49 protein-coding genes, 2 tRNA genes and 1 pseudogene (1 of these 52 running past the window's edge) are annotated in these 57,671 nt (G+C 50.1%); 25 read left to right on the top strand and 27 right to left on the bottom strand.

Translation table 11 applies throughout. The features are described 5' to 3' along the window. The 3 genes from ACEW81_RS04625 to ACEW81_RS04635 form a co-directional block, all read right to left on the bottom strand. The coding region (locus ACEW81_RS04625; protein WP_373531800.1) for a secretin N-terminal domain-containing protein at window positions 1-771 on the bottom strand (771 nt) is incomplete at its 3' end. Window positions 772-849: 78 nt separating this feature from the next. Further along, window positions 850-2,289 carry a hypothetical protein gene (locus ACEW81_RS04630; RefSeq protein ID WP_373531801.1) on the bottom strand — a complete coding sequence of 480 codons (1,440 nt, stop codon included), beginning with the start codon at window positions 2,287-2,289 and terminating at the stop codon, window positions 850-852. A 307-nt stretch (window positions 2,290-2,596) separates the two neighbouring features. Beyond that, complete coding sequence (locus tag ACEW81_RS04635; protein WP_373531802.1) at window positions 2,597-2,887, bottom strand: hypothetical protein; 291 nt, start codon at window positions 2,885-2,887, stop codon at window positions 2,597-2,599. Window positions 2,888-3,299: 412 nt separating this feature from the next. On the opposite strand from ACEW81_RS04635, the gene pseG reads away from it, so the two are divergent. The 3 genes from pseG to ACEW81_RS04650 all read left to right on the top strand — a co-directional run bounded on the left by pseG (window position 3,300) and on the right by ACEW81_RS04650 (window position 5,378). After that, window positions 3,300-4,358: a UDP-2,4-diacetamido-2,4,6-trideoxy-beta-L-altropyranose hydrolase gene (gene pseG / locus ACEW81_RS04640; protein ID WP_373531803.1), complete on the top strand. Its 1,059-nt coding sequence runs from the start codon at window positions 3,300-3,302 to the stop codon at window positions 4,356-4,358. Between the two features lie 48 nt (window positions 4,359-4,406). Then, window positions 4,407-4,670: a hypothetical protein gene (locus tag ACEW81_RS04645; protein ID WP_373531804.1), complete on the top strand. Its 264-nt coding sequence runs from the start codon at window positions 4,407-4,409 to the stop codon at window positions 4,668-4,670. Between the two features lie 87 nt (window positions 4,671-4,757). Then, window positions 4,758-5,378, top strand: a complete 621-nt coding sequence (locus tag ACEW81_RS04650; RefSeq protein WP_373531805.1) for a 2OG-Fe(II) oxygenase — start codon at window positions 4,758-4,760, stop codon at window positions 5,376-5,378. Between the two features lie 32 nt (window positions 5,379-5,410). Here the strand turns inward: ACEW81_RS04650 and ACEW81_RS04655 are convergent, their stop codons facing one another. Further along, window positions 5,411-5,818, bottom strand: a complete 408-nt coding sequence (locus ACEW81_RS04655; RefSeq protein WP_373531806.1) for a hypothetical protein — start codon at window positions 5,816-5,818, stop codon at window positions 5,411-5,413. 216 nt (window positions 5,819-6,034) lie between these two features. Between ACEW81_RS04655 and ACEW81_RS04660 the strand changes: the two genes are divergently transcribed. Continuing rightward, complete coding sequence (locus tag ACEW81_RS04660) at window positions 6,035-7,000, top strand: DMT family transporter (protein WP_373531807.1); 966 nt, start codon at window positions 6,035-6,037, stop codon at window positions 6,998-7,000. Next, window positions 6,997-7,539, top strand: a complete 543-nt coding sequence (locus tag ACEW81_RS04665) for a GNAT family N-acetyltransferase (protein ID WP_373531808.1) — start codon at window positions 6,997-6,999, stop codon at window positions 7,537-7,539. Before ACEW81_RS04660 ends, ACEW81_RS04665 begins: the two co-directional genes overlap by 4 nt. Window positions 7,540-7,600: 61 nt before the next feature. On the opposite strand, the gene ACEW81_RS04670 is transcribed toward ACEW81_RS04665, so the two are convergent. Then, window positions 7,601-8,350, bottom strand: coding sequence for a hypothetical protein (locus ACEW81_RS04670; protein WP_373531809.1), 750 nt, complete (start codon window positions 8,348-8,350; stop codon window positions 7,601-7,603). Window positions 8,351-8,428: 78 nt separating this feature from the next. After that, window positions 8,429-8,917 carry a hypothetical protein gene (locus tag ACEW81_RS04675; RefSeq protein WP_373531810.1) on the bottom strand — a complete coding sequence of 163 codons (489 nt, stop codon included), beginning with the start codon at window positions 8,915-8,917 and terminating at the stop codon, window positions 8,429-8,431. Window positions 8,918-9,207: 290 nt separating this feature from the next. On the opposite strand from ACEW81_RS04675, the gene ACEW81_RS04680 reads away from it, so the two are divergent. Then, window positions 9,208-9,555: a hypothetical protein gene (locus ACEW81_RS04680; RefSeq protein ID WP_373531811.1), complete on the top strand. Its 348-nt coding sequence runs from the start codon at window positions 9,208-9,210 to the stop codon at window positions 9,553-9,555. Window positions 9,556-9,688: 133 nt separating this feature from the next. Here ACEW81_RS04680 and ACEW81_RS04685 read toward each other — a convergent pair whose 3' ends face one another. The 4 genes from ACEW81_RS04685 to ACEW81_RS04705 form a co-directional block, all read right to left on the bottom strand. Continuing rightward, entirely contained in the window at window positions 9,689-10,864 is a 1,176-nt protein-coding gene (locus ACEW81_RS04685) for a glycosyltransferase (protein ID WP_373531812.1), read from the bottom strand. A gap of 101 nt (window positions 10,865-10,965) precedes the next feature. Beyond that, window positions 10,966-11,232 (bottom strand): tautomerase family protein, encoded by a 267-nt coding sequence (locus ACEW81_RS04690; RefSeq protein ID WP_373531813.1) that lies wholly within the window; start codon window positions 11,230-11,232, stop codon window positions 10,966-10,968. A gap of 396 nt (window positions 11,233-11,628) precedes the next feature. Then, a tRNA-Ser gene (locus ACEW81_RS04700) sits at window positions 11,629-11,710 on the bottom strand. 212 nt (window positions 11,711-11,922) lie between these two features. Beyond that, window positions 11,923-13,524, bottom strand: coding sequence for a tetratricopeptide repeat protein (locus tag ACEW81_RS04705; RefSeq protein WP_373531815.1), 1,602 nt, complete (start codon window positions 13,522-13,524; stop codon window positions 11,923-11,925). A 424-nt stretch (window positions 13,525-13,948) separates the two neighbouring features. Between ACEW81_RS04705 and ACEW81_RS04710 the strand changes: the two genes are divergently transcribed. The 3 genes from ACEW81_RS04710 (at window position 13,949) to hisS (ending at window position 16,897) form a co-directional block, all read left to right on the top strand. Continuing rightward, the gene (locus ACEW81_RS04710) at window positions 13,949-14,704 is read left to right on the top strand and encodes a hypothetical protein (RefSeq protein WP_373531816.1); all 756 of its coding nucleotides are present in this window, start codon (window positions 13,949-13,951) and stop codon (window positions 14,702-14,704) included. A 153-nt stretch (window positions 14,705-14,857) separates the two neighbouring features. Next, on the top strand, window positions 14,858-15,616 hold the full coding sequence (gene rph / locus ACEW81_RS04715) for a ribonuclease PH (protein WP_373531817.1): 759 nt from the start codon (window positions 14,858-14,860) through the stop codon (window positions 15,614-15,616). A 21-nt stretch (window positions 15,617-15,637) separates the two neighbouring features. Next, window positions 15,638-16,897 carry a histidine--tRNA ligase gene (gene hisS / locus ACEW81_RS04720; protein ID WP_373531818.1) on the top strand — a complete coding sequence of 420 codons (1,260 nt, stop codon included), beginning with the start codon at window positions 15,638-15,640 and terminating at the stop codon, window positions 16,895-16,897. Here hisS and ACEW81_RS04725 read toward each other — a convergent pair. Beyond that, window positions 16,894-18,600 carry a hypothetical protein gene (locus ACEW81_RS04725; RefSeq protein ID WP_373531819.1) on the bottom strand — a complete coding sequence of 569 codons (1,707 nt, stop codon included), beginning with the start codon at window positions 18,598-18,600 and terminating at the stop codon, window positions 16,894-16,896. The genes hisS and ACEW81_RS04725 overlap by 4 nt on opposite strands. Window positions 18,601-19,035: 435 nt before the next feature. On the opposite strand from ACEW81_RS04725, the gene ACEW81_RS04730 reads away from it, so the two are divergent. Then, entirely contained in the window at window positions 19,036-20,124 is a 1,089-nt protein-coding gene (locus ACEW81_RS04730; RefSeq protein ID WP_373531820.1) for an alpha/beta hydrolase, read from the top strand. A gap of 54 nt (window positions 20,125-20,178) precedes the next feature. On the opposite strand, the gene ACEW81_RS04735 is transcribed toward ACEW81_RS04730, so the two are convergent. Continuing rightward, window positions 20,179-22,767: a tetratricopeptide repeat protein gene (locus tag ACEW81_RS04735; RefSeq protein ID WP_373531821.1), complete on the bottom strand. Its 2,589-nt coding sequence runs from the start codon at window positions 22,765-22,767 to the stop codon at window positions 20,179-20,181. A gap of 33 nt (window positions 22,768-22,800) precedes the next feature. On the opposite strand from ACEW81_RS04735, the gene ACEW81_RS04740 reads away from it, so the two are divergent. Further along, window positions 22,801-23,100, top strand: a complete 300-nt coding sequence (locus ACEW81_RS04740; protein ID WP_373531822.1) for a hypothetical protein — start codon at window positions 22,801-22,803, stop codon at window positions 23,098-23,100. On the opposite strand, the gene ACEW81_RS04745 is transcribed toward ACEW81_RS04740, so the two are convergent. Together ACEW81_RS04745 and ACEW81_RS04750 are read right to left on the bottom strand one after the other, a co-directional pair. Further along, entirely contained in the window at window positions 23,097-24,608 is a 1,512-nt protein-coding gene (locus tag ACEW81_RS04745; RefSeq protein WP_373531823.1) for a phosphodiester glycosidase family protein, read from the bottom strand. The genes ACEW81_RS04740 and ACEW81_RS04745 overlap by 4 nt on opposite strands. A gap of 316 nt (window positions 24,609-24,924) precedes the next feature. Next, entirely contained in the window at window positions 24,925-26,403 is a 1,479-nt protein-coding gene (locus ACEW81_RS04750) for a HEAT repeat domain-containing protein (protein ID WP_373531824.1), read from the bottom strand. Window positions 26,404-26,935: 532 nt separating this feature from the next. Between ACEW81_RS04750 and grpE the strand changes: the two genes are divergently transcribed. Both grpE and dnaJ read left to right on the top strand, forming a co-directional pair. Next, window positions 26,936-27,595 (top strand): nucleotide exchange factor GrpE, encoded by a 660-nt coding sequence (gene grpE, locus ACEW81_RS04755; RefSeq protein WP_373531825.1) that lies wholly within the window; start codon window positions 26,936-26,938, stop codon window positions 27,593-27,595. A gap of 141 nt (window positions 27,596-27,736) precedes the next feature. Next, window positions 27,737-28,894, top strand: a complete 1,158-nt coding sequence (gene dnaJ, locus ACEW81_RS04760) for a molecular chaperone DnaJ (protein WP_373531826.1) — start codon at window positions 27,737-27,739, stop codon at window positions 28,892-28,894. Window positions 28,895-28,900: 6 nt separating this feature from the next. Here dnaJ and ACEW81_RS04765 read toward each other — a convergent pair whose 3' ends face one another. The 3 genes from ACEW81_RS04765 to ACEW81_RS04775 form a co-directional block, all read right to left on the bottom strand. Beyond that, a complete protein-coding gene (locus ACEW81_RS04765; RefSeq protein WP_373531827.1) occupies window positions 28,901-29,212 on the bottom strand; it encodes a hypothetical protein in 312 nt (103 codons plus the stop codon). Between the two features lie 141 nt (window positions 29,213-29,353). Further along, window positions 29,354-29,659, bottom strand: a complete 306-nt coding sequence (locus ACEW81_RS04770) for a hypothetical protein (protein ID WP_373531828.1) — start codon at window positions 29,657-29,659, stop codon at window positions 29,354-29,356. A gap of 163 nt (window positions 29,660-29,822) precedes the next feature. Continuing rightward, window positions 29,823-30,644, bottom strand: a complete 822-nt coding sequence (locus ACEW81_RS04775) for a hypothetical protein (RefSeq protein WP_373531829.1) — start codon at window positions 30,642-30,644, stop codon at window positions 29,823-29,825. A 248-nt stretch (window positions 30,645-30,892) separates the two neighbouring features. Here ACEW81_RS04775 and atpD point away from each other — a divergent pair, with 248 nt between their 5' ends. The 3 genes from atpD (at window position 30,893) to ACEW81_RS04790 (ending at window position 33,936) form a co-directional block, all read left to right on the top strand. Then, on the top strand, window positions 30,893-32,320 hold the full coding sequence (gene atpD / locus ACEW81_RS04780; protein ID WP_373531853.1) for a F0F1 ATP synthase subunit beta: 1,428 nt from the start codon (window positions 30,893-30,895) through the stop codon (window positions 32,318-32,320). Window positions 32,321-32,337: 17 nt separating this feature from the next. Beyond that, window positions 32,338-32,730, top strand: a complete 393-nt coding sequence (gene atpC, locus ACEW81_RS04785) for an ATP synthase F1 subunit epsilon (RefSeq protein WP_373531830.1) — start codon at window positions 32,338-32,340, stop codon at window positions 32,728-32,730. Between the two features lie 237 nt (window positions 32,731-32,967). Continuing rightward, a complete protein-coding gene (locus tag ACEW81_RS04790; RefSeq protein WP_373531831.1) occupies window positions 32,968-33,936 on the top strand; it encodes a DUF2145 domain-containing protein in 969 nt (322 codons plus the stop codon). Here the strand turns inward: ACEW81_RS04790 and ACEW81_RS04795 are convergent. Then, on the bottom strand, window positions 33,926-35,665 hold the full coding sequence (locus ACEW81_RS04795) for an ankyrin repeat domain-containing protein (protein ID WP_373531832.1): 1,740 nt from the start codon (window positions 35,663-35,665) through the stop codon (window positions 33,926-33,928). The genes ACEW81_RS04790 and ACEW81_RS04795 overlap by 11 nt on opposite strands. Before the next feature lie 48 nt (window positions 35,666-35,713). Beyond that, window positions 35,714-36,997: an aspartate kinase gene (locus ACEW81_RS04800; RefSeq protein ID WP_373531833.1), complete on the bottom strand. Its 1,284-nt coding sequence runs from the start codon at window positions 36,995-36,997 to the stop codon at window positions 35,714-35,716. Window positions 36,998-37,248: 251 nt separating this feature from the next. On the opposite strand from ACEW81_RS04800, the gene ACEW81_RS04805 reads away from it, so the two are divergent. Continuing rightward, the gene (locus ACEW81_RS04805) at window positions 37,249-37,692 is read left to right on the top strand and encodes a PPC domain-containing DNA-binding protein (protein ID WP_373531834.1); all 444 of its coding nucleotides are present in this window, start codon (window positions 37,249-37,251) and stop codon (window positions 37,690-37,692) included. Here ACEW81_RS04805 and ACEW81_RS04810 read toward each other — a convergent pair. Continuing rightward, complete coding sequence (locus ACEW81_RS04810) at window positions 37,684-38,376, bottom strand: rhomboid family intramembrane serine protease (RefSeq protein WP_373531835.1); 693 nt, start codon at window positions 38,374-38,376, stop codon at window positions 37,684-37,686. The genes ACEW81_RS04805 and ACEW81_RS04810 overlap by 9 nt on opposite strands. A 402-nt stretch (window positions 38,377-38,778) precedes the next feature. Here ACEW81_RS04810 and ACEW81_RS04815 point away from each other — a divergent pair. Further along, window positions 38,779-38,855: transfer RNA gene (locus tag ACEW81_RS04815), tRNA-Ile, on the top strand. Window positions 38,856-39,011: 156 nt separating this feature from the next. Beyond that, on the top strand, window positions 39,012-39,392 hold the full coding sequence (locus tag ACEW81_RS04820) for a hypothetical protein (protein ID WP_373531836.1): 381 nt from the start codon (window positions 39,012-39,014) through the stop codon (window positions 39,390-39,392). 47 nt (window positions 39,393-39,439) lie between these two features. Here the strand turns inward: ACEW81_RS04820 and ACEW81_RS04825 are convergent, their stop codons facing one another. Further along, complete coding sequence (locus ACEW81_RS04825) at window positions 39,440-42,211, bottom strand: hypothetical protein (protein ID WP_373531837.1); 2,772 nt, start codon at window positions 42,209-42,211, stop codon at window positions 39,440-39,442. A 324-nt stretch (window positions 42,212-42,535) separates the two neighbouring features. Between ACEW81_RS04825 and ACEW81_RS04830 the strand changes: the two genes are divergently transcribed. Beyond that, the gene (locus tag ACEW81_RS04830; protein ID WP_373531838.1) at window positions 42,536-43,060 is read left to right on the top strand and encodes a carboxypeptidase-like regulatory domain-containing protein; all 525 of its coding nucleotides are present in this window, start codon (window positions 42,536-42,538) and stop codon (window positions 43,058-43,060) included. A 224-nt stretch (window positions 43,061-43,284) separates the two neighbouring features. After that, a complete protein-coding gene (katG, locus tag ACEW81_RS04835; RefSeq protein ID WP_373531854.1) occupies window positions 43,285-45,489 on the top strand; it encodes a catalase/peroxidase HPI in 2,205 nt (734 codons plus the stop codon). Window positions 45,490-45,674: 185 nt separating this feature from the next. Here katG and ACEW81_RS04840 read toward each other — a convergent pair whose 3' ends face one another. Next, on the bottom strand, window positions 45,675-46,709 hold the full coding sequence (locus tag ACEW81_RS04840) for a hypothetical protein (protein WP_373531839.1): 1,035 nt from the start codon (window positions 46,707-46,709) through the stop codon (window positions 45,675-45,677). A gap of 22 nt (window positions 46,710-46,731) precedes the next feature. Continuing rightward, window positions 46,732-48,513 (bottom strand): ABC transporter ATP-binding protein, encoded by a 1,782-nt coding sequence (locus ACEW81_RS04845; RefSeq protein ID WP_373531840.1) that lies wholly within the window; start codon window positions 48,511-48,513, stop codon window positions 46,732-46,734. Window positions 48,514-49,100: 587 nt separating this feature from the next. Between ACEW81_RS04845 and ACEW81_RS04850 the strand changes: the two genes are divergently transcribed. Then, window positions 49,101-50,924 carry a sensor histidine kinase gene (locus tag ACEW81_RS04850; RefSeq protein ID WP_373531841.1) on the top strand — a complete coding sequence of 608 codons (1,824 nt, stop codon included), beginning with the start codon at window positions 49,101-49,103 and terminating at the stop codon, window positions 50,922-50,924. A 144-nt stretch (window positions 50,925-51,068) separates the two neighbouring features. Here ACEW81_RS04850 and ACEW81_RS04855 read toward each other — a convergent pair whose 3' ends face one another. The 3 genes from ACEW81_RS04855 to ACEW81_RS04865 are packed head-to-tail and all read right to left on the bottom strand — an operon-like array spanning window position 51,069 to window position 55,706. Next, on the bottom strand, window positions 51,069-52,556 hold the full coding sequence (locus ACEW81_RS04855; RefSeq protein WP_373531842.1) for a TolC family protein: 1,488 nt from the start codon (window positions 52,554-52,556) through the stop codon (window positions 51,069-51,071). Continuing rightward, on the bottom strand, window positions 52,553-53,938 hold the full coding sequence (locus tag ACEW81_RS04860) for an HlyD family secretion protein (protein ID WP_373531843.1): 1,386 nt from the start codon (window positions 53,936-53,938) through the stop codon (window positions 52,553-52,555). The genes ACEW81_RS04855 and ACEW81_RS04860 overlap by 4 nt, the downstream gene beginning before the upstream one ends. Before the next feature lie 7 nt (window positions 53,939-53,945). After that, window positions 53,946-55,706: a peptidase domain-containing ABC transporter gene (locus ACEW81_RS04865; protein ID WP_373531844.1), complete on the bottom strand. Its 1,761-nt coding sequence runs from the start codon at window positions 55,704-55,706 to the stop codon at window positions 53,946-53,948. 573 nt (window positions 55,707-56,279) lie between these two features. Here ACEW81_RS04865 and ACEW81_RS04870 point away from each other — a divergent pair. From ACEW81_RS04870 to ACEW81_RS04880, 3 genes and pseudogenes are all read left to right on the top strand, one after another. Next, a pseudogene (locus ACEW81_RS04870) lies at window positions 56,280-56,765 on the top strand (Glu/Leu/Phe/Val family dehydrogenase); the annotation flags it as partial. Next, window positions 56,763-57,017: a hypothetical protein gene (locus ACEW81_RS04875; protein WP_373531855.1), complete on the top strand. Its 255-nt coding sequence runs from the start codon at window positions 56,763-56,765 to the stop codon at window positions 57,015-57,017. The pseudogene ACEW81_RS04870 and the gene ACEW81_RS04875, both read left to right, overlap by 3 nt. Further along, window positions 57,014-57,325, top strand: coding sequence for a transposase (locus tag ACEW81_RS04880; protein ID WP_373531845.1), 312 nt, complete (start codon window positions 57,014-57,016; stop codon window positions 57,323-57,325). Before ACEW81_RS04875 ends, ACEW81_RS04880 begins: the two co-directional genes overlap by 4 nt. 76 nt (window positions 57,326-57,401) lie before the next feature. Here the strand turns inward: ACEW81_RS04880 and ACEW81_RS04885 are convergent, their stop codons facing one another. Further along, window positions 57,402-57,671 carry the 3' portion of an ankyrin repeat domain-containing protein gene (locus ACEW81_RS04885; protein WP_373531846.1) on the bottom strand. Its footprint extends 162 nt past the window's final position, so 270 of the gene's 432 nt are visible here — the last part of the coding sequence; the start codon falls outside the window, past its right edge — the gene reads right to left on this strand; the stop codon is at window positions 57,402-57,404.

The following is a 57,671-nucleotide window of genomic DNA, read 5'->3' on the forward strand; positions in this document are numbered from 1 at the left end:
CCCTGCCGCGCCTACGCTGAATGAGGCTGTGCCATCATTAAATGCGCTACCCGCTAACAAAGTGGCCACATCCAGTGCGTTGGCGTTACTGAGATAAAACGTTTTACTTTGTCTGGGGACATCCATTCTGGAAATGGCGGATTCCCCCAGCGCAATATCCTGCGCGGTGCCCACCAGAATAATACTGTTGGTTCTGGCATCCGCCATGGCCGTTTGAGGCATCATACCACCCGCAGCACCGCCGCCGCCCCCTGCTCCTGTGCCACCAGCGGCACCCATTGGATCGGCATTGGCAAAAATGGAACGGTTCAAAATACTGGCCACCCGAGTGGCGTTGGTATAACTAACCGGAATGATTTTAGAAAGTTGACGCTCCAGGCCCTTTTGCTGAGACATTTGCCGAGAGACGGCCAGGAAGATATTGCCACTTTGCTTCAGTATTTTTAAATCGCCCAGGGCCGCTACCGATTGGACGGCCTGATTAATACTCACTTTGTTCAATTCAACAGTTACCAGCCCGCTCACGGATTCATCCATGACCAGATTGAAGCCGCCCTGCTCTGAAAGGGTGCGAAGCACGGTTCGGATATTTTCGTTGGCTACAGAAATAGAAACCAGTTTACCCCCGTTGGGGATATTCACTGCGCCATCGATAGATGTATTCTGATCCAGTGAAGCTGTTCCCAACCGGGCTTGAGCCATAGCAGGCAAAGGGTAAAGGGTTTGGGTGGCCAGCACTGCGATTAGCAGAGGGGCAAGCGTTAATTTCATGGCTGGTGGCCTCTTTGTTTCAAGGTGTTTAAAACTCAAATGCTCTGGACGTGAAATTTTTTAAGGTGGATGGCTTGATTACTCAGGCTCTTGTAGCCTTGGGCTGGTTTGGCTATTGTTGCCCGTTGATCGAGGACTGTTTGCGGAAGCGGCTGTATCAGGACTGGCCATGCTGCTGGGGTCTTCATTTTTATTGACGGAAACCAATTCCTGATAGGGATTGATTTCCAGTTTTCGGTTGACCCCTTCGGCCCTTAAGGTAAGCCCTGACTTGGAAATGCCTTTTAAATAAATACGTTCTCCCTCCACGTAAAAAGAATCCCCGGTTTTTTTAATCAGGGTTTTTGATTCGCCGGTGCCAGGATCGGTCATTCTGATAACGGCCACCAGATTTTTATTGTTTACATCGCCAATAAAGCCGGTGTACTGCACATCAGCCAGTATGTCCTTTTTTTGCTTGGGATCGTTCAATGCGTTTAGGCCGTTCTCCCCTTCTTGAATCAGTGGGGAAAATGGATCGGGCCTTCCGGTTGGCTCTGTAGACGAACTTTTTAATTCCTTGATGGTGAATGTTTTCATGGGTGTGGCCTGAGCAATTAGCCTTTCCTGGCTTTGCGCCGAGGGCTTGGGCCTGATCAGATGACTTTCTTTTTGCAGGGCCTCAATATTTTTCAGGAAATAAGAATTGGAATGCGTTTGAGGGCGTGTTGGCTGATGGCTGGTAATGGCCCTATCGGGTTCCGCGGCATGAGAAAAGCCGGTTGCTGAAATCCACCAGTAACCCAGTCCCGCATAAACAGAGGCAGCCAAAAGGCAAAGTCCAATGACTCCGGCAACCAGTTTGGGCTGACTCATGGCCTTGGTAACCCAGTTTCCCTGATCAGAAAACAAACCTTCATGGGCGAATTCCTGATTAAAAATGTCTGACAGGTTGTCTGATATCTGGCTGGATTCTAGCCCAGCTTTTAGGCCAGCTTCAAGCATAGTATTAGACACTCCGGGTTGAGGCACTTTTTGTAAGCAATGGGGCTGATCAATCGATCCGTGAGGGGTTTCAAACTCAAGGGCAGGTGTTTGCTGTTTGGACGGACTTGATTGAGAGGCCTTAAAAAAGAAGCGGTTAATTTTTTCTTCAGCAACTTTACGGCCTGTATTGCCAATGGCTGGCGCGGGCAATGTGTGACCCGCCGCACTCAAGCTTGATCTTGCGGGACTCTGGATGGCGTTTTCCTGTTGAGGGTTGAGCCCACTGGACTCACCTGATTTTCGAATAATGGGTTTTTGAAGCGGCTGTCTGGATTGGCGTCTGTTTTCCTCAGCTTGTTGAGGGAGCCATTGGCAGTGTGTATCGCCATTTAAGCGTTTAACCGCTGTTGGCCTGCTGGCATTTAAGCCTGGCAGACTGTTGGAAAATACGCTATGCGCTGAAGCAGCCATGATGGCCCAGTAAGAGGCTCTTAAAGCGTTAATATCAGCATCGCTACTTTCAGATGTAACTGACTCTTGCCGTGTGTTCATGCGCCACATGTCGTCTCCCGGCCTTTCCATATTGCTCCTGAATCGGTTTGTCCGTTATAGGGGTCAATAAAATGCAGAAATATCCGTACTACCCTGCTTTTGCCAGCCAGCACCTGATTAAGGGCTAGCCCACTTCTTTTACACTTATGCTTTACCATAGCGTGTCTGAGTGGCTACAGACTCCTCTATCCGTAGGACTTTGTGTTGGCGGAAAACACAATAGCCATCCGTATTTTCAGAGTATATCGATCGGGAAAACCGATGGATTGACCCGATCATTTGCCCGATCATTTGAAAGAAGAGCCATTTACAGAATGCTGGCTTGCCCGTTTTCCTGAACCTTAATTAATACCCGTTTTCCATTTTTGTTTTGATACTCGAAGCGCCAGCTCTCGTTGGTTGTCCGGGGGGGGATTACGGCGTTCAGTTTCAAGGATTGTCCGTGCGTGGTTTGCAGTATGCTCACCATTTTTTCAGCCTGATTTAGCGCTTGTTGGGAGTTCAGGGTTTGGTGACTATCCAGCCATTGATAAGATCCGTTAATCGCCGCCATGGCCAGCAGGCTAAAAGCCAACAGGGATAAAGTGTCTCTGTTCATATGTTTGGGGGTCTTTCGGGTTGCCTTCGACTCTTTAATTTTGGCGGTTAATCCATGCTGTCCGCTTCGTTTGTTTGGAGGATTAGTGTGTGTTTTACCGTTTGTATGCAAATCTATTTATTAAAGGCCAGAAAGGCACCGACCCAAGCGGTGATGGAATGGCTTTTTTGGCGGCCTTGGCTGGCTAAAAATGGCCTTTCCACTGTTTGAAAAGCGGCTTGTTTTTTTGGGGGTACTGTAGAGGGTAGGCAAGGTTCACAACCGTTTTTTTAAAACGCTGTGAGGGCAATATTGATTGGGTCGGCATCCATAAAAAATAGGGCCAAGCGGGGCCAAAAATGAGGAAAGCACTTACAATAAAAGGCATTACTTTTGTTGAGTTTTTGTTGAATCTGGAAAGCCTGTTTTTTGCATGTCTGACTCCTCAATTTCTATTTTATTTCGGGCGGATGCTTCGGTTGAAACTGGCACCGGGCATATTGTGCGCTGTGTGACCCTGGCAAAACAGTTACAGGCTCAAGGGGCTGTGGTTACTTTCGCCAGCCGAGATTTACCGGGCAATCTCAACCACTGGCTGGCGCAGCAGGGGTTTTCGGTGATTAGCTGGCAAGCGGAATCACCGGTAACCATTCCCGAAAATCTGGCGGCTTATTTGAGTCAGGTCAAACCACGCTGGCTGGTGGTGGATCATTATGGGCTGGATCGGCAATGGGAAGATGGGCTTCGTGCGGATGTTGGAAAAATGCTGGTCATTGACGATCTGGCGAATCGCCCTCATGCGGGTGATGCGTTGCTGGATCAAAATTATTTCGCTCAGCCTCAAACCCGTTATGCTGGATTAATTCCGGCCCACTGTCAGCAGTGGCTGGGGCCTGCTTACGCACTGTTGCGCCAGGAATTCAGTATTCAGCGAAAAGCCCTGTTGGAATTTGGCAAACGTGAAAACAGAGATTTGAAAACACTGCTGGTGTTTTTTGGAGGCAGTGATCCCACGGGTGAAACCGTGTTGGCCCTTCAGGCCTTAAGCGAAATGGCGCTATCGGGTTTAACCATTGAGGTGATCGTAGGGACCAGTAACCCGCGGCGGACAGCAGTTCAGCAGCTTTGCGACACCTTGCCCAATGCCCGCTATTATTGCCAAACTGATCGGATGGCCGAGTTGATGGCCGAAGCGGATTTGGGCATTGTGGCTGGCGGTTCCGCCACCTGGGAACGTTTGTGCGTTGGTTTGCCAGCCTTGGTGATTGCGGTGGCCGAGAACCAGCAAGCCATCAGTCAGCAAGTGGCTAAGGCGGGAGCGCATCTGTATTTGGGCCGGAGTGGTCAGGTATCCAAAGCCCAAATACAGGAAGGGATTACCCGGTTTTTGAAGCATCCAGCCGATTTAATGCCGTTTTCTGAAAAGGCTTTTCAACTGGTAGACGGTTTGGGGGCAAGTCGGGTGGCGGCTTTGATGATGGGGGAGATCTGAATCAATTAATGCGATCGAGGGAGGCTAAACGTTCGGGTTTCAGTCAGTATGTTGGCATCACCTCCTGAGGCGTTTATGTCCCCTTTCAGAAAACCCGGTTTGCATCCGTTGTTGAGGAATCCTTTACAAGGGCTGCTTGCGTTTACCATCCCCCTAACGCCCTTGGTGGGTCATCAACATCCCCTACCCACGGATTTCTCTCAACTGGCCAACCCTGCCAACCAGGGGGTTATTATTGATTTGGAAGCCCCACCGCCCCAACTTGAGCCGGTGCCGCCCCCTGAAATCACACCCCAACCGCTGGACCATTGAGTGTTTCAAAGGCCATTGATTTTCTGCATGGCATTACCTATTTAAGCGCATCAAGTTAATCCTTTAAATCTGGAGTGAAAAAAGAACATGACCACAGATGCTGTTCAACCCCTCTGCGAACGCCCTCGGCTTAGTCTGCTGAAAAACTTTTTATCGGATGAGGAGTGCGACCATTTAATTGAGCGTGCTCGTCCCAAAATTGAGCCATCCACCACGGTGGATCCCGATACCGGCGAGCATATCCAGGTGGAGGCCCGCAGCAGCACCAGTACTTATTTTACACTGGGTGAAACCCCTTTAATCAGCGCTATTGAAGAGCGTATCGCGGCGCTATTAGAGGTGGATGTGGTGAACGGGGAAGGGTTACAGGTGTTGCGCTACGGGGTAGGGCAAGAGTATCAGCCGCATTTTGATTTTTTTGATCCCAATTTAAAAGGAACGCCTATGGTCATTGCGACCGGGGGGCAGCGTCTGGCCACCTGTATTATGTATCTGAGCGCAGTGGAATCCGGGGGGGAAACCCGTTTCCCGGAGGTGGATATTCAGGTAGCGCCGAATAAAGGTGATGCCATTCTGTTTTACAACTTGCTGCCAGATGGAGAAGTGGATCGCCAAAGCTTGCATGCCTCACTGCCGGTTTTGGCGGGGGAAAAATGGGTGGCGACCAAGTGGGTTCGTGAGCGACCTTATCTCTCCAACCCTGATTAGCCTTGCCTTATTGATTTCTGCTCGATTAAGCCTTACCAGTCTCCGTGGATGTTGGGCTGATGTTGTTGACAGGCTTGCTTTAGCAGGCTGTGCAGCCGAGTGCGTGGGGTGACGGTAATGGCATGAGCAGGGCCTGGGATGTTCCCCGACTGGCGGGTGACGACATCGTGGGCTTGCCAGGATTGCAGGGGCGAGCGAAGTTGTCCGGTGCCACAGTCAATTTCATTGAGACTGACCCGATCCCCGGCACCCTGACCAGAGCCAACCATGTTGTAGCGTAATTTGCCGTTTTCGGCTGGGTGAAACGTCGCCGTATCCATATAAAAGCGGCCCCCTGTGGCCAGACTGCTGATTTCCTCAAGTCGGTGTGGCTCGGCCTGAGCAGCGCCCGTTACTGAGACAACCATTAAGGTAAAGGCGAACGCATTACGATAGATCATGGCTTGACTCTCATTCCTGAATCCTCAACATGTGCATTATAGGTCATGTTTTGAGAAGATACTGAGCATAACGCATACCGACCTGGCCCAGAAGCAACTTATAATAGACTTCTGGTTTTATACCCGCATCTCCCCTTGTCATCACTGTCAAACCCAATCAATGATCCTAAGCCCCACTCGATATACTGGAGTCCTGTTTTTGATGGAACCAATTTCATGAGCGAACGATTGAGCGCCTGGAAGCCTTATATGGCCCTTCTGGCAGTTTATGTGATTTGGGGCACCACCACGGGCGCCATTCATTTGGGCGTGACCTCCATTCCCTCTGCGGTGCTGCCTTGCTCTCGTTTTTTATTGGCTGGTAGCCTGCTCACGGCCTTTTGCCTGTTCAAAGGGCAGTCCTTTCCCCGATGGGCCGATTTGAAGACCCATGCTATCGTTGGCTTTCTGTTGTTTTTTGCCGGAAATTCCATTGTGTGCTGGACGGTGAAGTATATGTCCACCGGCTTTGGTAGTGTGTTGGTAGCCACCACCCCCTTGTGGATGACATTGCTTTCCGCCCTGTTACCCCCCAGAGAACGCATTCCGGGGCTTTCTCTTCTGGGCATTTTTATTGGTTTTGGGGGTATGCTGATTTTATTGTCCCCTCAGCTCACCCACTTACGGGAAACCACCGATATTTTCTGGATGTGTATGCTGGGGCTGGCGGTGATGACCTTTTGTTGGGCACTGGGTTCCATTTATGTGCGTAAGCACCCCACTCAGGATTCTTTGCTGATGAGCGTGGGCGTTCAAAATCTGGTGGCCGGGGTGCTGTTATTGCCGGTTTGCTGGCTCACCGTGCCGGACTGGTCAGCCGTCCATCCCACCGGCACTTCAATTAGCGCCTGGTTGTACCTCACCCTGTTTGGCACCATGGTGGCCACGCCCTGTTACTTGTTCGTGCTTAAAGCCTTGCCTGTTTCGGTGTCCAGTACCTTTGCCTATGTAACCCCGGTGTTAACGGTTATTTTTGGCGCTATGTTTCTCAATGAAACCGTAACCCCAACCATGGCGGTTGGGGCGGCAGTAATTTTGTGCGGGGTATCTCTGGTGCAAGTGATGAACCGGCAGCAGTGGGCGGGGAAAAACCGACCCAAAGTATTTAGCCCCGATGAATTGGAGGTTTCTACATCTTCATGAATACAGCGTTGATCATTCGCCCTGTTAAACCCGGTGATAACCCGCAGATACACCGTTTGGTGCTGGCCGTGCTGGAAGAGTTTGGCTGTGTGGGAACCGGGTACGCCTCCTCAGATCCCGAATTGCTGGACATGTTTGGCACCTATCGCTTGCCAAAGGGGCAAAAGCCGGATCGGGGCTATTGGGTCATTGAGGATTTGACCACTGGCCAAGTGCTGGGCGGCGGGGGCTTTTCTCCGTTGAAAGGCTACTCGGGACCAGCCCCCACTTGTGAGCTGCAAAAAGTGTATTTCCACCCCAGCTTGCGGGGGCGCGGCTTTGGCCGTAAACTTCTGGAAACATGCGTACAGGAGGCTGAGCAACGGGGCTATGAAACCATGTATCTGGAAACCATTGAGCGGATGAGCAGTGCCATTGGCTTGTATCAAAAAATGGGCTTTCGGATTTTAACGACCCGGTTGGGACAAACCGGCCATTCGGCCTGCTCTGTCTTTATGAGTCGTCCCCTGCGGCAATTGGCCTTGGTGGGGAGTTGCTAACATAGCCTCACGGGCTTGTTAGGGTCTCCTCTGCCATAGCCTTGGTTCTTACTTTTATTACTTAGGGCTGATTCAGTAAGTGGCGAACGCCTTGGTTGAAGCTCATATCCGCCTTTTTCTGGCGCAGCGCTTCCAGCCGTAGCTTCAGTGGCGGGGTCAGCGGCGATCTGGGATAAGTGATTACAAATTTTTCCAGCTCCTCAATCACGCTTTCAGGCCCTTCACAGGCGGAAGCGCTATTGAGCAACTGATCCTCAATATCCTTAATCAGTAAAAGGTTGGGATCGTTTAGTGCTTGCAGGTATGCCTTGGGATATTGCCGCTTAAACTGGGTCCATCCCCCATACAGGGCAACCAGCTGGCCGGTGCCAAACCGGGTGCATCCGCTCAGATCTTCCAGTTGCTCCATGGTGCTGGGCCAATACCCGTTCAGGGTTTCACTCATTAGCTGGAAGAAGGCCATATCAACCGGTTTGCCCTTTTGGGTGGCCAGGGTCACGAAAAAGTTGGGATCTGGCCCAATGACCAAAATATCATTGCGAATCAGTAGATAACCGGGCAGTTGTTTTCCAATGCTCTTGAACTCATCGTCGTTCAGCACATCCGCTACTTTTAACAGGGCGCTGGCCGCTTCCTGTCCTTTGTTCAGGATAGGCTCCAGATTTTGCCTGCCTTTGGCCTGCTGCCACTGGGTCAGCAAGGTGACATAGGCTTGGGCCAGCCGTTGGGCTTCCTGCGCTTTACCCGGCTCATCTTTTGCGGGTGTTGCTGGCTTTTGCTCGCTTTTGGATTGTTCAGGGCTATTTAGCAAGCCCTTCATTTCTGTGGCTTGAGGGGGCTTGGGTTTTGGCTCCGCTGGGACGACAGGCTCAGTTTTTTTGATTCTTTCCTAAGAACGCGGTTTGGCATTTTTGCCGAATTTTGGCTGAACTTTAGATTCATTGAGTGGGGCTAGGGGCATGGCCAGAGGCAGAGCGACACCGCTCCGCTCAGGGGGTGTTTCCAGCGTGTCTTTTTTTGGCTTTGGGCTAGCCGAGTTGGGAATGGCGTTCTGGATCGGTTTTTCTTGGCTGGCTGCTTTGGAAGTAGGCTGACTCACTGGCAAGGCCGCTGGCTTGGGTGGGCTTGGCTGGGCTTTGGGAGGGTTTACACGTTGGGCGGGCGGCGCACCTGGAACCCCCCGCACCTGAGGGGATGGATCGTCCAGGCTTTGATTCCATAAGCGTTCCAGCGACGCATCGAGTGCGGGGCTTTCCTCAGAGGCATCCTGGGCCATGCTGATTCCCAGGGGCGTCCAGCTAGCCAGTAAACTACCGATGACCGCAATGGAGAGGGAACGGGCCAAAAACCGTGAAAATCCAATAGACAAAGGTTTCATAGGGGAAAAACGATCCATTGATTTAAGTCAGATGGCGTTATTTTAACCAAAGCAAACAGGGAATCCCAGCGGTAAAAACCAACCCGTATTGACGATGAAAAACGGCCTTCCCTTGTCATTACCTGGCTAAAGTCATCGAGCAATTTTTAATTGTTTTTATATTTTTGTAAATAAATATTCAAAACCAGTCCGATTTCTGCAATTCTGAATGAGTTCTATTTTTATATATAGTATCAATAACAATAAAATTGGGTTAGCCACTCAGTTTCTATTTTCAACAGGAGGTCCTTATGGTTTCCGCCGCCACTTCCACGGCCACTGCCGCCGCCGCTCCTTACAGTTTTAACGCAAACGGTATTCCCGGACTAACCGGTGGCTATGCTTATCCTCCTGGCTCAAGCATGACCCAGTTTATGGACAATATTAACGGCATCACCGCCAGCGCCACCCGTGGAGCCGACGGTCAGGATGTGATTTCCTGGGCCAATGGCCTGGCGCAACAAGCAGCGCAACGCAAACAACAGGGTGCCGCTGTTGGACAGCAAAACCCGGCCGTGGGTGGCGCTGCCGGAAATCCCATGGAGCAGATTTTGCAGATGCTGATGATGCTGCTGTCCGGGATGGGGACGCAGCAATAAGCGGCTCCCATATTTACTTTTTTAAACTTCTGGGTTCACGTTCGGCGCTTGCCAATGGATGGGGGGCCTGAACTTTCACCTGACTATTTGTCTTAAATCCCGACCTGCTTTGCCTGTTGGGATTTTTGAGCGTTTAAACCCGGTTGGCTTTTAAGGCGGCCAGTGGATAGTGCGTTCCCCGCCATCGAATGCCATCGTTCATCAGGGTCAGGGCGGTGGCCCGTAAAATAATATAAACCACCAGCAGGGTGGATAAGGGGAAAAACAGCCCGCTCCATCGGTTTAGCCGGTACTTGATCAGGTGATCGAGGCAAAAAATTTGCATCAGCACCAAAATGCTGGCGTAAATCCACCCGGTAATTCCTGTGGTAAAAAACAAGGCGAATACGGGCCACACACTGTATAAAAGTTGAGCGAATACGGCCCCCAAGGCGTAAGGCACACTGTAATTCAGTCCTGCAAAGGCATTTTTCATCAGCCCGTCTATCATTTCCGGTAGAGAATGGTACCATTCCACCTGAATGTACTCGGAGCCGTCGCATAAATCCTGTCGAAATCCTTCGAGCTTAACCCGTTTGCCCAGCTTCATGTCATCATCAGGGCGCAGGGCGATGCTTTGGTGGGTTCCCACGGCATCGTAAACACTTTTTTTAATCAGGTTGAAGGCGCCAATGCCAATAAAATCTTTTCGCTTGGGATCTTTGGCGTTCCAGGGTCTGGAATACATGCAGAAAAACAGGCTGAAGGCCCCCATAAACAGGCTGAGTTCCAAGCTTCTGCAAAGCAGTCCCGGCATGGCGCTCAGGTGATCCAGCGATTGGTGTTGCATAAACTGCACGGCCCGCCGCAATGCGGAAGGTTCAAACACCACATCGGCATCGGTAAACAGCAGTAATTCGCCATTAGCCATGCTGGCTCCTTGCCACAAGGCGTGGTTTTTGCCCAGCCAGCCATGGGGTAAGCTGTGGATATGAACCACCTGAAGGGTGGGGTGGATTTCTGCCAGGCGATCCAAAATAGGGCCGGTTTGATCTTCAGATCGATCGTTCAGCACAATCAGTTCATAGTTTGGGTAATCCAGCTTTAATACCGAATTAAGCGCCGCCTCAATGTCACGCGCCTCATTGCGGGCGGGGATAATCACTGATACGGTGGGAAAATTAGGATGGGCGGCAGCTTCACCTTGGCCAGCTATGGGGATCTGGGATAAGGCGCGGATGCTGCGATTGCCTCGCATAAAACTGATGGTGGTTAGAATATACCCGAGTAATATTACGGCACCCAACCCGGTGACAATCCAGTGTTCCATGCCTTGTTGCGCCTTTTTGTTGCAAGGGATGGGCTTATTATACGACTGGCAAACAGGAAACGGTGGAATGCTCCTCTTTTAGGGTGGGTAGATGAGCCTGCTTATGCCCTGTGAAACAGGCAAGGCTCTGTTTCCTGTAGTAATTTTCCGCCCAGAGCCATGTGATCGCTGTGGTAGGGGGAGAACTGGATGTAGATTTGCTCGGCAGGCTCGCCCGTTAAAATGCGAAGCGCTTCAGTCAGTTCCTCTGCCATGATTTTGCGTTGTTCCTGCGGCATGGGGGCCGAGTAGAGCTTGAGCAACAGCATGACTGTTTCTCCGGGTTCGCCCCTGATGGGCTGTGCGCTAATAATCCCTTGGTTGCTCATTGTAAGCCCTGTTTTCGGCTTTGACCATTGCTCAATAAGACAGGAAGGACGGGTTAGCGCCCTGATGCACTCAGGCTTCTGGCCCTGGAAATACGGCGGGTTCTAGAGATTATTGAAAAATGTTTAGCCAATCTGTCCAGCCAATTGAAGGTGAAATATTTTAGGAATGGCCATGGTGGCAATGAGTCCCAAAATAGCCAAGCCAATGAGTAGCTCTGCCAAGATAAAGCCCTTCGAACGTTTTTTTGGCGTTGGGGAGGAAAGATACGGCGGAAGAGACATGGTATTGCTTTCTGGGTCAAAGGCGAGCATTCAAATATCATTCGGGCCGTTCAAAATGGGGACATCGGCACCGAAAAAGGGTGAACGCCCTGCTCGGCTCTCTATAAAAAAATTCGGAAGTGACAGGAGTCGAACCTGCAACCCCTTGCGGGGCGACCGCTTTCGAGGCGGCTCCCTAACCATTCGGATCACTTCCACGATGAGGGACCAATTAACTATGAAAGAGGCCGTGCTAGACAGTGCGCCTTGGATGCTCTCTAAGCCAAACCCTGTTGTAGATTCCTCAGCGGCTTCATTGCCATGGGCCTTGAAACCAATTGGGGAAAGCAGCCTCTTTTTTTCCGCTATTATACAGAAAAACTGATGACTGGCAAAAGGTTGTGTGGCCTGAGACGTATCAAACGCTGGTTATTCTCTCAGTTCTGTCTCACGGGAATCAAACAGGTTGTGAATGCGGGCGGTCAGCTCATCATGATCCAGATCTTGACTGTAATGATTTAAAGCCTGGGCTTGTTGAAAGCACTGGGCGGCCTCCAGCCGGTTTCCCAAAAAGCTGTAAGCCCGTCCCAGATTGTAATGGGCCAGCGCGTAATTGGGTTCCAGGGCTAGCGCCTGCTGGAATAGCTCAATGGCTCGGTTTACCTGCCCCAGCATGTCCAGATGGATAACCCCCAGGTTGTTAATGGGGATTTCGTAGTGGGCATCCAGGGCAATGGCTTGCTCATAGAAGGCAATGGCCTGCTCCACGTCATTGGCCATCCACCTTAAATAACCCAAATTGGAATACAGTTTGGGACGCTTGGGCGAAAAGCGCAGCGCTTTTCTGTAAATCACTTCGGCGTTCTCAAAGTCATCTTGCTGAAAGTACAACATGCCCAGCTGGATGTAGTTTTCCTCGTCATCAGGATTCAACAGGCAGGCCATTTCATAGTAAGCAATGGCCGATTGGGGGTTAAACAGGTAATCGGCCTGAATATTACCCATACTTTGAGCCACCAGCGCTTTCCACTGGTTATCCTGACCCAGTTGCAGAGCGGTGGCGTAATGGGTCATGGCCTTGGTGTAGTTGCCCATATAATAGCAGGCATTGGCCAAATTACACTGTAAATCCGCGTTATTGGGGGTTAAGGCCAGTAAAGATTCGTAAACCTTCGCCATGGCCGGGTAATCTTCCTGCTCTTCCAGCAGTCGGGCCAAATGGTAGTAGGCGTTAATATAGTCAGGATGCCGGTCGATGGCTTTTTCAAACCAGTAGCGGGCTTCTTCTTGTTTTCCATTTTCCCGGTACAGTTCGCCCACAATCAGGGTAATGGAGGGCAGGCCCGGAAATTGTTGATGCAAGCTCAAGTACCGAAGCAGCGCTTCCTGCGGCATGTTCATTTCTTCTTTTAGCCATGCGTTTAGAATTTGCGGAAATAGAAGCAGCAAATTGCTGAAGGATAGGCGATCCTGAGTAAACGGAAACAAAACCGCGGCACTGCTCAGCCAGTACAGCGCTTTGAAGGCGGTGAACAAAGCGGTGGGTTTTAAGGGCGCGCTCAATAACTGGTTACGCTGAATTTTATACAGGCAAAAGCGGGCAGCCGAACTGGTTAAAGGACTTTTGGCCTGAGCCAGATTATAGTAACCTTCCGCTTTTTTTAAATCGTCATGATGATAAGCCAGAGTCCCCAGCACCAGATAGGTTTCGGCCTGAACAGTGGTCACCGCCTCTTTGCTTAAGCCTGATTGCTGGGGACAAAGTGACAGCGCTCTCAGCGCCGATTGCTCCGCCTTTTGCTCCTGACCCAGCCGTAGAAAGACCTTGGCCATTTTAACGGTCAACTGGGCCGAATCGGGATTTTGCTCCAAGGCCCGCGCGTATTCGTTGAGGGCGGATTGAAGATGGTTGTCCGCTTCTCTGGGGTTGAGATGGTCTTGATAGTGGCGATCTCCCGCCTTCAGGCCCGGATTGGCGCTGGGGCGTGGCGTCAACTTGACGACTCGTTCCTGTCTAACCTGATCCTGCATATTTCGTGTGTCCCTTTACACCTCTGCATGGAAGGTATCGACTTAAAGGGTTGGAAACTTTGGGGATTCAGCCCAAAGCGTTACATATTTTAACTGTTATAGAACGGTTATACCCTTCGACACGATAGTTACCATCCTGTGGCTCTTCTATTTGTGAAGAAATAAAAATAAAAGCATATCTTTAGGAAATAAATGAGATTCCATTGTTTTTATTCAAGTATGAAACAGGCACCGGTGAAAACCACCGGCTCCGTTCAAAAATTTTTCTCCCTCCCTCCCTCCCTCAAACACCTCCCTCACTACTACTAGTCCCTTTTATTTTGGAGCCGCAAGGCTCCTTTTTATTGCGGTTTTTACCCTTGATGCGGCACAAATCCTACAATTGCAGGGTCACTCCCTGAGATTTCTCATTTATAATGAAAGGGTGAAACGAACCGCATTGATAGTGATGGTATTGGGGTTGTTAATCCTGTCGGAAGCGCTGACTTTGCTTGCGACGAACGCAGACGGGCTACCTGCCGGTGAGTTGAAGGGCGCTGTCATCAAAACACGTCCCTCTCCATCCGCTCAGGCCCATCAGGATATTCAGGGTGTTCGGGGCATTCAGGTGGCTGGTGCCGATTTTTATTACCGGCTGGATGAAAAAGCCCGCTTTATAGAATTGAAAAACCAGTGGCAATCGGATCATCGGGGGGAATTGCCCATGCAGCAGGCTCAGGCATTTTCCGAGAAGGCTTATGCCCAATCCAGCGTGGAAGAGGTTTTAAAGGTTTGGCGCTACCATGGCGGTCCCAGTCCCTGGGTGTTTTGCGCCAAGGCCCGCTTGTTTAACGAGGGCGCTGTGGCTTTTTTAAATGTTCCCGCTCACATTAGCTACCGGGCCAAAGTGGGAGAACTCAGGGTCAACTCCGCCACCCAGCTGACCGATTTTAAACACTTGCAACAATCCGCGAAATGGCAGGATATGCCGGGTTCGCATCGAACCAATATTGCGGTAATGGCCCCCGGTGAGGATATTTTGCTGGATTTGGGCCCAGTTCATCTCTTGTCATTTCTGGGTGCCCACCCCAATCGCTGGCCCACGGAAATTGAGGTGACGGTGAGTTCTCCCCGGTTTGCCACCGTGCGTCATCGCCTTCAGCTGACACCCGATCATTTCCTGACCCCTTCCGTGTATTAGGCCAAAGGGCCTTTTGGGGGTGAGTAACCCTTTATGCTCACTGAAAACGAGTGATTGTGGACGCTTCTTCTCGTGGGGGCCATTCTTTTGGTATGATAAATATTCTCCCCATTTGTTGTCCGCAGAAAATTGTTTTTCAGAAAAGGTTCCCCCATGACCACCCGACCGGATCAGCGTCAATCCAATGACTTACGTCCTATTCAGATTACCCGGCACTTTACCAGGCATGCTCACGGCTCGGTTTTGGTCTGTTTCGGGGATACCAAGGTGATTGTGACCGCCACGGTTGAAGAGCGGGTGCCCCGGCATATTCATGTCCTCAGAGAAGAGAGCACCGGCTGGCTGACTGCCGAATATGCCATGTTGCCCGGCGCCACCAATACCCGCACCCAGCGGGATCGCCAGAAAATATCGGGCAGAACGGCTGAAATACAGCGCTTGATTGGCCGCACCTTGCGGGCCAGTGTGGATTTAACCAAAGTCGGTTCCCGCACCATTCATATAGACGCCGATGTGATTCAGGCGGACGGTGGAACCCGTGTAGCCGCCATTACTGGTGGGTATGTGGCCCTGGTGGATTGTCTGAACAAACTGGTGGCCGATGGCATGTTGCAGGCTTTGCCGCCCTTAAACCCCATTGCCGCCGTGAGCGTGGGCATGGTGGCGGGAAATGCGGTTTTGGATTTGAATTACGACGAGGATTCAACCGCCGAGGTAGATGCCAATATCGTAATGAACGCCGAAGGGCAATTGATCGAGCTTCAGCTCAGTAGCGAACGCTCTCCCTTAACCCGTGCCCAGCTGGATAGCCTTGTGGATTTGGCCTCAGAAGGCATTCAAAAACTGTTTCAGGCCCAGCAGGATGCTTTGGCGGATACAAGCGGCTCTCAAAAATCAATGGAACTGGTTTAAAGAGGAGGGAACGCGTTGACCATGGCCACCCCTCCTTCTAAACTTCGTAAAGTAGTGATTCAGCGCCCCAAGGGGACTCAAGATCTTTTTGGGGACGAGTCCGCCCGCTGGGAGGCTGTGGAAGCTTTATGCCGCCTGCAGTTTAAAAACGCGGGCTATCAGGAGATTCGCACTCCAGCTTTTGAGCATACCGAGCTGTTTGAGCGTGGGGTGGGCGAAGCCACCGACATTGTGAACAAAGAAATGTACACCTTTGAAAAAAGCGAGCGTCGTCTTTCCTTACGCCCGGAAGGGACTGCCGGGGTGGTTCGCTCCTTTATTGAGCAAGGCATGGGGCGCTGGCCCAAGCCGGTGAAGCTGTACTATATGGGGCCCATGTTTCGTTACGAGCGCCCACAGGCGGGTCGTCAGCGTCAGTTTCATCAGGTGGGCGTTGAGCTGTTTGGTCTGGATACCCCCGCTTCTGACGCAGAAGTGATTTTAATGGCCATGCGCCTTTTTGAAAGTTTGGGACTCCCTAATCTGTCTTTGCAAATCAACAATATTGGCACTGCGGCTTGTCGGGAAACCTTCAAGGCGGGCCTGAAGGTGAGGGTGCAGCCTTATCTATCCCAGCTTTGCGCCGATTGCCAAACCCGTTATGACAGCAATCCGCTGCGCATGCTGGATTGTAAAAACACGGCGTGTCAGTCTATCTACGGCTTGCCTGATATTCAACAGTTTTTGCAGACCGACTTTACCTCAGAAGCCTGCCAAGCGCATTTTGCCCAGTTGCTGAGCATTCTGGATGCCCTGAAGGTTCCTTATCAACGTAATTTTATGCTGGTACGGGGGCTGGATTACTACACCAAAACGGTGTTTGAGATTACCTCCACCAATCTTGGGGCGCAAAACGCGGTGTGTGGCGGCGGGCGCTACAACACTTTGGTAGAAGATTTGGGTGGGCCTGAAACCCCGGCCATTGGCTGGGCCTTGGGCTTGGAGCGTTTGATGTCGCTGGTGGGAGCGCTGCCGGTAAAACCCCTGGATTACTATATTGTGACCGATCAACATGCCGCTGCCTTCGATTTGGCGGAGCAGTTGCGGGCTCAGCATCACAGAGTGGAAGTGGATCTGTCCGGCAAGGGCTTTGGCAAGCAACTGGAACGCGCGGCCAAGTTAAACGCCACTCAGGTTCTCATTCTGGGGGAGGCGGAAGCCAAAAATGGCGAAGTGCAGCTTAAAATTCTGGCTACCAAGGCCCAAAGCGTGGTGCCTTATAGTCAGCTGTTTGAGCGTTAACCCTGTTTCAAGTAAGTGAGCAAACATTGCACCTGAATGACTTTGATTCCTTTGCTCACAAACGGAATACAAGCCTTAGGTGCCTGATTGAGCAGGTAATCGCTGGGTTTAGGACGCTTTAAACGGTTGAAAAACGCTGGTTCAAAGGCGTAGTAGTAGCGATCTGGCAGCTCGCTTAGGCGTGGCTCACTAAAATCGATGGATTGAGCCACTATGTAATCCACACCGCTTTTGGCGGCAAAATCGGCCAGAACATGAGGGGTCGTGGCGTAATAGGCCAGCAAAAACGCCTTCCAGCGGTGTTTGATTTGCTGAAAATACCGTTGATGAAAGGGAATATAGGCTTCATTGCTGATAAAAACGCTGCGGTAGGCATAAAGCGGAATATTACTGGCCAACCCCGGAGAGGCCGCAATTATGCTCTGCTTGGAGGTGGTTTTTAAGTACTGGTACAGGGCTTTTTCGCTGGGTTTGGAATTCATCAGATCGGCCCGCCAGAAAAAACTGGTGAGGATCAGGCAAAGCAAGGCCAAAGCGATGTAGGGCCATTGCTTTTTAGCCCCCCCGTAACGCTGCAATTGGTAAATGAGTGTTCCCACCATAAAGGTGGGGATCAGGGGGAAGGTGTACTGTAGATAGCGTTCTGGCACATAAAAATAAAACAGAAACACCCAGGCCAGCGCATACAGAATGGCCGAGCTGATTAAGAGCCTCCATATTTGCGCAGGAATGAGCAACGGCCCCCAGCGGGCTTTGCCAAAACGATGGTAGAGGCCAATTAACAGCAGAAACACAGCGGTGGGAATTAGAATGTAAAGGTGCGGCACTCTTTCCAGTATTTGCCCTAAAAACTGGAGGGGGGCAGGCCAGATTTCCGAAAAATTGCCCCAGGGAAACAACACGATACGCCCCCCAAGGGTGAAGTCTCGGAGGCCATCGGTGGATTGATTGGTGCTGAGGTTTCCAAACAAAGAGGGATCGGTGCCTGCGTTTGCGGTGCGCCAGAACAAAAGCCCCAGACTGGCCAGAAAGCTAACCAGCAGGCAGCTTACTCGTTTTTTGAAATCCTGATCCTTGCCGTAATGGTAAATGGTTTCAATCAATAACAAAATCAGGGATAAAAAGAAGGCCGGAGGGTAAATCAGGGCGCTGGCAATCAGGCCCAGAGCAAGTGTTATCCAGTTTTTTCGGATGAGTTGCCAAAGCGTAAAAAACAGCAGGGGATAAATAAAGGCCCGAGACAGCCCCCCGGCCATGTTTTTAAATATCCAGATAGAACAATTGAAGGCAAAGCAAACCCAAAAGGCGTAGGTGGTATCCCGAAAGTTTCGGGCGAACTGGAACAGGAAAAAAGTAGCCAGCACCACCAGAGGGAACGGCATGATTTGGGAGAGTTGCAAGGGGTTTAGCCATGGCCCTGCCCAGTGATAAATGCCGGACAGCACCGGAGAAATTAATAAAGGCTGGGCGAAATACTGGGCAATGTAATCGTGAAGGAACAAACCGGGATCCGTAATGGGGGCCATCCAGTAAATCTGGTTGCGAAGGTCATCGTTAACGGCGGCGGGGTCGCTAAAAATGCGACGTTCAACCCACAGGGCCACCAAAAGGCTAAACAGCAACGCCCCTCCCAGCAGATAGCGAGAGGACGTGATTTTTTCTGGGTGCTGTGGCACTGGACGCTCTGGCGATTGGCTGGTCATAAAATAGGGTCCTCAAGCCAATGAAGGGTGTCGTGGTGGGAAGGTGAGTCGAGGTTTTCAGCATTACCACGTTAACCCCATGACATTCCCCCCATTGTGATTCACGGGCTTGCTTTTTGCAAAGCCTGGTTCCCGGCGAGTGTGGAAGGTGGTCCAAACGCAAAAAAAAATAGGACTTCGCTTTTATATGAGTGACGGTTTCCGTTTTTGAGTTCCCAAATCGGTGGGTAACAGTGTTCGGTGCGTAGTTTGATCCCTTCTTCCCTATTTCAGAACCGACAGGCTCCTTCAGGGCCTTTCCGTTCAGTGGGGATGCCGGGGCCTGTTCATAGTGCAAGGCACCCGATTGATGGGGGTGGCTGGCACCAGCAGGGTTTACAATCCTCGCAGCCCGCTTTTGGCCATGGGGGGCCACGGTTTGGCAGGCCGAAACTATTGCAGCGATTAACCGAACATCTGCCGGTTCCCCTGCGGCGCTGGTCGTTGAATGGGGTGTTAACCCTGCGTTACGCGGTAGATGTGGTTAAAATGTTTAGTAGCTTGTGCGTGTGGGCGCTGGTATTTATTCCCTTGCCCCGGTTTATGGGCGGAACGGCCAAACGCATTGAAAAATTCAGCGCCAATCGCTTTTTAAAGGGGCCTCAGGAAAAGCCGGATGCCCAGTTTCTAAAAGACAAGACCTTGCGCTCCATTATTGAAAACAAAAATGAACACTTCATCAACATCCAGCAAGTGCTTAAAGAAAATCAGGCCAGCGCGTTAAAGGGCAGATTCAAAGCAGATCCCTTACTGGATGATATCACGGTTCACGCTTGGCATATTCCGGCACCCGCCGGGCGTCCCACGGTTATTCTGCACCACGGGCGTGGCAGCAATATTATGCACCTTGAGCCAGTGATGCGCACGTTTCGGGATCAAAAAATGGGGATTATTGTTTATGATTACCCCGGTTTTGGGCGCAGTGGGGGCGCTCCCAGCCCAGAGGCGCTGTATAAGTCCGGGCTGGCGGTTAGTTTGTATGCCAAGCAGCGAATGGGGGCTAAAATTCCGGTGAAGGACCAGATTATTCTGGGAAATTCTCTGGGCAGTATTGTGGCCGCCAATACCGCCCATGCTCTGGAACTGCTGGGGGAAGTGGCCCCTAAAGCCTTGGTGCTGGCCAATCCATTGCCTTCGCTTAAAAAAGTGTTTGTCCATAACCGGGATCGCTTCAAACTGGGCTGGCTGTTTAACGAAAAGCGCATGACCCTGGATCTGGATGCCGAAGCCCCCTTAAAAAAGCTGACTCACACGCCGGTTCAGATTATTCGGGGCAAACAGGATCAATATATTCCCATGGCTCAGGTGGATCAAATGTTTCGCCAAATTGGAAAGCCGGAGGGGCAATCGCTTGCCCCCTATTATGAAAACGGGGCGCATTTGGACAAGACCCTGCTGGGCGAAACCCATCACCGGTTGAAAGATCGGGATTATCCCTTGTTGGCCGCACAAATCGATCGCTTCATTCAGCGCACGGCGGTTTAAACGCATCGCCGCTCTTTTGTTGCTCTTTTATTTAAGGGGCTTTGTGGGGGCTCATCAGGCTTTGAGTTTTTGCATGTAGGTTCTGATGGTTTCCGCATTGCGAGCGTTGGGAGAGAGTTGCAGGTATTTTTCAAGATGGGTGACTGCCTGAGCGTTATCGCCCAGCTTTGAAAAAATCAATCCCACGTTATAGTGTGCTTCGGCAAAGCCGGGACGGGCCTGAATGGCTTCCAGATACTTGTTGCGAGCTTCTTCCAGTTTGTTTTCAGCGTTGTACAGGTTTCCCAGGTTAAACAACACCTCACTGTCCTTGGGATTGATGGTTAAGGCCAGTTTAAACACAGACTCAGCCTCGGCGATGTTTCCCACTTTTTTAAGAGAGGTGGCGTAATTGTTCAGCACACTGAGCGGAATGGCCCGTGTAAAGGCTTGATTGGCCGCATCAGCCTGATCGTTGAGCAGGTAGACTTTTCCAAGCTGGTTATAAGCGTCCCGATCTCCGGGATTGCGTTGCAAGTAGCGCCTCAGCACATCAATGGCCTCGCCGTACTGTTTATCTTCAGCCAGGGCAATGCTGTAATCGGTGGCATACTTGGCGTTGTCCGCATCCAGTAGCAACGCTTCCTTAAATTTGGATAGCGCCATTTCAATTTTCTTTTCGCTTAAAGCGGTTTTTGCCAAATTGTAATCCCGCTCGGCCTGAGTGTTGGTTGAGGTTGTCCGGTTCACCGGGGTGGCGCTGATGGTTTCTTTCAGCGCTTTATTTTCCTGGCGCAGGGCGCTCAGTTGCTGGTTCAGGTTGTCTAGCGCTGGTTGCTGTCCAGCGTCTGGTTTGCTAATGGTTCCGGGTTTGGTTTTGGTGCTGGCTAATTTAAGAGATTCTTTGGCCTGGGCCGCTTCCTGCAATGCTTGGCTGTACTTGAGTTTTAGGCTTGATAAATCGCTCTGCAAGGTGTTGAGCTGACTTTCCAACTGCTCGGCCTTTTGAGTGCTGTTGCCGTTTTGCTGTTGCGCCATTTTCAGGCTGTCCAGATCATCCTGCAAGGTTTGTTTTTCACGGTTCAGCAGGGCGATGGTCTGCTTATCAGCGGCGCTTCCTTTGTTGCTGGCCGTGGATCGCTTCAGGCTTTCCAGCTCCGCTTTGGCGTTGGCCAGTTCCTTTTGGGTTGCGCTGTTGCTCTGGGTGCCTTTTTTTAACTGAGCGATTTCCGCTTGCAGAGCGGACACCTGCTCTTTGGATGCGCCATCCATCCCTGCCTGCACCGTGTTGACCTGATTGCGGAGGTAGGCGATTTCCTTGTTCTGCTCGTTAATGGTGCGGATAGCATCACTTAAAGAGCCTTGGGCCACCGTTAACTGTTTACGCAAGGTTTGAAATTCTGTATCGGAAACAGCGGAAGTGCTTTTGGCGTTGGTGGTATTTTTTTGCAAATCGGCTTTCAAGCGGGTGATATTGGCGTTGAGATCCTGATTTTCCTGGGTTAAGCGATCCAGTTGGGTTTTGTTGGCCGCTACTGCCGTGTTTTTTTGCAGATCGGCTTTCAAACGGGTGATATTGGCGTTGAGATCCTGATTTTCCTGCGTTAAGCGCTCTAGCTGGGTTTTGTTGGCCGAGAAGCTAGCGGTTTGGTTGGCTTGGGTTTCCAGCCTTGATCGGAGCGTTTGGTTTTCCTGTGCCAGTTTGTCATAGCGCCGGTTTATTTCAGCCAGTGATTGTTTCATCTCATCAACGCTGGTGCCTTTGGGCCTGGAAAGCGCAGCGCTTAACTGAGTATTCAGAGACTGATTGTCGCTTTTCAGTCTGGCAATTTCAGCTTGTTGACTGCTGAGTGCCGGATCAGGGCGCTGATTTTCCAAACGCAGGCTATTCAACTGGCTTTGTAAATTGGCGTTTTCACTGCTCAGGCGATCTACATCCGCTTTTAAACGATTTTGTTCTTCCCGGTTTTTTTCCAGGCCGGACAAGTGATTGTTTTGAGATTGCTCGGCGTTATTCAGTCGAGATTTGAGGTACTGGTTTTCTTGCACCAGATTTTCGTACTTGCTATTGAGAACCGACAGGGTTCGGCGTAAATCTTCCTCAGAAAAAGTGTTTTGCCCATAGACGGGAGGGGTAGGACCCGATTGCTGATTGCTTGCTATGGCGGGTTCCTGGGGCGGATTGAGCCGAGAGAGCGAGGGAGGCTGCGCATAATTGCTATACCCATTATTGGCTGATTCATTGAAGGCCAGCTCAATTTGAGAACCCTGATTTCTAACCAGCCGCACGGTTCCCGGATCGCCTTGAATATCAATTAAAATTCGCACAATGGGCCGACCATTGCCTGCGTACTGGTTGACCGTTACATTTTTGAGGGTCGGCATTTGGCGAGATAAAGCGTGAAGCAGTTGCACGTCTCGGGGCAGCTCGGTGCCAATTTCGGCGTTGTCCAAATCAATGATAATGCGTTTGTGACCCGCCACGTTCAAGGTGTTTACCACGGCCCTCAGGCTACCAGCAGCATTGATCTGAAAGTGGCGACTGGCGGCATTATACTGGATGGCTTGAACCCGTCCATCCGCCGCCCAGACTGGAGAAACCAGACAAAGCAAGGCCAGCCCAGTAACGCTTGCCAGGGAGATATGCCGGGAAAGTGACACCATGTCTGGTTAAACCTCGTTCAATAATGCTGAAAGATGGAGGCCTGGCTGCTTATTTTTAGCCTGAAACACTCCGTATTACTTTATTTTACTGGCAAGATGAGAAATGTGCCGATTGGCAAGCTTGAGACACTCAACATTTTATCAATACGGGGATTGAGCCAGCAGCATCTGATGCTTGTAAATCAGCCACCCAGCCTGATTGTTGATCCAGCTTATAGTATAGCATTATTCAGGCTGATGGTTAGGGTGGAGAGGCATTTGGTACAGTCCTTGCCAAGGAAAAAATCAGGTGGGGCCGATTTTTCTTTAAGGCTGAATGGCGCTGATTTTTAGCGGCTGAAGCGTGTGGTGTCGAATCGCTCAGCCATTGAGCCATCGCCACTGTGCTTAATGAGCAGGGAGTTGCTGACCCCCACCGAACCGGCGGACGGGGTGTTCACGGTTCGGCCAAATACAGACATCTGGGTGGAGCTGCCGCCATCCAGATTCATGGCGTTGACCGCCCCCAGTTTTTTCATGAGGTGTGATAACTCATAAATGGTCATGCCCACCGAAATTCCTTTTTGTCTGCCATCCACCGTGACCAGCAACATTTTTCCAGTAGCGGTAACGCCCACTGCGCTTCGGGGTTCCCGGCTGCCTAAACTGCTGGCTGTAAAGTGCTGAGCCTGCAAGTCTACATAGGGATGTCCCCCCTTTACCAGCCAGGGGCCCCCGCCAATGGCATGTTTCATTCCCGACCAGTCTGGAATGGTGTAAATATTGACACTGACCGGCAAGTTGGGCCCCAGGTTGGCCAGGGCCAGCATGTCGGGGGTGGCTGGCCCGGAAATGACCACCCCGTCTTTGGGGATGGGCAAGGCTTCATTTTGAGATACCCCTGCCACCCGGTCGTTCCGCAGTAAAATTTGCAAGCCATTTTGAGGTACCTTGGGTGCGGTTTTCCCCCAGCGTGTGGTGTAAGCAACGGTTTGATCGGCTTTGACCCGAGGCTGGTTAATGGTATGAACACTAACCTTGCGCCGATCGGGCATCACCACTTCTCCACCCAGCCGAATGCGATCCATGACCACTTCGTTGGTGGGGGTCAGTCCCAAGGCCACCCGATCGTAGATAGGCCCCGAAATTAATTCCTGATTAATAATAATGATCCCCAATGGAATGCCCACATCCTGTTTGAAGAAGGAGCCATTAATGCCTGCAATGGCTTGATTTCCGGACACCATGTTGGCTACGTTGGATTTGGCCCCCATACGGTTGGCAGCCAAAGCTGGGGTAATGTCTACCGACGGATTTTGAGGATCTATTTCCAGTATATTAACTCTGGCAGGCCCGCTGGACAGTTGCTCCACAAAACTGGTGTGTTGAACGCCCGGTGAAATTTCGTTACCGTTGCCGTTTTTGGGAATAAAAACATGGGGAACGTTTAACACCATCTGGTGGGCCGAATGGCTGATGGTTACCGAGCCTACCATGGATCTTTTGATGAAAATCTGAACTCGCCCGTTGCGGTTTTCCGCAAAAACGCCTTTCAGGTTGGGCCATGGAAAATTCCGGTTCATGGGCAAATCTTTGGCTGAGGCTGCAAAGCTGACCGTCATGGGCTGTCCGGGCTGATCGGTTACCCGCAGTGTTTGGGGCGATCCATTGAGCTTTAAAATTAATTGGGTGTTGTTGTCAGATTCCAGAATTTGCAGCTGGTGCAATACGGAAACTGCCGGTATCTGAAGGGGGCGCTGGGCCATGACCGGATCAAAAATGGCCATGGGGCTCAATGCCAGACCTGCCGCCAGTAAAAGCAGGGCAGAACGGTATGAGCTGAAAAGCTGTGCTGCTTTCAAATGTAAAGTCCTTGTCAGGTTAAGGGCCATGATTCAGCGGGGCTGAACCGAGAGCTGGCGACTGGTATGAGGCCAACCCGTAAAACACCCTTCAATGTCACTTAAGCTGAACAGAGAGAACCCAAAAGGTTTCAACGCTAAAAAAGATAATAGAGATAGCCTTACCCGCTTTATTTTGGCGTTGAACCTAAAAAATGGACAGATTGTAAATTATTATTTTAATTATAGCCTCTTTATTATTCTGTTTCAACTTTAAAAACCGGAAACCCACTGGGGGCTTCCGGTTTTAAGAGATAATGGCCTATCTGAAGATTGCTTAGCTGGCCTGAGGCATACCGGGTTGCGGTGGCATTTGACCCGCTGCCTGAGCCTGATTGGCAGCGCTCATCAATCCGGATTTCACTTGCTGAACCGCATTTTTAACATCCTGGCTGGGGTCTTTGGCCGCACGGTTCAGTAAACCTTGAATCACTTTATCCTGAGGGCGATCGATGTAGCCCAGTGCGGTTACCGCCGCGGCTTTCACCGCAGGGCTTTCCTGAGCGTTCCCCAGAATGTTGTTAATGGAGTCCAGACCCGGCAACATGGCTGTTTCTACCTGGCTGTTCTGGGCGCGGTTCAGGTTGCCCAAGGCGAATAGGGCGGCTTGACGCACCAGATTGCCATCTTCCTGGGCTTGTCCTGGGGGTAGTTGGCTGGTGGGGGCCAAAGCTTCACGCTTCAGTAATTCGTAAGTCTCGCGGTTTCCCTGTTGGCGGGCCGCAAACTCCAGAATGGCACCCAGTTTGTGGTTGGGGGTGGGAGGATTGGCAATAACCATATTCAGTTCTTCAGGCCGCATTGCCTGAAAGTCCTGACCACCGGGCTGCTGCTGCATGCCGGGGTCCATAGGTTGTTGTTGCTGCATCATCTGTTGCTGCTGCATCGCTGGATCCATTGGGCCTTGCCCGTAAGGGTTTTGCGGTTGCATTTGCTGCATCATCATTTGCTGTTGCATAGCGGGATCCATCTGGCCTTGGGCGTAAGGATTCTGCGGTTGCATTTGCTGCATCATCATCTGCTGCTGCGTAGCGGGATCCATTTGGCCTTGGGCGTAAGGATTCTGCGGCTGCATTTGCTGCATCATCTGTTGCTGTTGCATAGCCGGGTCCATGGCCTGTGGCTGGGGGGCTTGTGCCTGTTGTTGTTGCAGCATGGCGTTTTGTTGTTGTAACTGCTGAATTTGGGCTTGCTGTTCCGCTTGTTGCTGTTGCATTTGTTGCTGGAACTGCTGCTGTTGTTGCTGAAGCTGGGTTTGTTGCATCTGTTGCAACTGACTCAGTTGTTGCTGAAACTGCTGAGGATTGGTTTGTGGAGGCTGAGTGGCGAATGCGGGAAGGGGTGCCATTGGGCTTGTCATTGCTGGTTGAGGCATTTGGGGCGTCTGGTTGGCCTGGAATGCCTGCCCGTTCACCTGGTTACCGATATTCAGATATTCGTTTCTGGCTTGCTCGGCATTCAGGTACGCTTGTTCCAGACGCTCTTTCAGAGAGCCCGCTGGCGCGTTATTGTTTCTGCGCTGGAATGTATCAGCAGCAGGACCTGCGTTTAACGCTGGGCTGGACGGGAAATTAGTGCCACCGTTAATTGCTGAACCGGCGGGATTGTTGCTGCCCGGCAAACCGCTTACAGACGATTCACCCTCAACATTGGTAAAAGGCCCATTGATGTTTAGCACCAATGCCCCGGAGGTGCGGGCTGGTGCCGGTTGAGATGGAGGTACCATCTGTTGGGGTAAGGTCGTTGGTATTGCCATAAATAGATGCCCCTTTATATAACGCATTCGCATTCTGGAACTAAACTAGTAAGATTGCTCAAGCCATGGTGTTGCTAGCCGGATTCTCTTTGTTAAGCCATTGTTACAACAGACGAGATATTGTCATCAGTACAATTACGGCCTGCTTAAGGCTGGGTTAAAGATGAACATCAACCATCCACGACTGGATTTGGGAAGGTCCCTATCCTTGTTCGCTCATGACATATCACTAAAACCGGAACATGCCAAGCATGGAACCCTGCCTTCTGCCCATGGTTATGGAGGTAAACTCTTAAAAAATACTTAAGGCGGTTCGCTCCCGGCGGGAGAGTTGTTATAATAAACCCCAAAATGTACGCTTAACCTTGCCGTTTGAATGACCACTCATCTGTTTGCCTCAAGCGTGATGGGCTGAACCCTAAGCATTCGCAGAGAACTCTCGAATTTGGGTAAATCGGTAAAGCCTTATATTTAAAAGGCATAGAATGCGTACATGCATTTATTTTATATCCGTTTAGAAGGAAGCCCATTTATGTTTAACAAATCCGCCCCTCGTGAATCTCAAGAGCGTGAATCTCAAGAAATGGAGTCTTCCGACATCGACACCATGAGCCAGCCGCAAGCGGTTGCCGGTTTCGGTGAAAACAGTGAGCCAGAAGCTGAACAGTCCGAGTGGCAAGGAAAGTATCAACTGTTACAAGACCAGTTCACCCGGCTGGCGGCTGATTTTGATAACTACCGCAAGCGCACCCGTGATGAGCAGGAATCTTTGGTGAAATATGGCGCCCAAAAAAGCATTATGGAGCTATTACCCGTGCTGGACAATCTGGAGCGGGCCACTGGCAGCTTAAGCGAAAGTTCTGACCCCAAGCTGCTGTATAAAAGCTTTAGCATGATGCGCCAGCAATTAATGGATGGGTTGGATAATATGGGCGTCACCAAAATCAAGGCCGTGGGTCAACAGTTTGACCCCTTGCTGCATGAAGCGGTCAACCAGATGGCCAGCGCGGAATTTTCCGAGGATACAGTGATGCACGAGGCTCAAAGTGGGTATCAGTTGCATGATAAAGTGATTCGTCCTGCCATGGTGGTTGTGTCCACTGGCGCGCCTCAGGCAGACACCGCCCAAGAGGCACCCACCGCCTTGGGAGCAGAGGCAGAAGAGAAGCCCCGGAATCCTTTTGTCAAATAGCCCTTGGCTGGCTCCTGTATAATGGCCTTAGGATTCCCCCTCTATAGCCGTCCTGAATTTTTAATGGGATTATCGATTGTCCCTTCAGGTCTATTCTAATTCAGCCCTCCCCCTGATATTAATCATTGAGAAAGTATGCAAATGAGTACAACCCGGCGAGATTATTACGAGGTTCTCGGTATTTCCAAAGGCGCTTCTACGGAAGAAATCAAGAAGGCTTTTCGGAAAAAGGCCAAAGAGTGCCACCCGGATACCAACAAAAGCCCGGATGCCGAATCGCAGTTCAAGGAATTGGGCGAGGCTTACGATGTACTTTCTGACCCCAATAAAAAGCAGGTTTATGACAACTATGGTCATGACGGCCTGAAAAGTGGCGGTTATCAACCGCAATGGGATTTTGCGGAAGGCTTCCCGGATTTGGGCGATATTTTCGCTTCCTTCTTTGGCGGGGCGGCTGGCTATGGGGGGCAGCGCCGTCGGGGTGGGCCTCAGCAAGGCAACGACCTGAGAATGGACTTGCAGCTAGAGTTCAACGATGCCATTTTTGGCACCAAAAAAGAAATCACATTTCACCACCTGGAAAATTGCGATTCTTGCGAAGGCAGCGGAGCCTCTGCGGGTTCCGGCCCTACGGTTTGTTCCACTTGCGGTGGGCAAGGTCAGGTTCGTCAAACCACCCAAACCATTATTGGTCACTTTACCCAAATTGTAACCTGTCCGAACTGTCAGGGAACGGGTTCCCTGATTGTGAACCCTTGCCGGGACTGTCAGGGGCAGGGGCGCACGTCGGTTGAAACCAAGCGCTCTATCGTCATTCCGCCGGGTGTGGATCAGGGTACCCGCTTGCGCGTGGCCGGAGAAGGAGATGCGGGTATTAAGGGTGGCCCTCCCGGTGACTTGTACGTGGTTTTGCAAATTAAACCTCACACCGAATTTAAGCGGGATGGCTACCATATTTACTCCTTACAGGAGATCCCCTATTCCGTAATGGCTTTGGGCGGCGAAGTGGAAGTAAACACGCTGGATGGTACCGAGCGTATTAAAATTCCTTCAGGGACCCAGAATGGTCATATTTTCACCTTGAAAGGCTCAGGGGTTCCTCACTTGAACAACAACAGCAAGCGAGGCGATCATTATGTGGAAGTTCAGGTTGAAATTCCTACCCAGTTGAGTGGCGAAGAGAAAAAGCTGCTGCAAAAACTGGGCGAATTGCAGCAGGATCGCAGCCGCAAAAGCCGAGCCAGTCAGAATGTTTCTATTGTAGGCAAGCTAAAGGAAGCCTTTGCGGGCGGCGCTTGATTGCGTTTAGCCACCGGTTTTTCTTGCATTTTCAGGACTTGAGAATTTAAAGCAGTCGAAAAAGCGCAAGAGTTGCTGATGCTGGTCTCTGCCATACTGGGATAGCGAACTGGAAGTGGGGCGTAAGTCGGCCCACGAATCTTCACGGGTTTTGAACACGGGCTTTATTTTTTTAGGCAAGTCGCTTGGGGCTCGTTTGGGAATCATGGTGAGGGTGGACTGCCATTCCACTGGTTGTGGCGCCTTATGCTGGGCGATTGTACAGAGTTGCTGGCCTACTTTGCTGAGCAGGATGATAGGCCCGGTTCGAAGTTGCATAGATTCCCCCTTCCCGATGGATGGCTGCGATTGATTTTAAAAGAACAACGCATCTGTGCGGCTCGATTGAAATCTATACAATCAAAAAAACAACAACCCGTCCAGTGAACCGAACGGGTTGTTGTAATCGAAAAATAGAAACTAGATTTTGCCGTTCCAGTAACCACCTTGACGGTTCACTAAACCATCCCAACCGGACCAGAAGCGGAAAGGAGGGAAAAGGCCGATGACGGCATGGGTGGCAACTTTGGGGCCTTTGTTGCTGTTAACCGCCTGGCCAATACCGGGCCAAACGAGGAAGGAAAGTACGCCTGCAACAACGGAGCGGCCGGAGATTTTCCCGCTGCGTGGGGGATCGGTGTTTGCAGCGATGGAAGCGGGCATTGCGCTTACCAGGGTACCTACCATCACCAGGCTAATTAGCCCTGTTTTCATAATGTTATTCATATTTCAGAACTCCTACAAAATATACCAATTGAAGCTGGATTTGGACTCACGCTTAGCCCAACCTCATAGCTATATTATTAACACAGCTTTATGGAATGGTGTTATAGAGCATCAGGTCAATCTTTTGGGGGTTTATATTTAAACCAAAACCAGAAGAAAAGGCTTATTCGGCGGGCAGATTAAAGGAACCCCCAAAATCAATGGTTACCGTGTCGCCGGGCTTGATGATGACACTGTCTCCTTTTCCCACCACGGCCACTGCGGCCTTTCCTGTGGTTACGGCGGTGCCTGCCAATGCCCCGCCCACAACCGCGGCAGGGACTGTAATCAGGCTTCCCAGTCCGCCCGCAATTTGTTTACCAGCGGAAAATCCTTGATCGGTAATGTTGCCAAAGGTCTGCTTACCTGCGTCCACTCCTTTTTGCACCTTCTTGCCAATGCCAGGATCGGCGTAAAGAGCGCCCTGATCATTCACCAGCGTGTTTTCGGTGGATAAATTCAGGGTTAAAGGCAGTAATTCACCGGAGGGAACCACCACGTGATCAAACGAAAGATAAATGGCGCCTCCCCGGCTGAAAAATGTGGGCCGTTTCACTTCCTGAACTCGGCCCCGAACCGTGGTTCCTGCCGGAAGCACCACCCGGCGAGTCGCGTTTTCACCCTTCACTGTGAAATCCTGGGTGAGGTACGCATTGAAAGCATCGCCTGTATTGGTGGTTCGAGAATCCATATCGGTGTTAAACCCAATGGTGAGCATGGTTCCGGCAGGCACTTTCTGACTTCCCGTCTGGATTTTAAGGGCCGAGGTGGAGGAAGGGGCCATGACCGGCTGGGATGGCTGAGCGGTGGGTGGGGGCGCTGTCATTTGAGCCAGAACCGGCTGGGAAAGCAGTGAAACTGCCAGCAAACAAGGCACCATTTTGGCAATGGCGGCGCTGCTTTTAAAAATGCCCAGCGTGCGGGCGTGTTGAATGGTTGAATTCATGCGTGCTTCCCCCGGTTCCTGCCTCAAGCTGAGGCTCTAACTCGATGGGTCTATTATAGCCCAAGCCTTTCTGGTTGACGAAGCGGTTTTTTATGGCAAGATTGGCTTGATGTCCTCCTCTGCAACCCCGTTTCAGGTTCATCAAAAAAGAGCGGACAAGACGTTCTGTATGGGGCGTCTTAATCAGATTTTAGAACAGTTTTTACCCATCCCCAAGCGTTTGACAGGAGATATTCATGGCCCAGGTGATTGATAAGACGACCGAGAAAACCTCGACAGGCGTCATCACTCAAGTAATTGGACCCGTGGTGGACGTTGAGTTTCCCGCTGGTGAGCTACCCGAAATTTACAACGCCTTAAGAATTGAAGACAAAGACCCCAACGGAAACCCGGTGATGCTGGTTACCGAAGTGCAGCAATTGCTGGGCGATAACCGGGTTCGTTCCGTGGCCATGGACAGTAGCGAAGGCTTGGTTCGGGGCATGAAAGTTATTAACACCGGCGCTCCTATTATGGTTCCGGTGGGCGATAAAACACTGGGTCGTATTTTGAACGTTTTGGGCGAGCCCGTGGATGAAGCGGGTCCAGTCAACGCCGAAGTGCATTGGCCGATTCACCGTCAGGCCCCAACCCTGACCCAGCGCTCCACCGATGTGGAAATTTTTGAAACCGGCATTAAGGTTGTCGACTTGCTGGCCCCCTACTCCAAAGGCGGCAAGGTTGGCTTGTTTGGTGGTGCCGGTGTTGGCAAAACCGTTATTATTCAGGAATTGATTAACAACATCGCCCAGCAGCACGGCGGTGTTTCCGTATTTGGCGGCGTGGGCGAGCGTACCCGTGAAGGGAACGATTTGTATCACGAGTTCAAGGAAGCGGGCGTACTGAGCAAAGTGGCCCTGGTTTACGGGCAAATGAACGAGCCTCCGGGCGCCCGTTTGCGGGTGGCTTTGTCCGCTTTGACCGTTGCCGAGTACTTCCGGGACGTGGCCAAACAGGATGTATTGCTGTTTGTAGATAACATTTTCCGCTTCACCCAGGCCGGTTCTGAAGTATCCGCCCTGTTGGGCCGGATGCCCAGTGCGGTTGGCTACCAGCCTACCCTGGCCACTGAAATGGGCGAGCTGCAAGAGCGGATTACATCCACCAAGGATGGTTCTATTACTTCCATTCAGGCCGTTTATGTGCCTGCGGATGATTTGACCGATCCGGCTCCAGCCACCGTATTTGGTCACTTGGATGCCACCACCGTACTGTCTCGTCAAATTGCCGAGCTGGGTATTTACCCTGCGGTTGACCCCTTGTCTTCTACCAGCCGGGCCTTAGACCCCTTGGTGGTGGGCGAGGAGCATTACAAAGTGGCTCGTGGCGTTCAGGCCAACTTGCAGCGCTACAAGGAATTGCAGGATATTATCGCCATTTTGGGTATGGATGAGCTGTCGGATGATGACAAGCTGGCCGTATCTCGTGCCCGTAAAATTCAGCGTTTCCTCAGCCAGCCCTTCTTTGTAGCGGAAGTATTTACCGGCAGCCCTGGTAAATACGTCAAGCTGGAAGATACCATTCGTGGTTTCAGGGAGTTGCTGGAAGGTCAGCACGATGATTTGCCTGAGCAAGCCTTTTACATGGTGGGCAGCATTGAAGAAGCCCGCGAAAAAGCCGCCAAATTAAGAGCTTAGGCTTAAGGAGCTGATTCATGTTACTTAAAATCGTAACCCCCGAACGGGTGGTGGTTGAAGCAGAAGTGGATGCCTTCTATGGTAAAACCCTGGATGGGATGATTGGCATCAAGCCTCGGCATATTCCATTGGTCACCCCTTTGGATATTGGGGTCATGAGCTACAGCATCAATGGTCAAAAGTACCCTTTAGCGGTGATGGGTGGCATGTTAAGCACGGATGGCAAAAGCGTGACCGTGCTTTCCGATGCCGCTGAGCTGACCGGTGAAATTGACGCCATTCGGGCCAAGCAGGCCAAAGAACGGGCCGAAGCTGAATTGCGAAAACTGGATGACAAGCATACTAATGCAGTTGCCCAGAAGGCATTGACACGAGCGTTAACCCGCTTGAAGTTGGTTAGTGCCAAGTAGTTAAGGCCCTTTAAATCTTGAAACGGAGCGGATGTTTACCGCTCCGTTTTGTTTAAATAATCTGCTATTGAATCCTGTTTTATTTGAGGTACCATAATTGCAATTCTGAGTTTCAAGAGGGGTTTTTCATAAGGGGTTATATTTAGGAGACGTAAATACGTGGGTCCATTTGTTTTGCCCACTGGTTCTTCCTATGTGAATCAGAACCATAGGGCTTTTTTAAAAGAGAAAATTGACTTGCCACTTTTTCCTGCAAGACCACAACGTTTGTCGCCGGTTTTTAAACCAGCGGTTCTGGATCAATTTGTGCCAAGGTCACGGACGAGGGCCTCTCAACTTCAATTGACCACTCAGGCCAGCGCCACTTTGCCGCCTTCCAATACGCGTAAGGCAGAGCATTATTTGTTGTTTTTTCCTTCCCTTTACCCCCGAGAGTGGGCCAGAGTCTGTCCGGCTCCTCGCAAAGCCGGGATGGATCCCCCGTTTGAGATGCTCGACAAAAAGGATTCCAGAAAGCTGGAAATGGCTCAAAAACTGGCGGACTGGACATTGAGTGAGATGAAAGCGGCCAACGCTGGCGTTGCCATTATTGCCCGAGGGGGGAGCCATATTTCCAAAACCCAGGATCGCACCTGGATGGAGCATAGCGGCATTTTAATGTACAACCGCAAGAGCAAAGAATGGGAAGTTTACAACCTCTTGAACGACTTTTGCGATCAGGCCCCCAGGTGCGAGATTTGGCGACATAAACCGCTGGATTTTTATTATTCTCAGCCCAATTATGATGAAGATGCCATGTTGTTATTGCCGGATGCCAACGTGCGTAAAAAACTGCGTAAAGCCATTGAGAGCGGCGCTTATAAGCAGCTTCAGTTTACGAACGCCTATAACCTGATCACTCGCTTTGATGGTCAAAAAAGCCTGAATTGTAACAAGTGGGTGTTGATGAACGTGGTGGCCGCCCGAATGGATAATTACAAGCCTGAGGCCGTATTGGCTGAAATTGGAAACACCTTTGCGCCAGGTGAAGTAAAAGTGTGTTCCGTAATCCGCCCATTGGCCAAGCAGCATCCTACTATTTTGCAAACCGAAGCCCCTTTGAGTGGGCCGATTAACACGGTAACCGCCGAGAGCTTGTATCGATCTGATTTATTTGAAAAAAAGCTGTTTTATGATCCCAAAACTTTAAAAAGACTTACCGGATAAGCGCCATTTTTAGCAGTTGGGCAACTTGCGGAGGGTTCGTGTTTTTCAGGGCCAAATCCAGCGGCGTTTCATTCCATTGATTACGACGACTAAGCTCTATGCCGGGCTGATTCAGGAGCACTTCAACGATTTCAGGGCTACCCATCAAGGCGGCATAGTGCAGTGGCGTATTTCCGCAAAAACTGGCACCATTCAGTAGGCTATTTTTTATGCCTTCTTGTAGTAGCATTTTTAAAATTTCGGGGTTGGTTTGAACCGCGGCAAAGTGTAAAACCGTATTTTGCTGATTGTCCACAGCGTTAATGGTTCCCCGCACTTGCAGTAAACGACGAATTATGGCGGGTTGGTTTTTTTGAATGGCGATATGAAGCGCTGTTTTGCCTCGATCATTGTGGACGTTGGCAGAAGCGTGATTGGCCAGCAATTGATTCACCAAATTCAAACCTCCCCAGGTCACGGCGTAATGAAGCGCTGTACTTCCTGTTTTATCAACGCTATTACAGTTAGCGCCCAGATTGATGAGGGTATTGACGGTTTCAAAATCTTGTAATCTGATAGCAAGCATTAACGGTGAAAAACCGTAATTGGCACTTTTCTGGTCGGGATTGGCCCCACCAACCAGCAGTTCATGAACCATTTCCGGCTTTTGCAGCAGAATGGCGTAATGCAGCGGTGCTTTCCCCTTCAAATCTTTCTGATTGAGCGCCGCTTTGGCTTCAATTAATGTTTTTAAATTACGGGTATTCAGGCTCTCAAGGGCCAAATGTGTTGGGGTGTGGCCACTTTCATTTTTGGCGTTGACAAAAGCGCCATTTTCAAGCAGCTTTTTCAGGATATTATGATCATCGCCTTTGGCGGCGTAATGAAGGGGGGTCCATCCTTTATGATCGGTTTCCTCCAGGAGGGCCTTTTCGGTAATCAGGGCGTCCACAGCTTCAAAAGAATAGTTTTGAACCGCATGGTGCAAGGCTGTCCCATCGCAACATTTTGCTTTGAGGTTTATATCTGTTTTGGGATGTCTGGCTAGCAGCTTGATGGCTGGAGCATTGTTGATGATTGCCGCATATTGCACCGGAGTATTGTTTTCCCGGAAAGTATTGGGGTTGATGCCAGGTGCTTGCAGGGTTTCTTTTAACAGTTCCATTTTTTTCAAGATCACGAACAGATGCAAAGGGGAGTGCTCTAATGAATCATTAAAAACGGCATTAATATTTAAGCCCGGTGTTCTTAATGCCGCTTTGATCTGTTCCAGATCACTCTGGGCTGTTTTTGGCGTGAGGCCAAGCAGCTGGCTAAATGCGTATTGACTTTCATCTTCCGAGGCTAGCAATACATGGTTGGCTCTTAAAAAATTTCGTAGCGCAAGAGAATGGGCTGGATTTTCGGCCAACAACTGGTTCACCAGAGGAAAGCCTTGCGGGTTTCTTCTGACTTGAGGCGCTTGGCCCTGGGTGGTTTTCTGAAATCTCGAAAAATAGTCCGGTACACCTTTCAGCATTTGGTTGAGCCAGCGCAGCGCAGAAGTTTTTTCCTCAGCAGGCGCGGCCAAAACTTTTTGAAAGGCATCCATCACCAAGTCATCCTGCAACATCAGTGCCTGTCCTACTTTGGGGTTTTCCAAGTAGGTTGAGACAGACCTGGAATCCAGTTTGCGTTTTTTGGATGAGGGCGCTTCTTCGTAAAACGAGCGTTCTCGATTGAAAGGGATGGTGTTTGAAATGCTTACCATTGTTAGCACCTTACGAGCTTGTGGTTCCAGAAATCCACGAATACCCCATTAATAACCCACTTTTTCGTTCACCATGACATCTTCCGGGGAGTGGGCGTGGGGGAAAAACTTTTGGTGGATTGCCCTGACCGCGTCATGACCCTGATTTTTATCAACCAGACAGCTGATTTTGATTTCAGAGGTGGAGATCATTTTAATGTTAATTCCGCTGTCGGATAGGGCTTCAAACATCTCGGCGGCAATGCCGGGGCGATCAATCATGCCAGCGCCCACAATGCTGACCTTGGCGATTTCAATGTCGCTCTTAATGCTTTCAGCGCCTATTTTCTCTTTTACCGTATTCAAAACCCGCAAGGCATCATGGGCATCGGTGCTGTTGATGGTAAAAGCAATGTCGTTGGTGCCTTCCCGCTTGCCCAGAGACTGGATGATCATATCCACACTGATATTTTCACTGGCCAGACTTCCAAATATCTCGGCGGCTACCCCAGGCTGATCGGGGCATCCCACCACCGCAAAGCGGCTTTGGCTATTATCGCAGGCAATGCCGGTAACGGCGTTTCCGCGATCAGAATTCACTTCACCAATCATCATTGTTCCAGGGTCCTCTAAATAGAATGTACTGCGTTTGCAAAGCCTGATGTTCCCCTGACGAGCCAGTTCCACGGCTCGGGGGTGTAGTACCTGAGCGCCGACCCGTGCCAGTTCCATCATTTCAATGTAGGAAATCTGCTCAATTTTAATGGCCTCGGGAACCACTCGGGGATCGGTTGAATAAACACCCCGCACGTCGGTATAAATATCACAACGTTCGGCGCTTAAGGCACCCGCCAGCGCAACGGCGGAGGTGTCAGACCCTCCACGCCCCAGGGTGGTGATATCACCTTTGCTGTTAACGCCCTGAAACCCTGTGACCAGAATGATATAGCCTTGATTCAGGTGCTGAATGATATTGTTGGTCTTGATTTCCAGAATTCTGGCCCGGTTATGCAAATCTTCGGTGTAAATGCCTGCCTGTCCGCCGTTCATACTCATGGCCGGGTAGCCCATGGTTTGAATGGCCATTGCCACGGCAGCCACCGAAACCATTTCACCAGTGGCCAGCAGGGCGTCGTACTCACGTCCGCCGGGATTTTCACAAAGCTTTCCGGCCAGTTCTACCAAATCATCGGTGGAGTCACCCATGGCAGAGATAACCGCCACGGTGCGAAAGCCTTTCTCGTAGGTGTCCACAATAATACGAGCGACATTCTTGATTTTATCGGCATCTGCCACGGAGCTGCCGCCAAATTTCTGGACGATGATGGGAGATTCGCTGTTGGTAGGGGACACGGTTAGACTCCTTGCTGCCTGAATCAGCGCAAAACATCAGCCTGTAAGCCAGATCGCTACAATTGAAGATGCCGAAATGAAAACCAGGCGCCCTGAAAAATTGCGATGCTGATGGGGAACAGAATGATTAGTAGTACGGGCAATACAATAACAGGCTGGGACCCTTGGGGCAAGTTTAGCGCCGATTACAGCACGGTTTTGCCGAGCTTGAAATAATGGGATAATAACAGGGTTGGTATGGAGGATTTGTTGTGGTCAAGCTGTCGATGGCCTTTAAGGCCCAAAACGTGCATATGGGTCGACTGGAGAAGGGAGCGGACATTATTCAGTCGCTGGAGCGCTTTTGCCGGGACAAGGGCATTCAGGCGGGTTGGGTCAATGTCATCGGGGCGCTGGATCGGGGAACCATCAGTTATTACCACCAGCAAGAAAAAGTGTATCGCCACCATCCCCTGAATGGGGATTACGAGATTGTGAGCTGTACGGGTAATATTTCGCTGAAGGACGGGCAACCGTTTGCGCACTTGCATATTGTTTTGTCTGATACCAGCTATCAAACCTGGGGCGGGCATCTTTGGCCGGGTACGGTTTCGGTGTTTGCCGCCGAATTTGTGTTGTTTGAACTGGCTGGGGAGACGCCTGCCGAAACCCTCAATCGCTGTCCTGATGTAGAAACCGGGTTGGCGTTATGGTAGCGCTGCTTTTTTGTTTCTGAGGCTCCAAAGTGCCAGCATACACAGGATGCCGCCCACGAGTCCTCCCACGTGGCCCCATAAATTGACGGTGGCGCTTTCCATGCTGTTCCACAACACGAACATCAGGGTCAGTACAATGCTGCCTCGCAGCTCTTTAAAAAAAGCCTGCTTGTCCAGTTGCAAGCGAATCAGCAGCATCAGGGTAATGTAGGCCCCAATCAGTCCGTAATCAATGGTTGAGGCCCCATAGGTCATGCCATTGGGAAGCATGAGGCTTGATAGCCAAAGCCCGCCAAAGGATGAAATCAGGTAAATCCCCAACAGGGGCCAGGAGCCAATCACCGGCTCCAGCAAATTGCCAAAAATGAGTAGCCCCGCAATGTTGTTAAACCAGTGGGCAGGCGTTCCATGTAGCAGGCTGGCGGTGATATAGCGCCACCACTCTCCGTTTTGCACAAAGGGTGGGTAAAATCCGCCCAGCAACACCCATAATTTAGCGGGGTACTGAAACCCATTGCCATAACTGCTCAGCCCATAAATCAGGCTAACCAGCAGCACAAACCCAACGGTGAGCGGACAACGCCGAATGAAGGAAGCTTGAGGATTGCCAGCTTCCATTTCCGGGATGACCGGAGTTTCTTCCTGATGCGGAGGGTATGGGCCTTCTGGCCGGGTGGATTCCAATGGGCGTCTTTCCTTTCACGGGTGAACACAGCGATTGGTTTCTATTATACAAGGGGTCATTCTGTGATCATCGTACAACCGGGTTCGGGCTTTTGAAAGAAAGGGCTATGGAATCGCCCTGATTAATTGTTTTTTCAGGGACCGATGCCTCGATCTACCCTTTGTTAAGGCCATTGGCTGAAGCGGGTGGGCTTGGCAGGTTTGCTGACTGAAAAAGCGATGAGTTTGTTGACATCCCATTTTGTGACTGTTATCTTAATTCCATCGAAACAAGCAATCGGTTTGTTTTGTATGAGGCTCTGGCTCAGTTAGCCCGTGTTGATGAAAATTTTCTGAAAGCGCTGGTTATAAGGTTCAAGACTCTCATTTTCCACTCAGTTTGAAATAGCCAAAACCCACTATGGGCCTGTAGCTCAGTTGGCTAGAGCGCACCCCTGATAAGGGTGAGGTCGAGTGTTCAAGTCACTCCAGGCCCACCATTTAAATCTAAGTTTTAAAAAAGTAAAGTGAAAAGCGCCAAAAGTAAGCGGTTTACTTTCACAAATTAAAACTATCCAAAAGCTCCTGCAAAGGAGTTTTTTACGTTTTAGGAAGTCTGCCTGTTACAAGCAGGAATGAAGTTAAGGTGTCATGCCATGCTGATACTTAAGGTCATTTATGTTTTAAACATAGTGGTTGCTGGGTTTGTAGGTGTTACGGCCCTGTTTTTCCCTCGTTTTTCCAGTGATAGGGTCTTTCAGGGCACGATTGCCCCAAATTGGTCTCAGCGTATTGTGGGCTGCTTGTGGTTGGGCATCGCACTACTTTCGGTTCTGGGTTGGTTTAAACCGCTGGTTTATAGCCCCGTATTGTTGCTTCAGTTGCTTTATAAGGGTTCGTGGCTTATGTTTATTGCCTTGCCCATGAGCTTCAACGGAAAGCTACAGGACCTGCCAACGGGTATGACCTTTTTCTTTTTAATATGGGTAATCGGCCTTTTACTTTTCTTGCCCTATGCCTATTTGTTTCCATTTTAAGCGTGATTCAGCATCGTTTTTGGCATGCTTCACTGAAGGGTTTTCCCTCAAGCTTTGGCAGGCTCGGGCCCATCGTGGAAGTCGATCTGTTTACGGTGGGTCATGGATAATTGTAAGGGATAGGTCAGTACGTTCATGCCCTGGGCTGCCAGCCGCGACCATGCGCCGTTAAAAGCGCCCCGAATCTGATGCTGGTAGCGATCCATATGAGGCTCATCATTCAGGTAAGCGCTTAGCACCATGCCTTCAGTATCCGCCAGGCTTTTAGAAAAAGAGCCTTCCACCCGATGCAGCATCAACCCCATTCGGGTCAGGTTTTCAGCAACCGGCATAAAGGGGGCCAACATGGACTGCAACACGTCTCTTGGAATAAACAATTGGGCGGGCCAAACCAAACCAAGCGCCGGAATCACGGTATACGATTTTAAGGAAGCCTGCAATCCGGTTCGGGCCATCATTTCCTGAAGGGCCATTTCCTTTACATAGGCTCGTACCGCTTTTTGATCGGTGGGCTTAATATGCTTGGGTAGTAGCAGTCGCCCTTCTTCCAGATGTTCGTTAAAAGAGCTCATCACCCTGGGCAAGGTCAACCCAAAGTTAATGGGAATGGAAAAAGCGCCCAGGGTTCCCACCGAGGTGGACAGCATCTGGTTGGCTAAGCCCGGTTGTTGCTCGGTAAATGTTTTAGCGGCATACAGAGACATGGCCACCCCGCCCATGCCTCCCAAGGCAATGGAGCGATAGGTGGAGGCCACTGCTTGCGAGGCTTTGCCGTCGGCGTCCCCGGAACCCATGAGCAGCACCCGCCGCCGCAAAGACTCTAACCAGCCCGGCAAGTGGGTGGCATGCCGCGCGGATAAATAATGACGGGCTTCAACCGGATTGGCCGGTGGCTGGTCACCAAACACATGCTCCGTGCTATTGCTCAGCCCCATTCCTTTTAAGTCGGCTTCCAGCACTCCATGCTCGCCGTACCAGTTATCAACCGCATCCACCATGCTTAAAAAGGCCAGTCGAATCCACAAGCCCGGTGTTTTCCACACGCTTTCACCCGGTGTGGCTTCCCCGCCAATGCGACTGGCAATCTGTTCACCGGCAATTCCTGCCGCAAAACCCTTGGAAAAAGTGGTGACCGTATCCAGAACATCCACCTGTTCCGCATACTGAAGCCCCGCCAGTTGAATGGCCGCCAGTTTGGCTTTCAAGGATCTCAGTTTTGGATCTTCCCGGTGGTTCAGCCGTTCGTTCAGCAGCTTGGCCAGCGCCGGATCGGAAGACGTAAACTGATAAATATCGGCATCCGCCAGCAGGTCAAAGCAGGCTTTTTGAGAACCTTTCACCTTGCAGTTAGGACCAAGTCCCTCTTCCCCTTTTAGAAGCACCGCTTCTAAAAAAGGCCATAAACAGGCTTCCTTAAGCTGTACCTTTTTAAATTGGCCGGGGTGATTGGGATCTTTAATTTCAATCTCTTCGCTAATGCGGAACGTATTTAAAATGGGCCGAAACACGTCTTCTTTAAATTTTTTCTCATCGCGTAAGCGCAATGCAACGGTTGTGTTGGGCTGGATGGGTGGCAAAGGCTGATTTTTGATTAAGGCGGCAATTAATAAGGGGGCATTGGGATCTTTAGAGGTAATTTTGATGGGCAAATCATGTTTTAAAATCACTTTTTTAGGATCAGGAACCAAACCTCGCCACCAGGGCTTTGGTGCGGTATTGGTGGCCGCTGGCTCAGGCAGTCGGTTACTGACCTGAATGGTCGATGTTTCAGGATCCAGCACCATCAACTCATACGGATTTTTAAGCGGGGGATATTGATTTTTCTGCAAATACCGGGTGCTCAGCTCCGTTTCGGTTAACGGTTTTTGCTGGAAGCGTTCAAACTGCCGAAGGGAGGATGCCATTTGTTTGCCGCCTCTGGCGGATAAAGCGGCAGCGGCTTGTAACTTGCGGGCCAACTCCGGGCCTGTTTGAGGGGGAGGAACGGACAATGCAGACGGTGTGGTTTCAGTTTGGGGCTGCTCGGTTTGGGCTGGTTCGGGATTGGGCTGAATTTCATCTTCCGTTGACAGGCTTGAGGCTTTTTCCGGCACCGTTGAGGAACCCGCCAGATGGGTAGCACTCTGCGATCGCATCTCCACTTCCGACGGTGGGGCGGGGGCCGGTGTGCTGCTTTCTCGTTCCTGCTGCCAGTTCAATATTTGAAGGATGGTTGCTTTAAGGGGCGGTTTGGCCATTATAGGCCACTTTACAGCCGCCGCCACTGGATGACTTAACGCATTGTGAACCACGCTGAACAGCTTTGGCTCATCTCGCAAGGCCTGAATCAGCAGGCGCTTTGTTTCCAGGGGGTCTACCCCTTCTTCAAGGTCGTATAAATGGTTTAAGGGAAGTTGCTGATGAACCGCTGCCACCAAACGGGCGGCTTCAGCCTCTCGGTGCTTGCTTAGGGCTTCCGTTTGGTTTTCCGCAAGGGAGGATGGGGACCATTTGCCACGAGTCCAGCTTGCAACGCTACTAGCGGCTGAATGCAGGGTATGCGGCAAAAAATCAACCGCTACCGTCATTTCAGATACTTTTTGCCCTGCCGATTGAATCATTCCCGGCAGTTTAGCGCTGCCGCGTGGCAGGTCATGATTCAGCAAGGCCGTTTCGGTTTGATCCTGCTGCAGCAGCCATGCGCTTAAGGCTTGTGCCTGCGCCTTGGACAGTGTTGTATCCTTGTTTTCTGCTTGATGCCCTTGAAATAAGGGCTTGTCTTTCTGAAAAACAGGTGAGGGCGTGGGCCTTACCAATGGCGTAATACCTGTGATGATCATTAGACAGTTGCCCTAACATTAAAACGCCAGCCAGCCTGAACCAATCCAATGCAGATTTTAAATTCAGACTAATCCGTGAACAAAGTAAATTACGAGAATAATAAAAAACCTTATAATAGTCCGCTCAAGCATGTCAAATAGGCACTTTACAAAGATTAAACGCCACTCTCAAAGATTCAAACAAGATTCAAGCTGTTTTATTTTCTCTGGCCTTTATTTTTTGTTTTTAAGCGGTTTTGAACACCTGACTCCAAAAAGAGAACCTAAGGCTCCAGCAACCGTCCAATCCAATCAAGTTGCACAAACGATCCAGGAGCCTGACTCATGCAAAAAGGGCGAATTGTTTGCACTTTGTTTCTTTGCCTCTTATTGCTGCTCAAGGGTTTCTACTTACCAGCGTTTGCCCAGTTTGGGGTAGGCGTTGGGGCCTGGAACTGGGGCGGCTTTGGCAGTTGGTTTGGGGTTTTTGTGCAACCAGTTTGCAGACGTTGTTTATTCAACAAGCCCAATCGGATTGATACGGCCCCGCAAGCCAATGGGCATCTGGCTGGGGTTATAACGCTACGCTCCGTATGCCCTACCCCTACCCCTAATGTGGCCTGTCCTTTATTGCCACAGGCGTTAAACGAAACCACCCTTTCTGCCAAGCCTTATGGCGGAAATCAATGGATGACCAGCAGACCGGATGCCTCTGGCCGTTACCGGCTGGCACTGCCACCGGGAGGCTATCAACTCAGTATTCATCATCCCTTATGGGGCGAATCTGATCAGGTGTTGCGCCAAATTATCATTCAACCGGGTCAAACCAACACGCAAAACTTTCAAATTGAGCTGCCTCTTCAACAATAATACGCACAAGGGCCTTCTTGTGGAGAGAAGGCTTCAGGTCGGTAATGGCTCCTGCTCCAAGGTTTTTGGCAGGAGGTATTCAGGGTTTGCTGCGTGTCAGGATGGTTTCAAGGTTGTATGATAGATGGATATGCTCATTTTTGCCGTTCTAAAATAAAAAGGTGATCTTACCAATGAATACACGCAGGTTATTAATGACCTCACTATTGTTGAGCGTTTCGGTTATGTCGTTATCGCCAGCAATATCCTTTAGCGCCGCTTTGCCCAATGGCAAAGAGCAGCCTCGTACCAATCAGTTCTGGTGGCCTCAACAGTTGAATCTGGCGCCACTACGCCAGCATGATGCGCTGTCCAACCCACTGGGTGAAAATTATAGCTACGCTGAAGCGTTCAACAGTCTTGACCTTAAAGCGGTCAAGAAAGACATTAACGATTTGTTAACCCTGTCTCAAGACTGGTGGCCTGCGGATTACGGGAACTACGGGCCTTTTTTCATTCGCATGGCTTGGCATAGTGCCGGAACCTATCGTATGGCCGATGGCCGTGGCGGTGCCGGGGGCGGTCAGCAGCGTTTTGAGCCGCTTAACAGCTGGCCCGATAACGCCAATCTGGATAAGGCCAGACGGTTGCTGTGGCCCATTAAGCAAAAGTACGGCCACCAAATTTCCTGGGCCGATTTGATGGTGTTAACCGGCAATGTGGCCCTGGAAAATATGGGTTTTGAAACCTTTGGCTTTGCCGGAGGACGGGCCGATGACTGGGAGCCAGATTTAGTGTATTGGGGTCCAGAAACCAAGTTCTTGGCCAGTGAGCGCTACAATAAAGACGGAAAATTAGAGCATCCTTTGGCCGCTGTGCAGATGGGCTTGATTTATGTGAACCCCGAGGGGCCAAACGGCAACCCGGATCCGTTGGCTGCGGCCAAGGATATTCGCGAATCATTTGGTCAAATGGCCATGAACGATGAGGAAACCGTGGCCCTGATTGCCGGTGGACACACCTTTGGCCGAGCCCATGGCGCCCATAAACAGGCGGAATGTTTGGGGCCTGAGCCTGCCGCCGCTGGCATTGAGCAGCAGGGTTTTGGCTGGAACAACAAATGTGGCAAAGGAAATGCGGAAGATAGCGTTACCAGCGGACTGGAAGGCGCATGGACCGGAAAACCGGTGGCATGGAGCAACCAGTATCTGGATAATCTTTTCGGTTTTGAGTGGGTGCAAACCAAAAGCCCTGCGGGGGCCACCCAATGGATTCCCAAAGATAACGCCGCTGCCAATATGACCCCGGATCCGCATATTAAAGGCAAAAAACATGCCCCTATCATGTTTACAACCGATCTGGCGCTGAAGGTTGATCCCAGTTACCGGGCGATTGCCAAGCGCTTTCAGGAAAACCCTAAAGAATTTAAACAGGCCTTTGCCAAGGCATGGTTTAAGTTAACCCATCGGGATATGGGGCCTCAAGGGCGCTATCTGGGTGCCGAGGTACCTAAAGAGCAGTTGCTGTGGCAAGATCCGGTGCCGGTGGTTAATCATCCGCTGATTACCGAGGATGATGTCAATAAGCTGAAAGCCGAGATTCTTGAATCGGGTTTAACCGTTCCTGAACTGGTGAGAACCGCTTGGGCTTCGGCTGCCAGTTACCGGGCTACCGATATGCGGGGTGGCGCAAACGGGGCCCGTATTCGTCTGGAACCCCAGAAAAACTGGGCGGTGAACAACCCCCAGGCACTGGCTTCGGTGTTGACCCGTTTGGAAACGATTCAGAAAAACTTTAACGGCAAACTGAAAAAGGGCAAGCAGGTGTCCTTGGCGGATACCATTGTTTTGGCCGGGGCTGCCGCTATTGAAAAGGCAGCCAAAGAGGCTGGATATAAAAACGTAAAAGTTCCCTTCAAGCCCGGCAGAACCGACGCATCCCAGGCGCAAATCGATGTGAAGGCGTTTGCGGTGTTAGAGCCCAAGGCAGACGGATTCCGTAATTACTTTGGAAACGACAACGATCGTTCTCCAGCGGAAATGCTGGTGGATCGGGCCAGTCTGCTGAACCTGACAGTGCCTGAAATGACGGTGCTGGTGGGTGGTATGCGGGCCTTGAACGCCAATGCCGAGCCCTCAAAGCATGGCGTTCTCACCAACCGACCGGGCACCTTGAGCAATGACTTCTTCATCAACCTGCTGGATATGTCCACCCAGTGGAAAAAGTCATCTGAGTTGGAAGGCGTTTATGTTGGGTATGATCGCAAAACAAACAAGCCTCGCTGGAGCGCCACGCCGGTGGATCTGGTTTTCGGCTCCAACGCTGAGCTGCGGGCCGTGAGCGAGGTTTATGCCTCCGATGACGCCAAAGAGAAATTTGTGCGTGATTTTGTGGAAGCATGGACCAAGGTGATGAATCTGGACCGCTACGAAAACGGACAAAAAATCTAGTCAATTCCGAGTCGGGATGCAGTGGCGGTTTTGCCGTCCTGCATCCCGGCCCCCAACCCCATCTTCTTGCAAGTGGCTGCCGGTGTTTTACTTCAACCTGTCAATTGTGCTTTGCGCTATTTTCCTGATATCCACGCTTTGAACAGCGCCAGGTGTTTGGCTGTTTACGGATGCACCGGAAATGATTATTTGAGTCGTTTTTGTAACTTGCGCTTCCACCAGCTGGGCAATCGATAAGCCCAGCCTGAATGGTGATTGGCCTCAGGGGGAAAGGAGGGGCAATGAAATTTATCCATCCATTCTGCCCACAGCAGCAATTTGCGTAATTCCTGAGGGGTTTTAAAACAGTCTTTTCCTAAATGGGAATCCACAAAGGCGCTTTGTTCAAAAGTCACCTCATCAACCGGGCCAGAGAACAGTCGATAGGCTTCATCGTACATCGATCTGTCTTTAGCGTGGGTGGTCACCAAATGACGTGCTTCTTTGGCCTGTAACTCGACGGGCTGACTTAACGGCAGTAGAAAAAAACGACACCCGCTTTCCACCGCAAAAAAGAGGTGGCTCCCCACATCGGTGGCGCATACATATCGATGAGCGCGGCAGTTTAAATAAACCCGACTACTAAAATCGGGATCCAGCATATGGCCGTTCGTAATAATGGAAAGCCCACGCTTTACATAGGGTAAATGCTCTCCATCCAAATAATCACGCCAGTAAATTGACACGGTAATGGGGTGAAATTTTTCAGGCAAGTTGATGAGTCGCTCTGCGAATTCTTCGTGATTGAGCCGGGATTTTACATAGCGGGTGGAATGGCTTGGAAAGGCAAGTGTGCCTTTAGGAGTGGCTTTAACAGGATGTGTTTGATCTATGAGCTGTTTGGCGTACAGGAAAGCAGATCCAATGGGAATGGCCGGGCGGCCATGGGATAAGCGCTGGTAAATCTCCGCTCTTTTTGGGGTGGTGGGTAAAAAAAGCGGCAATTGGGTATCGAGTTCGCTCCCTGCCGTAAAATCGCCGCCATAGAAATACAAACCATGCTGAATGACCGCTTTTAAGGCGTACCAATCGGGAAAGCCCGCATAGCGCTTCAGCGATTGAGCGTTTCCATAAAAGTGATTCGGCTTGAAAATTTCAGGATTAGACAAACTGGGTTCTTGGCAAAGCTGCGCCAGCCCGGAGTCTTCCAGGTGGTTTGAGGTGGTATAACCGTTATTCATCGCCAAAAATCCTGCCCCCATATTAAGCGAGTTGTTGAATCTCCTGAAGGTTTAATAGAGATTTATCGTCATGTCGAAACTGCAAATGATAGAGTTTGTGATAGAGGCCTGTTTGGGCTAATAATTCCTCGTGGGAGCCTGATTCCACGATTTCCCCGCCAGAAACCACAAGAATTCTGTTTGCAAAGCGCACTGTTGAGAGTCGATGGGCAATGACCACCACGGTCTTGCCTTTCATCAGTCGCATGGTGGCTTCCTGAATTAAAGCCTCTGACTCGTTATCCAGAGCGCTGGTTGCTTCATCCAGTATCAACAGCGGGGCATTCTTTAAAAAGGCCCGAGCCAGAGCAATGCGTTGACGTTGCCCCCCGGAAACCATTCCGCCTCGCTCCCCGACCCTGGTGTTAAATCCTTCTGGCAGCGACTGAACCCAGTCTAGTAAACAAGCGTCTCGGGCGGCTTGCTCAATATCCGCATCGGTAGCCTCCAGATTCCCCAGGCGAATGTTTTCATGAATTGTTGCGTCAAACAAAATGGTTTCCTGAGACACAAGTGCGATTAAATCCCGAAGGGCGCTCGTTTTCAATTGGGGCAAGTCAATCTCATTTAATAACACCCGCCCTTGATCCGGATCATAGAAGCGTGAAATTAAATCAACCAGCGTGGTTTTTCCGCCGCCGCTGGAGCCAACCAGAGCCAGAACTTCCCCTTTTTTTAAAGTGAAGTTGATATTTTTAAGAACCGGTTCATTTTCTTTATAGGCAAAGTGGACATTCTCAAACCGGAGGGATTCAAACGGTTTAATTTCCTGCGCATCGGTTGCGTCCACCATTTCAGGCTTAATATCCAACAGCTCAAAAACACGCTCTGCCGGAGCCATAATGCGTTGAACCTTGCTTAATACGGAACTGATTGCTTTAACGGGCTTGTAGAGCAGAATCAGTGCCAACAGGAACGAGGTGACATCGCCCAAGGTCATTTTACCCGACTGCACCTGTAAAATGCCCAATCCAAAAATAACGCAAAACCCAATGGCGGAAATCAGCTGCATTAACGGCCTTAACATAATACCGGCTTTGGTGGATGAAATCAGGTTAGAGAAAAACTCTGACTGATTTTTACGAAAGCGCTTTCTTAAGAAGGATTCCAGATAAAAACTTTTGACTTCCTTGACCCCATTGATACATTCGCTAAAAATATTAACCATGTGGGCCGAGAGTTCTTGCTGATGGTGATCGAGTTGCCTGATTTTTTTGGAAATAAAATATAAAGGCAAGGCAATGAGAGAAATAATAAAGATGGAAATAAAGGCGAATTGCCAGTTACGGTAAAATAAAACACCTGCCAGAAAAATAAAGCTGAAAATTTCGATGGAAAACCCTTGCAGGTTACTGGTAATGGCTTGCTGCAGGCGATTACAGTCTGAGTAAAACCGGGTAAAGACTTGTCCGGTGGTACGCATTTTGAAAAAGCGCAAATCCATTCGGGTTAATTGGTTAAATAATTCCAGCTGGAGATCTCGGGTAATGGCGTAACTGATGTGGCTGGAAAAATAATTGCTAATATAATCAAAGAAACCCTGAGCCAGCATGGCGGTGAAAACCAGCACAGGGACACCCAAAAGAAACAGATAGTTTTGCTCATTAACCAGTTTGTCCAGAAAGGGGCCAACTGCAAACGCCAGCACGCCATTGAGGGAAGAGGCGGGAATGGAGGCCAGGACAGAGCCTATGAAGCGGGTACGGTAAGGCTTTAGATAGCCCAGCAGCCTGAGGTAGTTTTCCCGATCGTTTTTAATGTTCATCAATCTCACCGGTTAGATGTAAAGTGGGTATGCAACAGGCATGAGGCCAGACTTTGAAATCCATTGGTCAACAGTATAGCCGATCTCCTGAGAGGCTTGCGCTTTGGGGGACTGTTTTGTCGCTTGGCAAGCGCGGTGGGTGATACTGTTGGCGGGACTTCATTTTGAGCTGCACGATAGGAAATCAAAGTAATTGGGATTATACCACCTCTTGGCGGCGATTGCTGGGATGTGTCGCCTATTAGCAGGCTCGCCTGCCTCAAACGCTTCCAAAAGCACGTTCTCAGCTAATATTGAGGTATAGCCGGTTTAGAAAGCTTTGCAAGCCTTGAAGCTCATTGTTTCAATCGGCTGGTTAGGGTTGCGCAATGTACAATTCTCACTCCTGCTCGTTTAACCTGCGGCAAGCCATTGAAAACTCTATCCCCGCAAATTGAATGAGCATCATTCTATTACTGAGGTTACCGGCTATTACAGAAGTTACCGGATGAGTTCCAGGCTGATATTCTGCTTTGGCGAATGCGACGCAATATGATAAAGTAGCCTTTGAGGTAGTTTTTCCATTTTTAACTCGTGGTTGCCGAAACATGCTTCATGATGATAACCAAATTGCCAAAGACAATGCCAATCAGGCGATGAAACAAGCGGCATCGGCCCAGAAGCATTCTGAGCAGGCTGAGCAAGTTTCAAGAATGGCTGTTGAAGAGGCTGAAGAAGCCAGAATCTCTGCTCGCAAAGCCAGAAAAAGCAGTCAGAACGTGCAAGAAGAGAAAACTTCTTTGGCTGCAGCGGAAGGGGCTTTAATTCATGCCAAAGGCGCAATATTAACAAGCGAAAAATCCCGAAAAGAATCAGAAGAAGCCAGACGCAATGCTGAATTGGCAAGGCGAGGGGCTGAAGAGGCACGAGGGAAGGCCGAGGAGGCCAGAACCCTTGCTGAATTAATCCGGGATCAAGCAGAAGCTGCCCAGAGCTATACCGAGTCTGAGCGCTCTGCGGCAGAGGTTGCCAGACTTCTTGCCGAAGAAGCAAGAAAAGAAGCGGAAGCTGCCCAGCGTCTGGCGGAAGAAGCCTTGGAACAAACCAGGGACTATGCCCAACAGCAGGAGTTGCTAGCCCGAAATGAACGGCTGATTCGTCAAATTTTTCAGGCCGTCCATAGTGGGAAAGCGTTAGAGGACGTTTTCCAATTGATTGTCAATGAAATGGGCGCGCATTTGGGCGCGGATCGCTGTTTTATCTCCCGTTATGATCCCAAGCAAGGCATTCTCTCGGCTCCCAGCCGGGAATATCGATCATCTGAGGAAATTCAACCCATCATTGGTACAAATCCCAAGCTCTGGCAAGAGTTGAGCCGCTATGCCCAAACTTTGTGTGCAGAGAGTAATATGCCGGTGGAATTTGACCGTGAATGCTCTGGAACCTCTTCTGAAGCTCAGGCGCTTTTAGGCATTGTCAGGATTCAATCCGGCATTGGCACGTCTATTCGTTATCAGGAAGACTGTTTGGCAGTGCTTTTCATTCACCAGGTACTTCAAAAAAAATCCTGGTCCGAAATAGAAACGCTGGCCATGCATCTGGTGGCGGAACAAATCGGGATTGCCATTTATCAATCTGAATTACTTGCCAAGGAACAGGCCGCCCGAAAAGCGCTTGAGCAAAGCAACCGGGATCTGGAATATTTTGCCACCATTGCCTCTCATGATTTGCAAGCCCCACTCCGCAAAATTAAACTATTTAGTGAGCAAATTTATCAATCCATCAAAAACAAGGTGAATCCCGAAACCCTGGATTTAATGGAGCGGGTGGACCGCTCAGTGGACGCTGCACAAATGCTGGTTTCCGATTTGTTGTCCCTGTCTAAAGTCATTAAAGCCGACCGGCCGTTTCAAATGGTGGATCTCTCTCGGGTGGTTAAGAAGAGTCTGGCCACGCTGGATGATCAAATTCAGGAAAAACAAGCCCAAATTGAGGTGCAACCACTGATCAGTTTGATGGGGGATTCTCAACAACTGGAGCAGTTGTTTCAAAACCTGATTGATAACGGGTTAAAGTATCAGCCGCACGGCCAAAAGCCAGTGATCAAAATTTATTCAGAATGCTTGGATCCAGCCTATTATGACATTGTTGTGGAAGATAACGGCATTGGTTTTAAACCGGAACAAGCAGAGCTGGTTTTCCAGATTTTTAGACGTTTACACGGCAAGGCAAGTCCCTATTCATGTACTGGCGTTGGTTTGGCTATTTGCAAGCGCATTGTGGAACGACATGATGGAAGCATTCAGGTCGCAAGTACACCGGGTCAAGGATCCAGGTTTACGGTTCGGCTGGCTCGATCTGCTCAAACAAACTCAGGCGTTGAACACTCCGGGTTTCGATCCGAGCTGCGAGGATTAGAGCCAATACGGTAACTTTTGAATCGCATTTTCAGGTATTTTAAGGCTTAGGAGCGGCAAAATTATTGTTTGACAATACAATCAGCCCGTTTATTTGGCACTCGCTTGATCCACGCTTAAAATTCTCAAAATTTGAATGACGGTTTCATTTTAGATAGATCAGAGTTGCCCTGAAACCGCTTTAAAATTGGCAATGGTTTGATGGTACTCCACTTCCAAATCCAGCAACCGCATGGCGGCTTCTGCACTGGAACGCTCGCGCTGATTGACCAAAAACAAGGTACTATCGCCAAATTCAAACCGCTGACGTTCTCCCTTTTCAAGTTCTTTGGCAAATTCATATTCTTTGTTGGCTGCTAAATATTGTTTATATGCAGCATTAATGGCAGAAACAGAGTCATCTACCTCTAACAATATTTGCTGCAATACCAAGCGTTGCTCCAGATCCAGTTTTTGAGTCCTGAACTCGGCGGCGGCAATCATCCCGTTGGCGGTTCGCTGGCGCAGAGGTACCGTTAAGACAACACCTGCCTTAATGGTAGGACCAATGCTTTCATTGCCGGTGTCATAGCCAGGGGTGGCAAATAAATCCAGTACAGGTAGCTTTAAATTTTTTGCCTGACGCAGATCGACTTCCACCATTTCTTTCTGTAAGTTCAACGCCTTTAACTCGGGACGCGTTTCCAAAGCCAGCTTGCGAGCTTCCATCCAGTCTGCTTCTTCAAGCGCATCCGGGGTGGGTAACATTTCAGGAATGGCTCTTTTTTCGGGTAACGCTGCGGGCTGGCCGCCAGGCTCCCACAGGTACCGGGAGAGATTAAATAACTGGCGCTCGTATTCACGCTGACTGCGCACTAATAGCCCTGCCCGCCTCTGCACTTCCTGACCGGCCTCTACCTCGTCAATGGGCGGCAAGTCCCCTGCCTTGACCCGTTCCTGAATGGCCTGATATCGAACGGTTGCAAGCGCGAGCAGATTGTCTGAAACCCCAACCTTGCGATGCGCATAGACCCAGTTCCAATACCCGTAGGAGGCCTGCAGCAAAGTGCTTAAACGGGATTGGTTAAACATGGCGTCAGCCAACGGAATGCCAATCTCCGCCTGCATTTCCATGGCCACTTTCTCGTTGATACGAAAACCGCGTAATAATGGCATGCGAGCCGATAAAAAATACTCGCCCGTAGAACCGGTGGGATAGAGGGGTGGTTTCACATCGCCGGTATTATAGCGGCCACCTGTGGCAATTCGTGCCCCGGAACGGGTCAGCCAGCCAAGCGACAAGTCATTATCCAGTGCTTTGCTGACCTTGCCACGATTGGAAAAATCGTTATAACGTAAATAGTCGGTTTCTAGGGAAATGCCAGGATCAAAGGCACCTTGCTTTTCCAGTAACTTGGCCCCCGCAATTCGTCTGTCCAAATCAGCACTATACAGCTTGGGATGATTGGCCCGTACCTGGGTTAAAAATTGCTGAAAGGTGAGAACGCCCACCAATGTTTGCCCAGCAGGCTGATCCTCTTCTTTGAGCTGTACTTCTGGCAACACCGTCTCTGGGCTAAGCTCAGCCTCATTCGCAAACGTACTGGTCGCCAACGCAAACAGCGCAATAACACTCAGTCCAAAAGCAGAACGGGAAAAGAACTTCATTTTTTAACTTTCCGTTTAATCGGCTTTTGCTTGCCACCTTCATCAGTCTCATCACCTTCACCGGGCTTTTCTTTGAGTGTTGGCGGGAATGCGTTAAATTGACGCCACAGCTCATAGCCCAAAGGTACGGTATCCAACAGCACCCAGCCGGTGGCCTCTGTGCCGGGACGCAGGTAGTTTCCAGTGGGCCACGGTTCGTCTTGGCCCGCCTTGATACTTTCAGTATCCGGTTTTACCAAAATGCGGTAACGGCCCTTGCCATCATCCACGGCATCCACCACGGCAACCCTGCCCCCAAAAGTTCCGCTGGCAATCATGGGCCAACCCGAAAATTGAATGGCAGGCCAACCTGAAAATTGCAGGCGTACCAAACGCCCTTCAGAAAGAAGAGGAACATCCCAGTCTGACACGTACAGCTCCACCGCCTGATCCTGAGTGTCAGGAACCACCACCGCCATAATCGCTCCGGCAGAAACCGTTTCACTGGTTCCAACCCGCATCAGTCTTACAATTCGCCCATCCACAGGCGCCGTAATCTGTCTTTGATCCATACGCATCCGAAGATTCTGAATTTCCACTGCCAATTTGGCGATATCACTTGCCGTGGTGGCCACGGTTTCCTGAGCAGAGGCAATAGTGGCTGCCACATTTGCGATTGCGGCCGAGGTATCCCCCGTTATTTTTTCGCGATCAAAGCGGGCTACAGAAAAATCCCGCTGGGTAACTTTCAGTTGTGCGTCCACTTGCTGCATGCTGGTTTCGGCCCGCACTTTGTCCAGTTCCGCCAACTCAAAATCCCGCTTTGAGCGAAGCCCTTTCTCAAAAAGCGATTTAACCCGGCCATAGTTAAAATCTGTGGTGGCCAAATTTTGACGGGCTGCTTCCACTGCTTGCTCAGCAGCCATAATACGGTCATTGCTCTGGGTAATCCGTTCGCCCGCACCCGGAATTGCGGCACTTTGTGAGCGGGTTAACCCACTCATTTGGTGCTGAAGGGCTACGATTCTACTTTGGATGGCTTTCTGGCGTTCGATCAGGGCGATTCTTTGCTCTTCCAGTCGCTTGATCTGCTCTATATCCAAAAATTTGGGATCCGTATCCACCAGCTCGGCAACGCGCTGACCCGCCTTCACTCTCTGGCCTTCCATTACATACCAGGACTTGAGTCGGCCTGAAATTTGAGCCTCAATGGATTGAGGCCGTTGCATGGGAGAAAATACCGTCACGGTGCCGGTGCCAATGATGGTTTGCTGCCAGGGCACAAAAATCAACGCCAAAATAGCGGACACAAACAAAATAACGGTCCAGGTTGCCAGCCAGCTTAAAAATCGGGGAGATGCCAAAAAATCTTTGGATTTGGAGTTTTGATAATCGACACTCATGGGTTGGTTATCTCCTGGCCGCTCTGATTGTCAACTCTGGAAACAGTGTGCTAAAAAAGCTGCCTTCCTGTCTTGCCAATTCATATGGTGGGGCAGACTCCACAATAGCCCCATTGGCCAGAACCAGTACACGGTTGGAGCGCATGACCACTTCCGCATCATGAGAAATTTCAATCACAGTCCAAGGCATGTTTTGCTGTAGTAGCTTTTCCAGAATGGTGACTTTGGTTCGCTCATCAATCCCGTTAAACGCTTCATCCAGAATCAGCAAACGGGGTCGACTGACAATGGCCCGAGCAATCAATAATCGCTGCATTTGTCCTTTGGATAGATTGCGGCCAGCGCTGATCAGGCGTGTTTTCATGCCTTCTGGTAAATCCGCAATCTCGTCCATCAATTGGGTAACACTCAAGGCCCACCGAATATCCTGTTGCGGAATCGGACGGCCGACCACAATATTTTCCTCAACAGTCCCGTCAAAAATCTCGTGATTATCGCCAACCAAGGACACGGCGGTGCGAAGACTCTGCAAGTCCGCATCCCGAACATCCACCCCATTGATTTCAACCAGGCCTGTTTTGGGTTCCAGCAAGCCGCAAATCAAATTGGCCAGCGTGGATTTGCCAATACCGCTGGCACCCACCAAACTGACCAGTTCTCCGGGCTGAATGGAAAGATTCAGGTTGCGAAGAATCGGTCGTCCGGCCTGATAGGAAAAAGAGACATCCTGGCAAAATACGGCTGCGCCCTCTTTAGCTTGTTGGGGTAGCATTTTTCCACCGCTACGCTCCAGGGGCAGATCTGTGACCTGGGCAATCTTCTCTACGCCTGTTAACAGGCCGTACCAATCCTGAAACATGGTAATCAGCTTGTCGATGGCCGATAACATAATCAGAATGACCAGCTCTGATGCCACCAGTTGACCGAGCGTTAATTGTCGGTGAATGACCAGCCAGCCACCCAGCCCCAGAATGCCTGCACTCGCCACTGCCTGGAAAAAATGATTGGCAATTGCCTGATTGAAAAGAATACGAAAGTGGGAGCGTCTGGCATGGATGAAATCAATCACCTGATCATCCGTTTTATTGAAAATATAGCTGGGAACCCCGTCCATTTTGAAGCTCATGTGGCAGCGAGCCAGTTCTTCCAGCCAGCCCGCAATCCTGTATTTTTCCACGGATTCATTCAGGCTGGTATTGACCCCGTTGCGGCCCAAAATAAAAGCCGTAAACCCGAGAAACAACAGCACAAACATGTCAAAGCCCAATAAAAGTGGACTGTAAATGGCCATTAAAACAAGTCCTACCAGAATCTGCAAAATAGCGGCAGGTCCCTCTAACAGCAATTTGGCCATTGATTTCTGCACTTTGATAATGTCAAAAAAGCGGTTTAGCAGCTCTGGCGGGTAGTCTGTGGCAAGCGCATGATGTTGTATAAAGGGGACCCGCTTGGCCATATCCAGTGATACACGCGCAAAAGCCCGTCGCTGGAGCACTTCTACAATAAAAAACTGTGAAACCCTCAGAAAACCGGCAAACAACATGCCGATAAAAAGCAGGGCGGTTAACACCACCAAGGGCTGCAGGAATACGCCTGCGGCAATTGTGTTAACCAAAGCCTGGGCGGCTAGCGGTGTGGCCAAAGTCAGCAAGCCCGCCAACAAGGTATATAGAACCAAAATGAGCAGGTCTTTGCGATCCGGCTTTAAAAAAGCGATCAGCCGACGAAATGGGGTGATGTTACTCTTGTGGTGCGAATGTGAGGCCATAATACGCTCTATCGTAGAGTCAGGTAGCCTGACATGGGGATTGACAGGTATTTATCACTAATATACTACTTGAACAATGGACTTTTTATCAATAGATTTTTTATCCAACGGGCTTAATCAAAAAACGCTTAAAAATAAGTGTCTTCCCGATTCAAATCGCTTTATACACTACATATTACATTGCCGCTATGAGTTTAATCAATTCATTGAGTATTTTGAGGGCGTTTCCGGTTGTAATGCTTTCGTCAGGTTTCAATGGTGCCCGAAAGTCTTTCCGGCTCAAGATTGTAGGCTTGCTTTGATGCTGATACTCCCGCTACGGTCATTTTTATGACTAAGGACAAATGAATGTGATATCATTTTGTGGAGTAACGTTTTTTCTCTTTTTTAAAATATTGGCAGTCTTTTTATCTTTTTAATTAGAGTTAAACCGCCTTTTATAGAGTCCAGTTGTCTCATCAGATGATTTTTTTAAATTGTCTTGAGACAAAAATTTTGAATTTGAGTGATTCGTTTTTTCGCTCTTTTTCGCATTGCGAAAACGTTTAATCAATTTTATAGAAAGACAAGACTATGACTTCTTATATACCAGCCTCAGAATTAAGCAAGTCTTACCTGAATCAATACGTGGAACGTGCTATTGAGCAACTTGAACTGAACGCCAATGTCCAGGATGTATTGGTAAACGCGTACCGGGAAATTCGGGTGCAAATCCCTATTCGTAGAGACAATGGTCAGATGGATGTTTTTTATGGCTACCGGGTACAGCATAACGGGTCATTGGGTCCTTATAAAGGGGGTATTTGATTTCACACCGATGTTGATCTGCCAGAGGTCAGAGATCTGGCTTCCGCAATGACCTGGAAATGTGCGCTTTTACATTTGCCTTTTGGTGGCGCTAAAGGCGGGGTGGTTTGTGACCCTTTTAAACTTAGCTTGCGAGAAAAAGAGAGTCTTTTGCGTGGATTTACCTCTAAAATCGCGCTATTTATTGGCGCTCATAGAGATATTCCGGCCCCCGACATGAACACAAATGAACAGATGATGGGTTGGCTGATGGATGAATACGGTAAGAAGAATGGCCATTCTCCAGCGGTTGTGACCGGAAAGCCTCTGGAGCTAGGAGGCTCTCTGGGTCGAAAGGAAGCGACTGGACGAGGCGCGTTTTTTATAATACGGGAATTCTACAAGCAGCAAGGGGAAGCACTGGCAGGAAAAACAGTAGCCGTACAAGGCTTTGGTAATGTGGGTTTTTACAAGAAAATTAACCGGGAGATGCCCAAGCACCTAGCTTTGCATTTGCAATTGTGAATAACAGTAGCACGCACAAGACGCAAGATGTGCTGCAATGGCTGGACAAACACCCGCGTATCCACCTGCGTTTCACGCCCACCCGTGTCTCCTGGCTGAATGCCGTAGATGGCTGGTTTGCCAAACTGGAGCGCAGAGCCTTGTACCGAGGGGTCTTTACGTGTGTGGACGAGCTAAAAGCGGAAATCATCCGCTTTGTCCAGGTTCACAACCAGAACCCCAAGCCTTTTCAATGGAAAAAATCCGCCCACGATATCCTCAAAACCAAAAAAAAGTTAACCAAACTGTCCACTAGCTGTCTAAAATAAAAATTTGTCGAGGTATTCAATAATACCTCGACAAATAAAATCTTATAATAATGTAATTATAGAAAAATGTACGAACTTACATAACAATACAGCCATCAGACTGTGGTTTTTCAGCACCAGCTCTAATTAAAGCGTTGTAAATTTTTTTATAATTAAAGTATTTAGCCCACTTGGCTGCCGTCCATCCATTATCATCTCGTGCATTAAGATTGGCCCCAGCAGCTATTAAACCTTCAACTAGGTCTATGCGATCACATTGAGTGTAATGCTTTATCGGAGTGTTTCCATCCTTTTTTCTTTCAATATCTACTCCTGCCTTCACTAGAAGCTTGAGTACTTCTGCAGA

Origin of the sequence: Vampirovibrio sp., from assembly GCF_041737375.1 — a bacterium.
Lineage (GTDB): Bacteria > Cyanobacteriota > Vampirovibrionia > Vampirovibrionales > Vampirovibrionaceae > Vampirovibrio.

What these genes read in the sequence shown, in the direction of transcription:
- dnaJ (WP_373531826.1), top strand. Translation starts at nt 27,737, where the DNA reads ATGAGTACAACCCGGCGAGATTATTACGAGGTTCTCGGTATTTCCAAA.
- ACEW81_RS04645 (WP_373531804.1), top strand. Translation starts at nt 4,407, where the DNA reads ATGTTGGCATCACCTCCTGAGGCGTTTATGTCCCCTTTCAGAAAACCC.
- ACEW81_RS04655 (WP_373531806.1), bottom strand. Translation starts at nt 5,818, where the DNA reads ATGATCTATCGTAATGCGTTCGCCTTTACCTTAATGGTTGTCTCAGTA.
- ACEW81_RS04725 (WP_373531819.1), bottom strand. Translation starts at nt 18,600, where the DNA reads ATGACCAGCCAATCGCCAGAGCGTCCAGTGCCACAGCACCCAGAAAAA.
- ACEW81_RS04675 (WP_373531810.1), bottom strand. Translation starts at nt 8,917, where the DNA reads ATGAAACCTTTGTCTATTGGATTTTCACGGTTTTTGGCCCGTTCCCTC.
- rph (WP_373531817.1), top strand. Translation starts at nt 14,858, where the DNA reads ATGACCACCCGACCGGATCAGCGTCAATCCAATGACTTACGTCCTATT.
- ACEW81_RS04830 (WP_373531838.1), top strand. Translation starts at nt 42,536, where the DNA reads ATGCAAAAAGGGCGAATTGTTTGCACTTTGTTTCTTTGCCTCTTATTG.
- ACEW81_RS04635 (WP_373531802.1), bottom strand. Translation starts at nt 2,887, where the DNA reads ATGAACAGAGACACTTTATCCCTGTTGGCTTTTAGCCTGCTGGCCATG.
- katG (WP_373531854.1), top strand. Translation starts at nt 43,285, where the DNA reads ATGTCGTTATCGCCAGCAATATCCTTTAGCGCCGCTTTGCCCAATGGC.
- ACEW81_RS04795 (WP_373531832.1), bottom strand. Translation starts at nt 35,665, where the DNA reads ATGGTAAGCATTTCAAACACCATCCCTTTCAATCGAGAACGCTCGTTT.
- hisS (WP_373531818.1), top strand. Translation starts at nt 15,638, where the DNA reads ATGGCCACCCCTCCTTCTAAACTTCGTAAAGTAGTGATTCAGCGCCCC.
- pseG (WP_373531803.1), top strand. Translation starts at nt 3,300, where the DNA reads ATGTCTGACTCCTCAATTTCTATTTTATTTCGGGCGGATGCTTCGGTT.
- ACEW81_RS04690 (WP_373531813.1), bottom strand. Translation starts at nt 11,232, where the DNA reads ATGAGCAACCAAGGGATTATTAGCGCACAGCCCATCAGGGGCGAACCC.
- ACEW81_RS04860 (WP_373531843.1), bottom strand. Translation starts at nt 53,938, where the DNA reads ATGAGTGTCGATTATCAAAACTCCAAATCCAAAGATTTTTTGGCATCT.
- ACEW81_RS04705 (WP_373531815.1), bottom strand. Translation starts at nt 13,524, where the DNA reads ATGCAGGATCAGGTTAGACAGGAACGAGTCGTCAAGTTGACGCCACGC.
- ACEW81_RS04735 (WP_373531821.1), bottom strand. Translation starts at nt 22,767, where the DNA reads ATGGTGTCACTTTCCCGGCATATCTCCCTGGCAAGCGTTACTGGGCTG.
- ACEW81_RS04650 (WP_373531805.1), top strand. Translation starts at nt 4,758, where the DNA reads ATGACCACAGATGCTGTTCAACCCCTCTGCGAACGCCCTCGGCTTAGT.
- ACEW81_RS04660 (WP_373531807.1), top strand. Translation starts at nt 6,035, where the DNA reads ATGAGCGAACGATTGAGCGCCTGGAAGCCTTATATGGCCCTTCTGGCA.
- ACEW81_RS04770 (WP_373531828.1), bottom strand. Translation starts at nt 29,659, where the DNA reads ATGAATAACATTATGAAAACAGGGCTAATTAGCCTGGTGATGGTAGGT.
- ACEW81_RS04825 (WP_373531837.1), bottom strand. Translation starts at nt 42,211, where the DNA reads ATGATCATCACAGGTATTACGCCATTGGTAAGGCCCACGCCCTCACCT.
- ACEW81_RS04865 (WP_373531844.1), bottom strand. Translation starts at nt 55,706, where the DNA reads ATGGCCTCACATTCGCACCACAAGAGTAACATCACCCCATTTCGTCGG.
- grpE (WP_373531825.1), top strand. Translation starts at nt 26,936, where the DNA reads ATGTTTAACAAATCCGCCCCTCGTGAATCTCAAGAGCGTGAATCTCAA.
- ACEW81_RS04850 (WP_373531841.1), top strand. Translation starts at nt 49,101, where the DNA reads ATGCTTCATGATGATAACCAAATTGCCAAAGACAATGCCAATCAGGCG.
- ACEW81_RS04875 (WP_373531855.1), top strand. Translation starts at nt 56,763, where the DNA reads ATGGATGAATACGGTAAGAAGAATGGCCATTCTCCAGCGGTTGTGACC.
- ACEW81_RS04840 (WP_373531839.1), bottom strand. Translation starts at nt 46,709, where the DNA reads ATGAATAACGGTTATACCACCTCAAACCACCTGGAAGACTCCGGGCTG.
- ACEW81_RS04740 (WP_373531822.1), top strand. Translation starts at nt 22,801, where the DNA reads ATGGAGGCCTGGCTGCTTATTTTTAGCCTGAAACACTCCGTATTACTT.
- ACEW81_RS04665 (WP_373531808.1), top strand. Translation starts at nt 6,997, where the DNA reads ATGAATACAGCGTTGATCATTCGCCCTGTTAAACCCGGTGATAACCCG.
- ACEW81_RS04680 (WP_373531811.1), top strand. Translation starts at nt 9,208, where the DNA reads ATGGTTTCCGCCGCCACTTCCACGGCCACTGCCGCCGCCGCTCCTTAC.
- ACEW81_RS04775 (WP_373531829.1), bottom strand. Translation starts at nt 30,644, where the DNA reads ATGAATTCAACCATTCAACACGCCCGCACGCTGGGCATTTTTAAAAGC.
- ACEW81_RS04750 (WP_373531824.1), bottom strand. Translation starts at nt 26,403, where the DNA reads ATGGCAATACCAACGACCTTACCCCAACAGATGGTACCTCCATCTCAA.
- ACEW81_RS04820 (WP_373531836.1), top strand. Translation starts at nt 39,012, where the DNA reads ATGCTGATACTTAAGGTCATTTATGTTTTAAACATAGTGGTTGCTGGG.
- ACEW81_RS04845 (WP_373531840.1), bottom strand. Translation starts at nt 48,513, where the DNA reads ATGAACATTAAAAACGATCGGGAAAACTACCTCAGGCTGCTGGGCTAT.
- ACEW81_RS04855 (WP_373531842.1), bottom strand. Translation starts at nt 52,556, where the DNA reads ATGAAGTTCTTTTCCCGTTCTGCTTTTGGACTGAGTGTTATTGCGCTG.
- ACEW81_RS04765 (WP_373531827.1), bottom strand. Translation starts at nt 29,212, where the DNA reads ATGCAACTTCGAACCGGGCCTATCATCCTGCTCAGCAAAGTAGGCCAG.
- ACEW81_RS04630 (WP_373531801.1), bottom strand. Translation starts at nt 2,289, where the DNA reads ATGAACACACGGCAAGAGTCAGTTACATCTGAAAGTAGCGATGCTGAT.
- atpC (WP_373531830.1), top strand. Translation starts at nt 32,338, where the DNA reads ATGTTACTTAAAATCGTAACCCCCGAACGGGTGGTGGTTGAAGCAGAA.
- ACEW81_RS04685 (WP_373531812.1), bottom strand. Translation starts at nt 10,864, where the DNA reads ATGGAACACTGGATTGTCACCGGGTTGGGTGCCGTAATATTACTCGGG.